At 42.6% G+C, this 55,674-nt stretch carries 64 protein-coding genes and 3 tRNA genes (1 of these 67 cut by a window edge); 42 read left to right on the top strand and 25 right to left on the bottom strand.

What is annotated here, in order from left to right:
* The 4 genes from A3774_RS06360 to A3774_RS06345 all read right to left on the bottom strand — a co-directional run.
* Window positions 1-299, bottom strand: partial view of a VIT and vWA domain-containing protein gene (locus A3774_RS06360; protein ID WP_067864905.1) — the 5' end (the start) only. Its footprint begins 1,903 nt before the window's first position; only the first 299 of its 2,202 coding nucleotides appear in the window; it begins with the start codon at window positions 297-299; its stop codon lies off the left edge, out of view.
* A 139-nt stretch (window positions 300-438) separates the two neighbouring features.
* Complete coding sequence (locus A3774_RS06355; RefSeq protein ID WP_231867956.1) at window positions 439-1,668, bottom strand: putative bifunctional diguanylate cyclase/phosphodiesterase; 1,230 nt, start codon at window positions 1,666-1,668, stop codon at window positions 439-441.
* The gene (locus A3774_RS06350; RefSeq protein ID WP_067864895.1) at window positions 1,652-2,392 is read right to left on the bottom strand and encodes a hypothetical protein; all 741 of its coding nucleotides are present in this window, start codon (window positions 2,390-2,392) and stop codon (window positions 1,652-1,654) included. The genes A3774_RS06355 and A3774_RS06350 overlap by 17 nt, the downstream gene beginning before the upstream one ends.
* A gap of 186 nt (window positions 2,393-2,578) precedes the next feature.
* On the bottom strand, window positions 2,579-3,310 hold the full coding sequence (locus A3774_RS06345; RefSeq protein WP_067864891.1) for a helix-turn-helix domain-containing protein: 732 nt from the start codon (window positions 3,308-3,310) through the stop codon (window positions 2,579-2,581).
* A 168-nt stretch (window positions 3,311-3,478) separates the two neighbouring features.
* Here A3774_RS06345 and A3774_RS06340 point away from each other — a divergent pair, with 168 nt between their 5' ends.
* Window positions 3,479-4,333 carry a PA4780 family RIO1-like protein kinase gene (locus A3774_RS06340; RefSeq protein WP_067864888.1) on the top strand — a complete coding sequence of 285 codons (855 nt, stop codon included), beginning with the start codon at window positions 3,479-3,481 and terminating at the stop codon, window positions 4,331-4,333.
* Window positions 4,334-4,343: 10 nt separating this feature from the next.
* On the opposite strand, the gene A3774_RS06335 is transcribed toward A3774_RS06340, so the two are convergent.
* Window positions 4,344-5,285 (bottom strand): LysR family transcriptional regulator, encoded by a 942-nt coding sequence (locus tag A3774_RS06335; protein WP_067864885.1) that lies wholly within the window; start codon window positions 5,283-5,285, stop codon window positions 4,344-4,346.
* Window positions 5,286-5,435: 150 nt separating this feature from the next.
* Here A3774_RS06335 and ydiJ point away from each other — a divergent pair, with 150 nt between their 5' ends.
* Window positions 5,436-8,507, top strand: a complete 3,072-nt coding sequence (ydiJ, locus tag A3774_RS06330) for a D-2-hydroxyglutarate dehydrogenase YdiJ (protein WP_067864881.1) — start codon at window positions 5,436-5,438, stop codon at window positions 8,505-8,507.
* Between the two features lie 70 nt (window positions 8,508-8,577).
* On the opposite strand, the gene A3774_RS06325 is transcribed toward ydiJ, so the two are convergent.
* A complete protein-coding gene (locus tag A3774_RS06325) occupies window positions 8,578-9,189 on the bottom strand; it encodes an SPOR domain-containing protein (protein ID WP_156473668.1) in 612 nt (203 codons plus the stop codon).
* Between the two features lie 132 nt (window positions 9,190-9,321).
* On the opposite strand from A3774_RS06325, the gene rraA reads away from it, so the two are divergent.
* Complete coding sequence (gene rraA / locus A3774_RS06320; protein WP_067864869.1) at window positions 9,322-9,813, top strand: ribonuclease E activity regulator RraA; 492 nt, start codon at window positions 9,322-9,324, stop codon at window positions 9,811-9,813.
* Window positions 9,814-9,936: 123 nt separating this feature from the next.
* Here the strand turns inward: rraA and A3774_RS06315 are convergent, their stop codons facing one another.
* Window positions 9,937-10,368 carry an RrF2 family transcriptional regulator gene (locus A3774_RS06315; protein ID WP_067864866.1) on the bottom strand — a complete coding sequence of 144 codons (432 nt, stop codon included), beginning with the start codon at window positions 10,366-10,368 and terminating at the stop codon, window positions 9,937-9,939.
* Between the two features lie 156 nt (window positions 10,369-10,524).
* On the opposite strand from A3774_RS06315, the gene A3774_RS06310 reads away from it, so the two are divergent.
* Window positions 10,525-11,184, top strand: coding sequence for an HAD-IA family hydrolase (locus A3774_RS06310; protein ID WP_075107918.1), 660 nt, complete (start codon window positions 10,525-10,527; stop codon window positions 11,182-11,184).
* A gap of 12 nt (window positions 11,185-11,196) precedes the next feature.
* Window positions 11,197-12,276, top strand: coding sequence for a signal peptide peptidase SppA (gene sppA / locus A3774_RS06305; RefSeq protein WP_407937491.1), 1,080 nt, complete (start codon window positions 11,197-11,199; stop codon window positions 12,274-12,276).
* An 80-nt stretch (window positions 12,277-12,356) separates the two neighbouring features.
* Here the strand turns inward: sppA and A3774_RS06300 are convergent, their stop codons facing one another.
* Window positions 12,357-12,935 (bottom strand): Maf family protein, encoded by a 579-nt coding sequence (locus A3774_RS06300; RefSeq protein ID WP_067864860.1) that lies wholly within the window; start codon window positions 12,933-12,935, stop codon window positions 12,357-12,359.
* Window positions 12,936-13,046: 111 nt separating this feature from the next.
* On the opposite strand from A3774_RS06300, the gene A3774_RS06295 reads away from it, so the two are divergent.
* The 16 genes from A3774_RS06295 (at window position 13,047) to A3774_RS06220 (ending at window position 25,762) form a co-directional block, all read left to right on the top strand.
* On the top strand, window positions 13,047-13,565 hold the full coding sequence (locus A3774_RS06295) for a YceD family protein (RefSeq protein ID WP_067864857.1): 519 nt from the start codon (window positions 13,047-13,049) through the stop codon (window positions 13,563-13,565).
* 23 nt (window positions 13,566-13,588) lie between these two features.
* Window positions 13,589-13,768, top strand: coding sequence for a 50S ribosomal protein L32 (rpmF, locus tag A3774_RS06290; RefSeq protein ID WP_067864854.1), 180 nt, complete (start codon window positions 13,589-13,591; stop codon window positions 13,766-13,768).
* A 2-nt stretch (window positions 13,769-13,770) separates the two neighbouring features.
* Window positions 13,771-14,787 (top strand): phosphate acyltransferase PlsX, encoded by a 1,017-nt coding sequence (gene plsX / locus A3774_RS06285; RefSeq protein WP_075107917.1) that lies wholly within the window; start codon window positions 13,771-13,773, stop codon window positions 14,785-14,787.
* Window positions 14,788-14,903: 116 nt separating this feature from the next.
* On the top strand, window positions 14,904-15,836 hold the full coding sequence (gene fabD, locus A3774_RS06280; RefSeq protein WP_067864853.1) for an ACP S-malonyltransferase: 933 nt from the start codon (window positions 14,904-14,906) through the stop codon (window positions 15,834-15,836).
* Window positions 15,837-15,860: 24 nt separating this feature from the next.
* On the top strand, window positions 15,861-16,604 hold the full coding sequence (gene fabG / locus A3774_RS06275; RefSeq protein ID WP_067864850.1) for a 3-oxoacyl-ACP reductase FabG: 744 nt from the start codon (window positions 15,861-15,863) through the stop codon (window positions 16,602-16,604).
* Window positions 16,605-16,784: 180 nt separating this feature from the next.
* The gene (acpP, locus tag A3774_RS06270) at window positions 16,785-17,018 is read left to right on the top strand and encodes an acyl carrier protein (RefSeq protein WP_067864849.1); all 234 of its coding nucleotides are present in this window, start codon (window positions 16,785-16,787) and stop codon (window positions 17,016-17,018) included.
* Window positions 17,019-17,127: 109 nt separating this feature from the next.
* Window positions 17,128-18,366 carry a beta-ketoacyl-ACP synthase II gene (fabF, locus tag A3774_RS06265; RefSeq protein WP_067864846.1) on the top strand — a complete coding sequence of 413 codons (1,239 nt, stop codon included), beginning with the start codon at window positions 17,128-17,130 and terminating at the stop codon, window positions 18,364-18,366.
* Window positions 18,367-18,383: 17 nt separating this feature from the next.
* On the top strand, window positions 18,384-19,202 hold the full coding sequence (pabC, locus tag A3774_RS06260) for an aminodeoxychorismate lyase (RefSeq protein ID WP_067864843.1): 819 nt from the start codon (window positions 18,384-18,386) through the stop codon (window positions 19,200-19,202).
* A gap of 42 nt (window positions 19,203-19,244) precedes the next feature.
* Window positions 19,245-20,273 carry an endolytic transglycosylase MltG gene (gene mltG / locus A3774_RS06255; RefSeq protein WP_067864840.1) on the top strand — a complete coding sequence of 343 codons (1,029 nt, stop codon included), beginning with the start codon at window positions 19,245-19,247 and terminating at the stop codon, window positions 20,271-20,273.
* Between the two features lie 17 nt (window positions 20,274-20,290).
* Window positions 20,291-20,926 carry a dTMP kinase gene (gene tmk / locus A3774_RS06250; RefSeq protein WP_067864837.1) on the top strand — a complete coding sequence of 212 codons (636 nt, stop codon included), beginning with the start codon at window positions 20,291-20,293 and terminating at the stop codon, window positions 20,924-20,926.
* Window positions 20,927-20,930: 4 nt separating this feature from the next.
* Window positions 20,931-21,926 (top strand): DNA polymerase III subunit delta', encoded by a 996-nt coding sequence (locus A3774_RS06245; RefSeq protein ID WP_067864834.1) that lies wholly within the window; start codon window positions 20,931-20,933, stop codon window positions 21,924-21,926.
* 14 nt (window positions 21,927-21,940) lie between these two features.
* The gene (locus A3774_RS06240) at window positions 21,941-22,291 is read left to right on the top strand and encodes a PilZ domain-containing protein (RefSeq protein WP_067864829.1); all 351 of its coding nucleotides are present in this window, start codon (window positions 21,941-21,943) and stop codon (window positions 22,289-22,291) included.
* Between the two features lie 12 nt (window positions 22,292-22,303).
* Window positions 22,304-23,083 carry a TatD family hydrolase gene (locus A3774_RS06235; RefSeq protein ID WP_067864826.1) on the top strand — a complete coding sequence of 260 codons (780 nt, stop codon included), beginning with the start codon at window positions 22,304-22,306 and terminating at the stop codon, window positions 23,081-23,083.
* 1 nt (window position 23,084) lies between these two features.
* Window positions 23,085-23,984 (top strand): radical SAM protein, encoded by a 900-nt coding sequence (locus A3774_RS06230; RefSeq protein WP_067864823.1) that lies wholly within the window; start codon window positions 23,085-23,087, stop codon window positions 23,982-23,984.
* Between the two features lie 199 nt (window positions 23,985-24,183).
* On the top strand, window positions 24,184-25,284 hold the full coding sequence (locus A3774_RS06225; protein ID WP_067864820.1) for a malate dehydrogenase: 1,101 nt from the start codon (window positions 24,184-24,186) through the stop codon (window positions 25,282-25,284).
* A 70-nt stretch (window positions 25,285-25,354) separates the two neighbouring features.
* Entirely contained in the window at window positions 25,355-25,762 is a 408-nt protein-coding gene (locus A3774_RS06220) for a secondary thiamine-phosphate synthase enzyme YjbQ (protein ID WP_067864817.1), read from the top strand.
* 43 nt (window positions 25,763-25,805) lie between these two features.
* Here A3774_RS06220 and A3774_RS06215 read toward each other — a convergent pair whose 3' ends face one another.
* From A3774_RS06215 to A3774_RS06190, 6 genes are all read right to left on the bottom strand, one after another.
* Window positions 25,806-26,369 carry a chemotaxis protein CheW gene (locus A3774_RS06215; RefSeq protein WP_082792370.1) on the bottom strand — a complete coding sequence of 188 codons (564 nt, stop codon included), beginning with the start codon at window positions 26,367-26,369 and terminating at the stop codon, window positions 25,806-25,808.
* Window positions 26,370-26,587: 218 nt separating this feature from the next.
* A complete protein-coding gene (locus A3774_RS06210; RefSeq protein ID WP_067864814.1) occupies window positions 26,588-26,899 on the bottom strand; it encodes a TusE/DsrC/DsvC family sulfur relay protein in 312 nt (103 codons plus the stop codon).
* Window positions 26,900-26,902: 3 nt separating this feature from the next.
* Entirely contained in the window at window positions 26,903-27,202 is a 300-nt protein-coding gene (tusB, locus tag A3774_RS06205; RefSeq protein ID WP_067864811.1) for a sulfurtransferase complex subunit TusB, read from the bottom strand.
* A gap of 2 nt (window positions 27,203-27,204) precedes the next feature.
* The gene (gene tusC / locus A3774_RS06200) at window positions 27,205-27,570 is read right to left on the bottom strand and encodes a sulfurtransferase complex subunit TusC (protein ID WP_067864808.1); all 366 of its coding nucleotides are present in this window, start codon (window positions 27,568-27,570) and stop codon (window positions 27,205-27,207) included.
* A gap of 3 nt (window positions 27,571-27,573) precedes the next feature.
* Window positions 27,574-27,966: a sulfurtransferase complex subunit TusD gene (tusD, locus tag A3774_RS06195; protein WP_067864805.1), complete on the bottom strand. Its 393-nt coding sequence runs from the start codon at window positions 27,964-27,966 to the stop codon at window positions 27,574-27,576.
* A 111-nt stretch (window positions 27,967-28,077) separates the two neighbouring features.
* A complete protein-coding gene (locus A3774_RS06190) occupies window positions 28,078-28,758 on the bottom strand; it encodes a Bax inhibitor-1/YccA family protein (RefSeq protein ID WP_067864803.1) in 681 nt (226 codons plus the stop codon).
* A 129-nt stretch (window positions 28,759-28,887) separates the two neighbouring features.
* Between A3774_RS06190 and A3774_RS06185 the strand changes: the two genes are divergently transcribed.
* The 4 genes from A3774_RS06185 (at window position 28,888) to A3774_RS06170 (ending at window position 32,790) form a co-directional block, all read left to right on the top strand.
* Window positions 28,888-29,628: a pseudouridine synthase gene (locus A3774_RS06185; protein WP_067864800.1), complete on the top strand. Its 741-nt coding sequence runs from the start codon at window positions 28,888-28,890 to the stop codon at window positions 29,626-29,628.
* 49 nt (window positions 29,629-29,677) lie between these two features.
* On the top strand, window positions 29,678-30,700 hold the full coding sequence (locus tag A3774_RS06180; protein WP_082792369.1) for a thioredoxin fold domain-containing protein: 1,023 nt from the start codon (window positions 29,678-29,680) through the stop codon (window positions 30,698-30,700).
* A gap of 98 nt (window positions 30,701-30,798) precedes the next feature.
* Window positions 30,799-31,551 (top strand): 5'-methylthioadenosine/S-adenosylhomocysteine nucleosidase, encoded by a 753-nt coding sequence (mtnN, locus tag A3774_RS06175; RefSeq protein ID WP_067864793.1) that lies wholly within the window; start codon window positions 30,799-30,801, stop codon window positions 31,549-31,551.
* Between the two features lie 57 nt (window positions 31,552-31,608).
* Entirely contained in the window at window positions 31,609-32,790 is a 1,182-nt protein-coding gene (locus A3774_RS06170; protein WP_067864790.1) for a pyridoxal-phosphate-dependent aminotransferase family protein, read from the top strand.
* Between the two features lie 72 nt (window positions 32,791-32,862).
* On the opposite strand, the gene A3774_RS06165 is transcribed toward A3774_RS06170, so the two are convergent.
* On the bottom strand, window positions 32,863-33,366 hold the full coding sequence (locus A3774_RS06165; protein WP_067864787.1) for a TlpA disulfide reductase family protein: 504 nt from the start codon (window positions 33,364-33,366) through the stop codon (window positions 32,863-32,865).
* Window positions 33,367-33,617: 251 nt separating this feature from the next.
* On the opposite strand from A3774_RS06165, the gene A3774_RS06160 reads away from it, so the two are divergent.
* Both A3774_RS06160 and A3774_RS17155 read left to right on the top strand, forming a co-directional pair.
* Window positions 33,618-34,487, top strand: a complete 870-nt coding sequence (locus tag A3774_RS06160) for an NAD(P)-dependent oxidoreductase (protein WP_067864784.1) — start codon at window positions 33,618-33,620, stop codon at window positions 34,485-34,487.
* Window positions 34,488-34,601: 114 nt separating this feature from the next.
* Window positions 34,602-34,733 carry a hypothetical protein gene (locus A3774_RS17155; protein WP_269454613.1) on the top strand — a complete coding sequence of 44 codons (132 nt, stop codon included), beginning with the start codon at window positions 34,602-34,604 and terminating at the stop codon, window positions 34,731-34,733.
* 70 nt (window positions 34,734-34,803) lie between these two features.
* On the opposite strand, the gene A3774_RS06155 is transcribed toward A3774_RS17155, so the two are convergent.
* The gene (locus A3774_RS06155; protein WP_067864779.1) at window positions 34,804-35,613 is read right to left on the bottom strand and encodes a DUF1853 family protein; all 810 of its coding nucleotides are present in this window, start codon (window positions 35,611-35,613) and stop codon (window positions 34,804-34,806) included.
* A gap of 78 nt (window positions 35,614-35,691) precedes the next feature.
* Here A3774_RS06155 and A3774_RS06150 point away from each other — a divergent pair, with 78 nt between their 5' ends.
* The 9 genes from A3774_RS06150 (at window position 35,692) to A3774_RS06110 (ending at window position 40,852) form a co-directional block, all read left to right on the top strand.
* Window positions 35,692-35,997 (top strand): excinuclease ABC subunit C, encoded by a 306-nt coding sequence (locus tag A3774_RS06150; protein WP_067864776.1) that lies wholly within the window; start codon window positions 35,692-35,694, stop codon window positions 35,995-35,997.
* Between the two features lie 2 nt (window positions 35,998-35,999).
* Complete coding sequence (uvrC, locus tag A3774_RS06145; protein WP_067864773.1) at window positions 36,000-37,841, top strand: excinuclease ABC subunit UvrC; 1,842 nt, start codon at window positions 36,000-36,002, stop codon at window positions 37,839-37,841.
* Between the two features lie 6 nt (window positions 37,842-37,847).
* On the top strand, window positions 37,848-38,396 hold the full coding sequence (gene pgsA, locus A3774_RS06140; protein ID WP_067864770.1) for a CDP-diacylglycerol--glycerol-3-phosphate 3-phosphatidyltransferase: 549 nt from the start codon (window positions 37,848-37,850) through the stop codon (window positions 38,394-38,396).
* Between the two features lie 90 nt (window positions 38,397-38,486).
* A tRNA-Gly gene (locus A3774_RS06135) sits at window positions 38,487-38,561 on the top strand.
* A gap of 21 nt (window positions 38,562-38,582) precedes the next feature.
* Window positions 38,583-38,656 (top strand) — tRNA-Cys (locus A3774_RS06130).
* A gap of 9 nt (window positions 38,657-38,665) precedes the next feature.
* Window positions 38,666-38,752: transfer RNA gene (locus tag A3774_RS06125), tRNA-Leu, on the top strand.
* A gap of 215 nt (window positions 38,753-38,967) precedes the next feature.
* Complete coding sequence (locus tag A3774_RS06120) at window positions 38,968-39,387, top strand: TA system antitoxin ParD family protein (protein ID WP_067864767.1); 420 nt, start codon at window positions 38,968-38,970, stop codon at window positions 39,385-39,387.
* Window positions 39,380-39,958, top strand: a complete 579-nt coding sequence (locus A3774_RS06115) for an AAA family ATPase (protein ID WP_231867954.1) — start codon at window positions 39,380-39,382, stop codon at window positions 39,956-39,958. Before A3774_RS06120 ends, A3774_RS06115 begins: the two co-directional genes overlap by 8 nt.
* 411 nt (window positions 39,959-40,369) lie before the next feature.
* Window positions 40,370-40,852 carry a hypothetical protein gene (locus A3774_RS06110; protein ID WP_067864760.1) on the top strand — a complete coding sequence of 161 codons (483 nt, stop codon included), beginning with the start codon at window positions 40,370-40,372 and terminating at the stop codon, window positions 40,850-40,852.
* A gap of 64 nt (window positions 40,853-40,916) precedes the next feature.
* On the opposite strand, the gene gap is transcribed toward A3774_RS06110, so the two are convergent.
* On the bottom strand, window positions 40,917-41,936 hold the full coding sequence (gene gap, locus A3774_RS06105; protein WP_067864757.1) for a type I glyceraldehyde-3-phosphate dehydrogenase: 1,020 nt from the start codon (window positions 41,934-41,936) through the stop codon (window positions 40,917-40,919).
* A gap of 137 nt (window positions 41,937-42,073) precedes the next feature.
* On the opposite strand from gap, the gene A3774_RS06100 reads away from it, so the two are divergent.
* The 4 genes from A3774_RS06100 (at window position 42,074) to A3774_RS06085 (ending at window position 44,407) form a co-directional block, all read left to right on the top strand.
* Window positions 42,074-42,775, top strand: a complete 702-nt coding sequence (locus A3774_RS06100) for a DNA-binding protein (protein ID WP_067864755.1) — start codon at window positions 42,074-42,076, stop codon at window positions 42,773-42,775.
* A 90-nt stretch (window positions 42,776-42,865) separates the two neighbouring features.
* Window positions 42,866-43,315: a response regulator gene (locus A3774_RS06095; protein WP_067864751.1), complete on the top strand. Its 450-nt coding sequence runs from the start codon at window positions 42,866-42,868 to the stop codon at window positions 43,313-43,315.
* Between the two features lie 105 nt (window positions 43,316-43,420).
* On the top strand, window positions 43,421-44,095 hold the full coding sequence (locus A3774_RS06090; protein ID WP_067864748.1) for a response regulator: 675 nt from the start codon (window positions 43,421-43,423) through the stop codon (window positions 44,093-44,095).
* Window positions 44,096-44,125: 30 nt separating this feature from the next.
* The gene (locus A3774_RS06085) at window positions 44,126-44,407 is read left to right on the top strand and encodes a hypothetical protein (RefSeq protein ID WP_067864745.1); all 282 of its coding nucleotides are present in this window, start codon (window positions 44,126-44,128) and stop codon (window positions 44,405-44,407) included.
* Window positions 44,408-44,937: 530 nt separating this feature from the next.
* On the opposite strand, the gene A3774_RS06080 is transcribed toward A3774_RS06085, so the two are convergent.
* The 6 genes from A3774_RS06080 to A3774_RS06055 form a co-directional block, all read right to left on the bottom strand.
* Entirely contained in the window at window positions 44,938-48,129 is a 3,192-nt protein-coding gene (locus tag A3774_RS06080; protein ID WP_067864740.1) for a type I restriction endonuclease subunit R, read from the bottom strand.
* 14 nt (window positions 48,130-48,143) lie between these two features.
* On the bottom strand, window positions 48,144-48,599 hold the full coding sequence (locus A3774_RS06075) for a HEPN domain-containing protein (protein ID WP_067864737.1): 456 nt from the start codon (window positions 48,597-48,599) through the stop codon (window positions 48,144-48,146).
* The gene (locus A3774_RS06070; RefSeq protein WP_067864734.1) at window positions 48,571-49,170 is read right to left on the bottom strand and encodes a nucleotidyltransferase domain-containing protein; all 600 of its coding nucleotides are present in this window, start codon (window positions 49,168-49,170) and stop codon (window positions 48,571-48,573) included. The genes A3774_RS06075 and A3774_RS06070 overlap by 29 nt, the downstream gene beginning before the upstream one ends.
* A gap of 101 nt (window positions 49,171-49,271) precedes the next feature.
* Entirely contained in the window at window positions 49,272-49,832 is a 561-nt protein-coding gene (locus A3774_RS06065) for a DUF6933 domain-containing protein (protein WP_067864730.1), read from the bottom strand.
* On the bottom strand, window positions 49,829-51,064 hold the full coding sequence (locus A3774_RS06060; RefSeq protein WP_067864727.1) for a restriction endonuclease subunit S: 1,236 nt from the start codon (window positions 51,062-51,064) through the stop codon (window positions 49,829-49,831). Before A3774_RS06060 ends, A3774_RS06065 begins: the two co-directional genes overlap by 4 nt.
* Entirely contained in the window at window positions 51,061-52,737 is a 1,677-nt protein-coding gene (locus A3774_RS06055) for a type I restriction-modification system subunit M (protein WP_067864724.1), read from the bottom strand. Before A3774_RS06055 ends, A3774_RS06060 begins: the two co-directional genes overlap by 4 nt.
* Window positions 52,738-52,994: 257 nt before the next feature.
* On the opposite strand from A3774_RS06055, the gene A3774_RS16755 reads away from it, so the two are divergent.
* Window positions 52,995-53,132, top strand: coding sequence for a hypothetical protein (locus A3774_RS16755; RefSeq protein ID WP_197468016.1), 138 nt, complete (start codon window positions 52,995-52,997; stop codon window positions 53,130-53,132).
* 2 nt (window positions 53,133-53,134) lie between these two features.
* Window positions 53,135-53,275 (top strand): hypothetical protein, encoded by a 141-nt coding sequence (locus tag A3774_RS16750; RefSeq protein ID WP_197468015.1) that lies wholly within the window; start codon window positions 53,135-53,137, stop codon window positions 53,273-53,275.
* Between the two features lie 22 nt (window positions 53,276-53,297).
* On the opposite strand, the gene A3774_RS06050 is transcribed toward A3774_RS16750, so the two are convergent.
* Both A3774_RS06050 and A3774_RS06045 read right to left on the bottom strand, forming a co-directional pair.
* Window positions 53,298-54,560: a hypothetical protein gene (locus A3774_RS06050; protein ID WP_067864721.1), complete on the bottom strand. Its 1,263-nt coding sequence runs from the start codon at window positions 54,558-54,560 to the stop codon at window positions 53,298-53,300.
* A gap of 3 nt (window positions 54,561-54,563) precedes the next feature.
* Window positions 54,564-55,358 (bottom strand): competence protein CoiA family protein, encoded by a 795-nt coding sequence (locus A3774_RS06045; protein WP_067864718.1) that lies wholly within the window; start codon window positions 55,356-55,358, stop codon window positions 54,564-54,566.
* Window positions 55,359-55,674: the final 316 nt, after the last annotated feature.

The following is a 55,674-nucleotide window of genomic DNA, read 5'->3' as shown; positions in this document are numbered from 1 at the left end:
ATCCAGTAGCTGAACTCGCCAACAGCCGCTTTTTCTGGCACAGGAAACGAATAGATTGCCTCTAAATCGTTTGCGTTGGGGTTATGAAAGGTTTGTTCAATAGTTGTCGTTGCATACATATCTTCGATAACAACATTAACGTGGTGTTCTTTGATCTGTAAGTCAGTGTAATTTGCATTGTTTGGTTTGAGTAAGCCCGCAGCTTCTATGGAAGGTGAATAGAATAGGGATGAGCTTAGAGCAAAGCTTAGACCTAACGCTGTTAAGAGTGCTGTTTTGTGTGTTGTTAAGTGAGTCATTATGTTTCCCTCGTGAATGAACGAGGGAAAGATTGATGGAATTTGTTTTTAGCTAATACCTTACTATGTAAAGTTACGAGATGTTGAACTTTAGGTATTATATTTCAATACCAGAACTTGTTTTTGGTTAGTAAGACGCTTATTGCATTGATGTGGTTTCAGCAATGGATTGAAAGGAGGCGCCAAATTGATTTGTGAGATCCATATAGTTTTGGGGTTTGCTAAATAAATAGCCTTGTAAATAGTGAACGCCAAGCGTTTTTAGTTTGTTTTTTTGCTCAACTGTTTCTACACCTTCAGCAACAACTTTATAGTTAAGTTCATTGGCCATTAGCATTACTGCTTTAATAATAGCCGCTCCATTTGAATCTAGTTTGTTGACGAAGGAGCGGTCAATCTTAACAATGTTTACCGCTAGATCTTGAATAACTGATAATGATGAATAGCCGGTTCCAAAGTCATCGACGGAGATAAAAAAACCTAAGGTTTGTAGCTGTTTTATAGCCTGTAAAAGCTTTGGCTTATCACTAGAGAACACTGATTCTGTAATCTCAATATGGAAGAGGTTAGTATCAACTTGGTACTTATCTATCATATTCCTAACGGTGTTTACAAACTCAGCATCTTCAAATTGAACGATAGAGACATTGATACAGATTTTTATATTTAAGCCATCTTGCATCATTAATTTTTGCTGTTGTATCGCTTTCTCAAGCACCCAATAGCCAATCTCTCGAATAGCGCCATGTTTTTCTGCTAAAGGGATAAACACATCAGGGGGAATCGCTTTTCCTTTATGTTCCCAGCGCAGCAAGGCCTCCACAGCGTGGCATTCACCATTTCTAGTATCAATGATAGGTTGATACACAAGGTTAAGTTGTTTTCTAGGCACTACTCTTCTGATAGCGGAAGAGAGTGCAAAGTCGCGTTGTACCTTCTCTGCTAGATCTTTGCTAAAAAGCACATAGTCCGTTTTTTGTGTATGTTTATTTTCATACATTGATACATCGGCGAAAGAGATCAATTCCTCGATAGATTGACTATGGTTGGGATAAATAGATACGCCAATAGATGCCTTTAAGTCAATTTTATACCCATCAAATATAAAGGTAGATTCAATCAGGGTATTGATTTTATTGGCAATAATCTCGACTTGTTTTTTGTTAGTTGTTTTAGAAAGGATGATAAATTCATCGCCACCCCAACGGCAGATTAAGGCATTAGTTCCAAAATTTTCTTTTAAACGTGAGGCCAATTGTTTAAGAAGAGTATCGCCTACATGATGTCCAAAATTATCATTCACTGGTTTAAAACTATCTAAATCAATAAAAAAAACAGATAGATGTTTGTTTTTAGCTGTGTGTTTTATTTGCTTGCTTACTTGCTGCTTCGATAAAGGCGGGTCGGTTTAAGAGTTTAGTGAGTGAGTCTAGCTGACTTAATTCAATTATTTTGTCCGTTCTTGATTCAACTTCACTTTGCATATTTTTTAGCAGTAGAGTGTGTTGGTACCTAAGCCTGATGGAGTCTAAAGTGAATCGAGCCGCTTTATGCGCAGTAAAGAATATAATGCCTGCGAAGATTAAGCCTAAAACTCCAAGTAGTTGGTGCTCAGATGTACCTGATAAAACTAATAGTAGTGAATAAGGGACGAGTAAAATTTGCGGGTAGAGGGTGGCAAGAAGAAGATCCCCGGACAAAACAGTGGATGCGCCTCCTGCTAGCGTTGCAACAATGACCATTGATATACAAAGTTGATAAAGGTCAGAATCAGAATAAAAATAAATACAATAAAAGGCCCAGAGTGAAGCGGTAAGTAATGCGCCTATGCGGAATCGTAAGAGATCGCTGGATGTCCCTAGTTCGCCTTGTTTTGACTTAACACACCACGTGTAACTGTAGAATAGTCGCCATAGCATCAATAACAATATAGCTACCCACCAGCCTAGTCTTACATATGCATGGCTTGTTGAATCAAACCAAAAAACTAAGCCTGAAGCAGCAGCTAGCATTATCAGAAAGCCTGCATAAGAACTCCGATAGAGAAGCTCTAATCGGTCATTGAGCTCAACTTTATGATTACAGGAACGCAATATCAAACTCCATTAACATAAAAAATACTTTCCATGTCGATATTAAAAACGGCCAGAGCCTACAATAAGTATAATTAACTTATACTTAACTGATTTTGTAAGTGTATTCCTAGATACACCTTTCTTCCAGTAGCGTTTTGTTGAACAAGGTTAGCGCTAACCGTTTTCTATTTTTATAAGGGATATTTACTTACTCATTTTCTTAAATAGAGAGTACTGCCACTGGCGAATGGCTAAAACCATAGTTGTGCCATTTTTTTGCTGGCTTGGTGCTGCATGATCCTCTTGCATCAGTTCATTAAACTCGGCGGCTAAGCGCTCCATTTTCTTTTGTAAGCGGGCATTAGAGCTATCGGTAAGGATCGCATTAGTGACGATCAATTTTTCGTTAGCTTTATCAAAACGAGAGCTGAAAAAGTCTTGTTCTACCTTCTCCTGAAAGAACTGCTGTATGGGTCCGTTTGGTAGCCAATGAAAATTAGGGGCGACTAGAAGTTTGACTCTATTGTTGGGTAGTAGATCTATAATTTTTAATCGATCAAGCTGTGCTAATTTCTGAATACATGTCGTTTCAGGGATATTATATGTATAGATAATATCGTCATAAGACATCCCGCTTATAACGCTTACCGTGATTAGCAGAAGGGTTAAATCGTTAGCGATCTCCTTTTCCTGGTCTCGGGTTAGTTGTATGAGTTGATGTTGCGCTTTACTCATTCTTTGTACTAATTCGGATAGCTCGATATTTAGCATATCGCAAATGTGTTCTAAGCGTTCTAAGGTAAAATTTTTGTCCGCAAAGAGCCGTTTTACTGATGCTTCACTCAGTTCTAGAACCTTAGCAACATCCGCATAGGTTTTTCCTTGAGCCTTTAGCTCGCGCTTTAGGGTGTCAATCAGTGGGCCTGCTTGTGCCATAAATAAGCCTTTAAATAGAAAGGAGATCAGGTTGTATCTTATCTGAAACAATAATTGCGCGTCAGTAGGCGTTTAACGAATACTCTAGTTAAAAAGATCAGCAGATAAAATTGCTTCTTTTTATTTCATATAGTTTCATATGTACTCTAATCCATGTATAAGGGCACCATGAAAATCCCTAAAAGAATACAACCACTTGTTGATGATGGTCTAGTCGATGACGTTCTTAGACAATTAATGAGTGGAAAAGAGGCGGTAGTGTACGTGGTACGTTGTGGATCAGAGATCCGCTGCGCGAAAGTGTATAAAGAAGCGGCGAAACGAAGCTTTAAGCAAGCCGTGCAGTACCAAGAAGGCCGAAAAGTACGGAATAGTCGCCGTGCGCGCGCCATGGAGAAAGGTTCTAAGTTTGGTCGAGATCAGCAGGAAGCCCTTTGGCACAATGCTGAAGTCGATGCATTGTACCGCCTAGCTGCTGCTGGGGTAAGAGTGCCTGAGCCTTATGGCTGTTTCGATGGTGTGCTGCTGATGGAATTAGTAACGGACGATAATGGTGAAGTTGCGCCGCGTCTTAATGATGTGGCAATGTCGGCTGAACAAGCTATAGCCGATCATGCGGTTGTCATTCGCGATATTGTTAGAATGCTCTGTGCCGGATTGGTTCATGGCGACCTATCTGAATTTAATGTGTTGGTGGATTCCTATGGTCCTGTCATTATCGATCTACCTCAGGCGGTAGACGCTGCCGCAAATAATCATGCTCAATGGATGCTCGAGCGCGATGTTAATAATATGCGTAGCTATTACGGACAGTTCGCGCCTGAACTCTTAAATACACAGTATGCGAAAGAGATCTGGGCACTCTATGAAGAGGGCGATTTAGCCCCCGATACTGAGCTTACAGGGCTATTTGAAGAGAGTGGAGAAGCCGCTGATGTTGATTCGGTTCTGCTTGAGATCAAAGAGGCCTTTGCTGAAGAGCAAGAGCGCCTAGCGCGTATAAGAGACTCTGAAGAACCTTAATTGACTTAGGTTAAGAAAAAGCTTTAGTTACATGATGGGGGAGCTGAGTCGTTTTAAAATAATCCTGCAGCATAATCATCATTGTTTCTGCGGCTGGGCTTAGCGCGCGACCTTTACGGGTAATAATGTAAATTTTTCGTTCTAGTTCCGGTGATTGCAAAGGCACAAATATTAGCGTTGAAAAGGCGCTAGTGCTGGCCGCAAGTGCCGGAAGTATAGAAACACCTAGCCCCGTTTTTACCATATCTGCTAGTCCAGCCGGGGTTGAGACTTCAATTAATGGGCTTTGGGTATTTAATCCCAGATTGTTTTCCCTTTCTAATTTATATAACTGTGAACGGGTGCCGGTATCCGTGGTTAAATGGATTATTGGTAGTGAGCTCACTTGTGCCCAATTCAATTGTGCCGTTTGGCTTAAAGGGTGGTCTGAAGGGAGGACAATCCCGTACTGATCCATTAAAACCGGTTGATAATTTAATTCCGGTTGATTCGAATGATTACCTCCTAAGCCAAAATCCACATCATTTTCTAATACCCGCTGCTCGATGCCACTCGCATTATCATCGCGCAGGTAAATCCCTATATTGGCATAGGTTTGATGGTAGGATTTGATAATCTCAGGCAGCATTCGGCCAATCATTGAGGGCGAGGCTGCAATACCGATCTTACCTTTTTGTTGTGATGTGGTTGCTTTTAGGTCATTAAAAGCGGTATCAAAATCGGAGATTAGTTTTTCTGCTACTGGGAAAAAGTTTCCCCCTTCGCCGGTTAAGATAACGCGGCGGGTTGTGCGGTCAAACAGCTTCAACTCGACCTGCTCTTCAAGCTGCTTTATTGTGGCGGTGAGTGTTGATTGAGTCAGATGTAGGTTTTCGGCCGCCCGCGTAAAACTGCCACTTTTAGCAATTTCAGTGAAAGCACGTAGATGGCGTATAGATATATTATTCGACATAATCAATTAATTAATAGAATTTTATCGTTTGATTGATAAATAACAATTCTGCATCATAGCAGCCAATATCACAAATTTGAGCAATAACCGCGATATAAGCCTGATTTTTGAGCCGATCAGTGCTGCGGTTGCCTATAGAGGTCCTAAAAGATGATTCCTCGTCTTTCGCAAGTCGAAACCACTAACGCCCTGTATCTTGATTATATTGATGCACTTAAACAAAACGGTTTTTCCGGTGATCTAAACCCTGATTACGCGAACCGCATTGTGCTATCTACGGATAACAGTATCTACCAGATGTTACCGCAAGGGGTACTTTACCCTCGATCAGAGCAGGATTTGGTACTTATTGCTAAGTTGGCGGATGAAACGCGGTTTGCCGAGGTGAAATTAAGTGCCCGTGGCGGTGGTACAGGGACTAATGGTCAATCCTTAACAGACGGTTTGATCGTTGATGTTTCCAAGCATATGAATCAGGTATTAGAGATCAATGCAGAGGAACACTGGGTACGCGTTCAAGGCGGTGTAGTAAAGGATCAGCTGAACCGCGCGTTAAAACCTTATGGTTTGTTTTTTGCACCCGAGCTATCCACCAGTAACCGTGCAACCATTGGTGGCATGATCAATACCGATGCCAGTGGTCAAGGCTCTGTTATGTACGGGAAAACCCGTGACCATGTGCTTGAGCTTAACTCAGTGTTTCTCGGCGGAGAGGTTTGGTCATCTAAGCCTATTCCGGATGACGAACTGGCTGAGATCAAAAAGCGTGACGACAAAGTAGGCGAGGTGCATCGCCAAATTGATGCGATTTTCACTGAAAAGAAAGAGCTTATTGATGCGAAATTCCCTAAGCTTAACCGCTGCCTTACCGGTTATGATCTTGCACATATTCGCGATGAAAACGGTCTTTTTAATCTAAATTCGGTGTTGTGTGGTGGTGAAGGCTCTCTCGCTTTTATTACGGAAGCGAAGCTTAATGTGCTACCTATCCCTAAATATGCAGCGCTGGTTAATATCAAATACGATAGTTTTGAAGCCTCATTGCGTGATGCGACAGACTTAATGAAGTTTGGCCCAACATCTATAGAAACCATTGATTCTAAAGTACTTAACTTGGCAATGGGCGATATTATTTGGGATACGGTCAGTGCTTATTTTCCAAGCGAAGCGGGCGAGTCTGATATAAAAGGGATCAACTTAGTTGAATACACCTCTGATGATGAGGCCGCATTAAAAGCCGATGTTGAAAAGTTAGAAGCCCATTTAAAGACCGTTGAAGGTAAAACGGGTAAGAGCTTTGGTTTCTCGGTTGTGTATGGTGCGGTAGAAATTAACAAAGTCTGGGCCATGCGTAAAAAATCGGTTGGCTTATTAGGCAACGCCAAAGGCCAAGAGCGCCCGATCCCTTTTGTTGAAGATACAGCGGTTCCACCAGAAAACCTTGCTGACTTTATTATGGAGTTCCGCAAGGTGCTAGATGATAGGGAGTTGGCATACGGCATGTTTGGCCATGTTGATGCTGGCGTGCTTCATGTGCGCCCCGCAATCGACATGAAAGATGAGCGGCAAGAATCGCTGATTCGTGAAGTTACCGATCAAGTGGTTGCGCTTACGGTTAAATATAAAGGGCTGCTTTGGGGCGAGCATGGTAAAGGGGTTCGTTCTGAATACTCGCCTGAATTTTTTGATGAACTATACCCAGAGCTTCAAAAGATTAAAGCTACGTTTGACCCTCGAAATCAGATGAACCCTGGGAAAATTGCTACCCCTGCAATTGAGGGCGCTGAACTGCTTAAAATTGATCAAGTACCAACCCGTGGTCAGTTTGATCGTCAGATCAGCGCTGCTGTACGGGAAGAGTATGACTCAGCGATGTTTTGTAACGGCAATGGAGCTTGTTTTAACTACGATCCGAATGACGCGATGTGCCCTTCATGGAAAGGCACTCGGCAGCGTATTAATTCGCCTAAAGGCCGTTCGTCATTAATTAGAGAGTGGCTTCGTTTAGTGGAAAAAACAGGTACTGACTTACAAGCTGAATCAGCTAAAGTGAAAACACGTTCGTTTATCGCTTCACTGCCGAGTCGTATTAAAAATACATTGTCAAAAACAAAAGATAATGAATATGACTTCTCTCACGAAGTGCATGAATCCATGATGGCTTGCTTAGCCTGTAAATCTTGTGTTGGTCAGTGCCCCATTAAGGTTAATGTTCCCGATTTTAGAGCGCGCTTTTTAGAGGTGTACTACGGGCGTTACTTACGTCCAGCTAAAGACTATATGGTGGGCAGTTTAGAGTACATGATTCCATGGCTTGCGAAGTTTCCGGCACCTTACAACTGGGCTATGAAGAATAGGGCGCTTAAAGCTATTTTCCGTAAACATGTAGGTATGGTTGATAGCCCAGCTATCTGTACCAACAGCTTAATCTCTGGCATGAAAGCCCGTGGAGTTCAGTTTGCAACACCAGAACTGATAAAAGGCTTAAGTATTGAGGAGCGTGATAATGCGGTTATTATCGTACAGGATGCGTTCACCAGTTATTTTGAATCTCAACTTGTCTTGGATCTAGTTGATCTCTTAACGGGCCTAGGTTTTTATGTGTTGATGGCACCTTTTAAACCCAACGGTAAGCCACTGCATGTACATGGTTTTATGAAGGCATTTGAGAAGGCCGCTGAATCTAACGGTGCTATGCTTAAAGCCTTAGACGAAACAGGCGTACCGCTTATCGGCGTTGACCCTTCCATGACCTTAACTTACCGCCAAGAGTACGGTTATGTCATACCTGAAAAAGAGCTACCTAACGTTCAGCTAATTCAGGAGTGGTTAGTCACACATACTGATCGTCTTAAAACGTACAACTCGCCGCATCTGCCTAGTGCCGAGTTTAAATTGCTCGCGCATTGTACCGAAAAAACCTCGGTGGCTCCCTCAATTCGCCTGTGGCAGGAGATTTATGAAGCTATGGGGCAAAAACTGAGTATTCAAACGGTCGGCTGTTGCGGTATGTCGGGGACTTATGGGCATGAAACTCAAAATGCAGAAACCTCTAGGGCTATCTACCAATTGAGTTGGTCTGATGTGGTCAATGCGCCTGAGAATAAGAATAAGCTAGTTGCAACAGGATATTCTTGTCGTAGCCAAGTTAAGCGTATAGATGAGCAAGTTATTCCTCATCCTATTCAAATGCTGCTAGCGCAACTACATACTCACCATTAATAAACTGTATCACTCTATCTAAAACACAGCCACTTGGCTGTGTTTTAAGTTCTCGGATAGCTATTAATATTTAGTCAGCCCATAACGCTTTTGCATTTGCAGGAAGCTTGCGTATAAAAAAGTCATCAATCCCATGCTGGGTTAGCCATGTATCCTGCGCTTTAGCCTCATCTATTGTCTTAAATTGACCATAAGCGATCCCACGAAGGTTAGTTTTTATCGAATAAGTAAATAGATCGCTTTTATCTTCAATGGTATTGATTAGCCGTTGCAGGTTACTGCTTTTTTGATAGGCGCCAAGCTGTAAAGTGTAAAAGGGCAAAGGGGGGACTGAACCTTTTTCGTGCTCAAATGAGCTTGGCGGTCGTGTTTGCTGGTATGGTTTTCTGAGTGTTTCTATAATCACGACCTTAGATGGTTTGCTCGCAGGTATTGAAGTTGAGCGGTTTGCTGTGTTGTGATGTATGCGCGCTGTCGCTCTTCTGCTTTGGGCGGTGATGGAATGTTCAGGCGGATGAGCCCCTTGGTTGGGCTTTGCGGATGTTCGAGGGGGTGCTGGGGTGCATTGGTCGTAAGGATAAGTGCATGCAGGCGGTGCTTTCTGCGCACAGCCCGTTATGATAATACTGCTAGCCATTGTCAGGGTGATAACGGGGAATAAGGGTGTTCTTTTAATGCACATGTGGATTAATGTTTCCTAAATTCCTGCCTAAGTTGTAGTGCAATTGCACAATGAATCGGCGAATATACATGTTTTATTTTACGGTATATAGCACCAAGCTGTATGCCATAAATCCCAATTAAGGAGCTAACTGTGGAAGATCTTTTACCAGAACTATGTGATCAATTTCCAGACCTGGTACAGGTCGTAGAACCAATGTTTGGTAATTTTGGTGGTAAAGAGCGTTTTGGGGGTGAAATTGTCACGCTGAAAGCATTTGAAGATAACTCTTTAGTTCGTGAACAGGTTGCACTTCCAGGTAAAGGTAAAGTGCTCGTTGTTGACGGTGGTGGCTCGATGCGTAAAGCCATGCTGGGTGATATGCTAGCTGAAAAAGCAACGGTTAATGGCTGGGAAGGGATTATTATCTACGGTTGTATCCGTGATGTTAACGCGATTGCTGATCTTAATATTGGTGTTCAAGCACTAGGCGCACATCCAATGAAAACAGATAAAAAAGGGTTAGGTGAGCTTAATGTTCACTTGACGTTTGGTGGTGTGACTTTCCACCCAGGAGAATATGTCTATGCCGATAATAATGGTGTATTGATCTCACCTGAAAAGCTTGAAGTATCGGAAGATTAAGTTGTCAGCTATGTTTAAAAGCCCGTGTTTGAGATGTTTTCATTTCAAGTCTGGGCTTTTTTAGATGTATTTATATGACCTTAGCATTTTGTACGACTAATGTTTAACACGTTGATAGATTTGTTAACCAGTACTGCGAGCAATGAGAAGTGTGCGCATTTTAGGATTGGTTAACAGATCTTCGAGGGTATATTTTTCTAATACCTTTATAAATGCTTGCTGGGCCTCAACTAAGACCTCTTGTAGTGAGCATTGATTGCTCAGACAGCAGGCTTGTTCTGCACAGTTAATTAGCGGCTGTGAGCCTTCTGATTGATTGACAATGTCAGCAAGATTTATTTTTGCTGATGCTTGCGCTAATTTTATGCCACCTTTTTTTCCGCGAAATGTGGCTAAATGGCCCGACTTCGCTAAAGCGTGTACAACCTTTCTAAGATGCTCAATAGATATACCATAGTAATTAGCTATCTCTGAAAGTGTGACGAGACGGTCTTTATGAATGGCGGCATAGAAAAGCACGCGAAGCGTATAATCGGTAAATCGACTTAATTGCATTTTTAACTTTTTTTAAGGATAAGTTCCTGAAATATACGTTACGTCACTTAAGTAAAGCAAGATATAGGTCAATAATTAATAAGTTTGCTTGAAGTTTGCGCTCAGTCCTATATATAGATGTATTCTCATTAATTTAAGATGGCTCAAGGGAGTTTTGTGTATAAGTTATTGATTTTTGATTGGGATGGTACGGTTATTGATTCAACTGCACGTATCATTTCTAGCATGCAAGCGGCAGCGCTTGATTGTGAGTTTCCTGTGCCATCCAGTGCTTCTGTGATGAATATTATCGGCTTGGGCTTGCCTGAGGCGATCAGAATACTGATTCCAGATATAGATGATTCTGGTATTGAGCAGATGCGTGTTCAGTATGGGCATCATTTCTTAGGTGTTAATGAAACCCCAACCCCTTTGTTTCCGGGGGTGCAAAATACTTTAGAAAGTATGCATGCCAAGGGGATGCGTATGGCGGTTGCAACGGGCAAAAGTCGTCGTGGTTTAGATAGGGCTTTTGCTCAAACGGGTTTGGCTTACCTTTTTGAAATTTCGCGTTGTGCGGATGAAACTATATCTAAACCTAACCCGCTTATGTTGGAAGAAATATTAGCTGAAACAGGGGTTCTTGCCTCTGAAGCAATAATGATCGGCGATACGGAATATGATCTCGAAATGGGTAAGCGAGCAGGTATGGATGTGATTGCGGTAAGTTATGGTGCGCATCATATTGATCGTTTAAAAGGTTTTGATCCGGTTTTGGAGGTGGATAATTTTCCAGAACTGGAACATTGGTTAGATAGTAAAGGCGCTTTTGCCTAACAGGAGTGATTTGTGTCTGATAATCCATGGAATGAAAAAAAAGGCCAAGCGTCAGAAGACGAAGCTATTAATGATTCAGTAAGTGATACTCAATCTGATATAGATGCGAATAGTAAATTAGGTAAAGCGGTAGAGAATGCTAAACAAGACTCCTCAAGTAAAAAAGAGTGGAAGCTTATAGAGAAACTCTTAAATGGGATGTTTGTCGAACAGCGTAGAGCACGTCGCTGGGGGATCTTCTTTAAATTTCTGACTTTTGGGTACCTGTTTGCGTTGATGGGTCTTCTACTTTTTAATAATGATCTAGAAAAAAGCTCCTCACTTGAAGCACATACTGCAGTTATAGAAGTGAAAGGACCCATTAGTGCTGATGATGAGGCGAGTGCCGACGCGATTATCTGGTCACTCCGTGAAGCTTTTGAAGAAGACAATGCAAAAGCGGTTGTTTTGCGTATAAATAGTCCTGGCGGTAGTCCTGTTCAAGCGGGCTATATCTATGATGAGATTAAGCGCCTTCGCACGATGCACCCGGAGAAGCCTCTCTATTCTGTTATCGCGGATATTGGTGCGTCAGGAGCTTATTATATAGCGGCTGCATCGGATGCTATCTATGCAGATAAAGCAAGCTTAGTAGGCTCTATTGGTGTTGTGGCAGGCGGGTTTGGCTTTGTTGACCTAATGGATAAAGTCGGGGTCGAACGCCGCCTTTATACTGCAGGTGAGCATAAGGCTTTTCTTGACCCTTACTCACCAAGTAATGAAGCCGAAAAAGAGTTTTGGCAAAGTGTACTTAACACCACGCACAAGCAGTTTATTGATCAAGTTAAGCAGGGGCGTGGTGATCGCTTAAAAGACGATCCTCGATTGTTTAGTGGCCTTGTATGGACGGGAGAGCAGGCCGTTGATTTAGGTCTTATTGATGGCTTGGGCAGCACGAGTTCAGTGGCGCGAGAAGTCGTTAAAGTCGAGAAGCTTGTTGACTACACACCAAAGCGCCAACCATGGAAGCAGATTGTGGATGAGCTTGGTGTTAGTTTTACCAAAGCGATAAGTGCACAGCTGGGCTTAAGTCAGGGTGCACAACTGCGCTAATTAGCGTGCTTATGAGAAAAATGGAGGGCTAAGCCCTCCATTTTTTTATCTAACACACCGTTAGCGGTAAACTCTAGCGGCTACAGGACATTGAGCCCCTCTTTTTCCAGCATACGCACCAAACGAATTAAAGGGAGGCCGATAAGGGTGTTTGGGTCTTCACCTTCTAAACGTTCAAACAATACGATGCCGAGTGCTTCTGATTTAAAACTGCCTGCGCAATTATAAGGCTGCTCTGCATGCAGGTAATGTTCAATCATCTCATCTGTTAATGTTCTAAAAACAACGTTAAATGGCACCGTTTCGCTTTGAACCTCACCACTTTTTGAATTAATCAGGGCTAGGCCTGTTAAAAAAGTAACGGTGTGTCCTGATAGTTTTTGTAGCTGTTTGACTGCATTTTCATGAGTATGGGGCTTACCTAAAATTTCATTGCCTAAAACAGCGACTTGGTCTGAGCCTATGATTAAGCTATCAGGCTCAGTGCCAGCTACTTTTTGTGCCTTTTCTATGGCTAATCGTGCAACGAGATCCTCGGGTGTTTCATTAGCTAGAGGTGATTCATCTATATCTGGAGAAATGCAGGCGTATTTAAGCTGTAGTTTGTCTAAAATTTGACGACGAAACGGTGAACTAGATGCTAAAATCAGGTTTCTCATGTCTTTTTTTAACCGTTAATGTATGAAGGCTCGAATATTAGCGGTTTTATTACATAATTAAACCCCAAAGTCTTTGACAGATGGGTTTTCGAGCCCTAGAATTGCGCGCTTATGTCAAACGGTCCATTACCTAACAAAGTAGACCCGCGAAAACTTGCTGAGCGGGAAGTGCGGATAACAGGTGCAGTCGCCTTAGATAAGATGCCTATACTTTGCCAATCATTGATTGGTACAGAAGGCTCTATTGATGTCGATCTCCAGTTTGCTGTTGATGAACAGCGTATTCGTACCATTACTGGCAGCGCTGAAGGTCATGTTTTCATGACGTGTCAACGTTGTTTAGATCCAGTAGAGGTTGCCGTAGAGGTAGATTTTAATCTTGGCCTTGCTGCCAGTGAAGATGCTGCAAAACAGCTTCCTCGCATTTATGATCCTCTGATAGTAGGGGATGAAGAGATTGAGTTGCTTTCTGTGGTTGAAGAAGAGTTGATTTTGAGTCTTCCCCATGATGCTTATCATGATGATTGCTCGATCAAAACTTCATACGGCGATGCCGGGGCAGTGGCAGAAAACAACGATAAACCGAATCCATTTAGTGTGTTGGCGCAATTAAAAGCCAATAACAAATAGAAAGAACCAGGAGCTATTTAGTCATGGCAGTTCAGAAAAGTAAGAAGTCACGTTCCCGTCGCGATATGCGTCGTTCACACGATGCGCTAGGAAACCCGACTCTATCTGTAGAAACTACTACAGGTGAAACGCATCTTCGTCACCATGTATCTGCTGACGGTTTCTACCGTGGTAAGCAAGTAATTAAGCAGGACGACGAGTAATATTGTCAGCCTACTACACCATTGCAGTTGATGTGATGGGCGGGGACTTCGGTCCCCGCATTACGATCCCCGCTACAATCGACGCATTAAAACGTTACCCGCATCTTTCGGTCAAACTTGTTGGCCATCAAGAAGCTATTACCCCTCTTTTGACTCAGCTAAACTCTGAAATTGCCTGTCGTCTTGATGTTGTTCATGCGGCTGAGACTATCTCAATGTGCGCAAAACCTTCGCTAACGCTTCGTAACGGTCAAGAGTCCTCAATGTTTAAAGCGCTTCAGTTGGTTGGTGATAAGCAGGCGCAGGCCTGTGTCAGTGCTGGAAATACTGGAGCGTTGATGGTTTTGGGGCGTTATATATTACGCACATTGCCTAATGTGGATCGGCCCGCTATTACTTCAACTGTTCCGACTGCTGATGGGCATTGCCACATACTTGACCTTGGCGCTAATGTTGATTGCAGTGCTGAGCACCTTCTTCAGTTTGCTATAATGGGGTCTGTAATGGTGCAAGCGGTGGATGGTATAGCTGAGCCTAGAATCGGCTTGCTCAATATAGGCGCCGAGGAAGTTAAAGGTAATGAGCAGGTTAAGCTTGCTTCTCGCTTAATTGAAGAGAAGGGTGGCCTTAATTATATCGGCTACATTGAAGGGGATGATATATACAAAGGCAAGGCCGATGTTGTTGTTTGTGATGGCTTTGTCGGTAATATAGCGCTTAAAAGCAGTGAAGGCTTGGCGCGGTTGATGAGCCATAAATTCCAATCGAGTTTTAAAAAAGGCTTGTATCGTAAAGTATTAGCCTTTCTTGCTAGTCCGATTTTGAGTGAAATAAAACAGCAGTTGGACCCATCTCGACGCAATGGTGCAAGCTTGTTAGGTTTGCAAGGAATTGTGATCAAGAGTCATGGGGCAGCTAATAAAACCTGTTTTGGTTATGCGCTAGATCAAGCTGTAGCCGAAGTAGAGCAAAACCTCCCAAGTAAGATATGCAATGAAATTGAGCATAAGCTTGCTTGATTCGCTTTATAGCGGTTTTAATTACCTCGTAATGTTGTAAACTACGCCCCTTTGGTCTGTATTCTTTTATTAATCCGCAGGCTTGCTATTAATTTTATTGTCGATTTGAGGAAATCATGTCGCAAAAACTCGCTTTTGTTTTTCCGGGACAAGGCTCCCAACAACAGGGAATGCTTGCTGAATTAGCAGAATCTCATCCTGTGATCACCGATACCTTTGCAGAAGCATCGGAGGTTCTAGGTTATGACCTATGGGAGCTTGTTCAGAACGGTCCTTCAGAAGATCTTGATCAGACAGATAAAACTCAGCCTGCGCTGTTAACGGCTGGTGTGGCTTTGTGGCGACTTTGGCAGGAGATGGGGGGTGAAATGCCTACTGTTCTTGCCGGTCATAGTTTAGGAGAGTACACCGCGCTGGTTTGTGCTGGTGCTATTAGTTTTGCAGATGGCGTGAAGCTTGTGAAACTGCGCGGTGAATTCATGCAAACGGCTGTTCCTGCGGGTGCAGGTGCTATGGCTGCCATTCTTGGTCTTGAAGATGCTGCTATTGTACGTGCTTGTATAGATGCAGAGCAGGGCGAAGTGGTTTCACCTGTAAATTACAACTGTCCAGGTCAGGTTGTTATTGCCGGCCACAAAGAGGCCGTTGCTCGTGCTATTGTGAATTGTAAAGAAGCGGGCGCAAAAAGAGCAATTCCTTTACCTGTGAGTGTTCCCTCTCATTGTGATTTAATGAGACCTGCCGCTGAGCAGATGGCAATTGAGCTATCAAATATTGAAGTTCGTATGCCGAAAATTCAGGTTTTACAAAACACGACGGCGAAAGTACCCTCATCAGTTGATGAGTTAAAAGAAAATCTGTTAAGTCAGCTGTATAGCCCTGTACTTTGGACCAAAAGCGTTCAAAATATGGTCGCGCAAGGTATTGAAAACGCACTAGAATGTGGGCCAGGCAAAGTATTATCCGGCCTGAATAAAAAAATTCATAGACCTCTGATCGTAGCTGCGATTAATGATGCGGCGGGCCTTGAAAAAGCGCTTAATGCATAATCGTACGAGCAAGGAATAATAAGAATGAGTATTGAAGGTAAGGTAGCGCTTGTAAGCGGCGCAACACGCGGTATAGGTAAAGCAATTGCGCTTGAGCTTGGTAAGCAGGGAGCGATTGTTATTGGCACTGCAACAAGTGAAAATGGCGCTACTTCCATTAGCGATTATCTATCCGAATCTGGTATTAAAGGTACAGGCTTAGTTTTGGATGTTGCAAGTAGTGACTCCGTTGCCGGTGTTCTTAAAACAGTACAAACAGATTTCGGTACAATCGAGATACTTGTTAATAATGCAGGTATTACTCGTGATAATATCTTGATGCGTATGAAAGATGATGAATGGGATTCAGTTTTAAATACTAATCTCAATTCCGTTTTTCGCTTGGTTAAAGGCTGCCTAAGAGGCATGACCAAAGCTCGCTGGGGACGTATTATAAGCGTCAGCTCAGTAGTTGCATCTATGGGTAATGCTGGACAAGCTAATTATGCGGCCGCTAAATCAGGCATGGAAGGCTTTACACGTGCATTAGCGCGTGAGGTGGGTTCCCGTAATATTACGGTAAACTGTGTTGCGCCTGGGTTTATCGATACCGATATGACCAGTGGGCTTGCTGATGAGCATAAAGAAGCGTTGAAATCACAAATTCCTCTGAATCGCCTTGGGCGACCCGAAGAAATTGCATCAGTTGTTGGTTTTTTAGCCAGCGAAAGTGGCGGATATGTGACTGGAGAGTCGATTCAGGTCAATGGTGGCATGTATATGGGCTAAAAGCGGCCTCAGGGAATTGTTTTTTTCCTCGAAATGTTGATAATGTGCCGTCAGGTAGAGAATGTTTTCATTTTAGCTGAATTAGGTTTAAGTTAACTTGGTTGGCTGAAGTGCTTTTAATAAAATTTCTTTCCGTATGCTAAATCGGTATATGGTGTTAATAAGAAGATAGGAAGAGATATGAGCAGCATTGAAGAGCGCGTAAAAAAGATCATCGCAGAGCAGTTGGGTGTTAAAGAAGAAGAAGTTACTCAAGAAGCTTCTTTCGTTGAAGATCTGGGCGCTGACTCCCTAGACACTGTTGAGCTAGTGATGGCTCTAGAAGAAGAATTCGAAACAGAGATCCCAGACGAAGAAGCTGAGAAAATCACTACAGTTCAGCTAGCAATCGATTACATCAACGCACACCAGTAATCGCTAATAGCACGAATCTCTGACAAGCCGCCTATCCTAGATAGCGCGGCTTTTCTTTTGTCTGTCAGTCTTATTTTATACATCTGTATTCCGTATATGGAGATATTCAATGGCACATAGGCGTGTAGTTGTCACTGGAATTGGCATGTTAACGCCAATAGGTAATACCGTTGCTGAAACTTGGTCCCAGTTATTATTGGGTAAAAGTGGTGCGGCACCTATTACTCACTTCGATGCATCCTCCTATGGGACGCGTTTTGCTTCCTCAGTTAAAAACTTCGATGTAACTCAATATGTGAGCCAAAAAGAAGCGCGTAAAATGGATCTTTTTATCCAGTACGGGTTGGCTGCAGGGATACAGGCAATTGAAGATGCTGGTTTCGAAGTTACGGAGAAAAATGCTGGACGCATAGGATGCGCAATAGGTTCAGGCATTGGTGGCTTACCAATGATTGAGAAGAATATCGATATACTTAGTCAGTCGGGTCCTCGTCGAGTTTCTCCTTTTTTTGTTCCCGGTAGTATTATTAATATGATTTCCGGTAACTTAGCGATTAAGTATGGTTTTAAAGGGCCTAATATTGCTATTACAACAGCCTGTACAACAGGAACGCACAATATTGGTCAGGCAATGCGTATGATTCAATATGGCGATGCTGATGTTATGTTGGCCGGCGGTGCTGAGATGGCAACAACGCCTTTAGGCATTGCTGGTTTTTCAGCGGCTAGAGCTTTATCGACCCGTAATGAAGACCCAGAAGCGGCTAGTCGTCCTTGGGATAAAGATCGTGATGGTTTTGTTCTTGGGGATGGAGCAGGCATACTTGTTCTTGAAGAGTATGAACATGCTAAAGCGAGAGGCGCAGATATCTATTGCGAGTTAGCTGGCTTTGGTATGAGTGATGATGCTTATCATATGACCGCGCCGCCTGAATCGGGAGAAGGGGCTGCATTAGCGATGAGTAACTCAATTGCGGACGCTAAAATCACATTAGATAAAATTAATTATATTAATGCGCATGGCACTTCGACTCCCGCAGGGGATGTAGCTGAATCTAATGCAGCTAAACAGGTTTTAGGGAGTGCGGCTGATAATGTTCGGATGAGTTCAACAAAATCAATGATAGGGCATCTACTCGGAGCTGCGGGCGCTGTTGAAGCTATATTCTGTGTAAAAGCCTTGAAGCATCAAATCGCACCCGCAACTATTAATTTAGATCAACCATCTGAAGGCTGTGATCTGAATTATGTGCCTCATACGCCGCAAGCGTGTGTTATAGAGGCCGCTTTATCCAATTCCTTTGGCTTTGGTGGGACTAACGCATCACTACTCTTTAAGAAAATATAATTATTATTAGGTAAGTTATGCAAGCTGTTTGGGTAAATGGGATTCCTACTGATCAGATAAAGGTTACTGATCGGGGATTTTGTTACGGCGATGGGGTATTTGAAACGATTGCTGTTGTAGATGGGCGCCCACAGCTTTTATCTCAGCATTTAAATCGTATGCGTTCTAGCTTAGAAAGGCTAGGTTTTCCCGAAGCAATAGAGTCTGTAATTGAATCAGATCTTGCTCTATTGTCGTTTCAGGGGGATCAAACACTTAAGCTGATCGTGACAAGAGGGAATGGCTTTCGCGGTTATATGCCGCCTCAAGAGGTTTCAGCGACCCGCGTGATGACGCTAACTGATCGCGTGATAAATTATGATAGGGCTGATCAGGGTGTTGTTACCCGATTATGTGACTATCGTTTGCCTCTTAATCCTGTGTTGGCGCAATTAAAGCATCTGAATCGTTTAGACCAGATAATGGCTCGTAATGAGTGGCATGATCCTAATATTGCAGAAGGGATTATGCTAGATGCTGAAGGTTTTCTGATTGAAGGTACAATGAGTAACCTGTTTTGGTTTAATTCCGTAGCAGGAGAGCTTCAGACGCCGCTTATTGACCGTTGTGGGGTTAAAGGTGTGATGCGGGATCATATTATCTCTCTATCACACAGAGAGGGTGTAAGGGTTGTGGAAGGGCGCTTTGCCCCATCCGTCTTGAGTGAAGCGAGTGAAGCATTTATTTGTAATAGTCTAATTGGTATCTGGCCAATCGTTGCTTTAGATCATAATCATTATAAGATCGGTTCCATAACTCGAAAACTGCAATCAATTCTTGCTCGAGAATTAGATTGAATTTGAGAGATTGTTTGTCTTTTATTAGTTCAGGAAGTTAAGTTGTTGAGAAAAATATTATCTATTATTGCTTGCCTACTATTGATTGCCGTTGCAGCTGCATATTGGCTGTATAGTGATTTTAAGCTTTATATCGCTACGCCTTTAAATTTTTCTGATAATGAGGTTATTGTTATAGATAAAGGCTTACCCTTCAATGGTTTGGTTAATAAACTTAAAGCCAAAAATGATGATATAAATATCTATTATCTTAAGTTTTATGCTCGTCAAACGGGACTTGGTAGAAAAATTAAAGCGGGTGAATATCACTTAACGTCTGATATGACGCCTGTCATGTTATTGAAGAAATTAACCTCAGGGCGCTCGATAAATTACAATTTCACAATTATAGAAGGTAGTAATTATAAGCAGCTATTGGCTGCGCTACAGTCAAATCAATATTTAAAGAACGATATTGAAGGGCTTTCACCAGAACAGCTACTCGAACAGTTAGATACCGAATATAAACATCTTGAAGGCCTCTTTCTCGCTGAAACTTATAGCTTTGAAAAAAACAGTTCAGCTTTTGCCTTGCTTAAACGGTCGCATAAGATGCTTGTTGACCAGTTAGAGCAACAATGGGCATCTCGATATGAAAAATTGCCTTATAAGTCTGCATATGAAGCCTTGATCATGGCGTCAATTGTTGAAAAAGAAACCGCACGCGCCGATGAAAGACCCATTATTGCCGGAGTGTTTGTACGCCGTTTAAATATAGGTATGCGTTTACAGACTGACCCTACGGTTATCTACGGTATGGGAGATAATTACAAAGGTAATATACGTCGTTCAGATCTACGCAAGCCGACACCTTATAATACCTACACAATTTCAGGGCTGCCGCCAACGCCTATCGCTATGGTTGGGCCTGATGCCATTACTGCGGCACTTCACCCTAAAGAGGGTAAGGCACTCTATTTTGTTGCAAAAGGTGATGGAAGCCATTACTTTTCTTCAACGCTTAGAGAACATAATAATGCGGTGAAAAAGTATCAGTTGTCGCGTCGTAAAGATTATCGTTCATCACCGTAAATAATAAACAGGAATATATGACTAGAGTTCAGCAAGGCCGCTTTATCACTGTTGAAGGTACGGAAGGGGTTGGTAAATCGACCAATATTGATTTCCTATGTAACCTTCTGAAAGCGCGTGGGATCGAGATTGTATTGACTCGAGAGCCAGGTGGAACACCACTCGCTGAGGAGTTGCGCGCACTTCTACTGAGTCCACGTGATGAGCGTGTAAGCGAAGATACTGAGCTTTTACTGATGTTTGCCGCTAGGGCTCAGCATATAGAAAACGTGATCCGCCCCGCATTAGATCGAGGTGCTTGGGTGATAAGCGATCGTTTTACTGATGCGACCTTTGCTTATCAAGGTGGTGGACGAGGTATTGATTACGAGCATATAAGCCTATTAGAAAAGCTGGTTCAGCATGGTCTTCATCCGGATTTAACCTTGTTATTGGATCTGGATGTTGAGGTCGGTTTGAAACGCGCTTCTGCGCGTAGTGAACCCGACCGATTTGAACAGGAAAAAATCGACTTTTTTAGCAAGGTTCGAGACGCTTACCTTCAGCGAGCTAAAAATGAGCCTCAGCGTTTCGCCATTATTGATGCCTCAGTTCCATTGTCTGAAGTTCAGCAGCAGATAGCATCAGCAGTCAGTTTGTATTTGGGTAATTAGATTTATGTCTGAGCTTGTATCAATTCATCCTTGGTTTAATGACCGCTTTCGACATCTTGCTCAGTTACATCAAGATAAACGCCTTCCCCATGCGCTTTTGCTGCATGGTATGTCGGGTATAGGTAAAGTCGATTTTGCTAAAGCCTTTGCTCACTATCTACTTTGTCAAAATCCAGAAAATGGTAAAGCTTGCGGACATTGCAAGCCTTGTGAGCTAAATATAGCAGGCAGTCACCCAGATCTGTATTTGTTAGAACCTGAAGAGCAAGGTAAACAACTAAAAGTTGATCAAGTTCGCACATTAAACGAATTTATTTACAGTACGGCACAGCAAGGCGGGTATAGAGTTGTTGTGCTTAACCCTGCGGATTCAATGAATATCGCATCTGCAAATGCTCTATTGAAAATGCTCGAAGAGCCAGGCAGAGATACGCTGATTTTGCTGATCACCTCAAAAATGGGGCAGTTATTACCAACCATTAAAAGCCGTTGCCAGCATGTGGAGTGTTATCCGCCCGCAGAGCCAGAAGCTATACGCTGGTTAATGAATGCTGCCGAGCTGGATGAAGAACGCGCTAAAAATATACTTCATATCAACTTGGGAGCGCCCATGGAGGCGTTAGCTTATATTGATAATGGTTTAAATGAGCAGAGGGCGCATCTTGTTAGAGGCTTAGCCGATATACTTAAACAGCGTCGTACCGCCCTTGAAGTCGCACAAAGCTGGAATAAATTAAACATTGAACTTATTTTAGGCTGGTTCTATAGCTTGCTGATTGACGCCGCGAGAGGGGCTGTATGTGAATCAAGTGAGTTTATTCGTCAAGATGATGCTCGTAATATGATCAATGCAGTTGCTAAAAAAACTAACCCCGTTAAAATCTTCAAGTTAGCAGATAAAGTTCATGAAGAGCGCAAAGCTATATTGTTAAGGCAAAATCCGAATAAACAATTATTGCTCGAATGCATCCTACTGGAGTGGGCTGCACTGCTTAATTAAGGAGAATAGATTTTATGGTCGCTGTACCACGTTTAAGCCATGGTATTTTATCGTTAACGATAAAAACCAAAGAAGAGCTGTATGAGGCTTATCTACCGTACATCCTTAACGGCGGTCTATTTATACCTACGTTACGTTCTTACCATCTTGGCGAAGAAGTTTTTATGCTGCTTGAGCTAATGGAAGAGGGCGATAAGATACCGGTAACGGGTAAAGTTATTTGGGTTACCCCTAAAGGCGCCCAAGGCGGCCGTACACCCGGTATAGGCATTCAACTATCAACGGATGACTCCACTTTAATTAACAAGATTGAAAACTACTTAGCCGGCTCTTTAAGTTCTGAGCGTAAGACTAACGCACTTTAAGTTACCCCTCCTATGTTTATTGATTCGCACTGCCATTTGGACAGGCTAGACCTGTCCCCATATAACAATGATTTTTCTCAAATGCTTCAGGCTGCACATGACCGTAAAGTAGAAAAGATGCTTTGCGTTTCCATCGATCTTGCCAATTTTGATGCTATGTATACCCTTATCGAAAAATATGAGCAGGTATATGCTTCGGTTGGTGTCCATCCGCTTAGTGCATCTGAAGAGGCGGTGGATATTCGTGATCTTATCGAGCGCGCAGAGCGTGAAAAAATCATAGCTATTGGCGAAACGGGTTTAGATTATTTCTATCAGAAAGACACTCAAGAACCGCAACAAGAGAGCTTCAAGAATCATCTGCTTGCGGCAGGACAATTGAGGCTTCCCACTATCATCCATACTCGCGAAGCTCAACAAGACACAATCTCTTTGATTAAGGCTCATGGCAATTTAGATTCTGCTGGGGTGATGCATTGCTTTACCGAAAGCTTGGAGATGGCGAAAGCCTCGCTAGACTTAAATTATATGATCTCTTTTTCTGGCATTATCACGTTTAAAAATGCGGCAGATCTACGTGAAGTCGTTAAAGCGGTGCCTCTGGATCGCATCCTGATTGAAACAGACTCGCCTTATTTAGCACCAGTTCCTCACCGTGGTAAGAAAAATGAGCCCAAGTATGTTGTTGAGGTTGCTCAATGCGTAGCCGATTTGAAAGGCATTAGCGTAGAAGCGGTAGCCGAAGCCAGCAGCGAAAACTTTTATACCTTGTTTAACAAAGCCGCGCAGTAATATGCATATCTACCCACCCATTAACTATATTGAGCCTGTCTTTCGCCCTCCCAGTGAGGCCAATTCACTCATATTGCAGGTAACAAATGGGTGTAGTTGGAATAACTGTACTTTTTGTGAAATGTATACCCAACCGCAAAAGAAGTTTAAACCTAAATCACAACATGACATCGTCGAAGATCTGAAACGTTGTGCGCAACCTCTCGCCGCTGTAAGGCGTGTATTTTTAGCTGATGGCGATGCGATGGCGCTCTCTTTCGAACGCCTTAAAGGGATTCTGCTGGCGATAAAAGAGCATTTGCCGACTGTTAGCCGTGTCTCCTCTTATTGCCTGCCGCGCAATCTTAAAAAGAAAAGTGTTGAAGAGCTCGCTGAACTCAAAGCTTTAGGGTTAGAGCTTTTATATGTCGGGGCAGAGAGTGGCAATGACCTGATTCTTTCTAAAATCGATAAAGGTGAGACATTTCAATCGACAGTTGATGCTCTGCATAAAATTAAAGGGGCGGGCATCAAATCATCGGTAATGATCATCAATGGTATGGGGGGCGTTAATTACTCTGAGCAACATGCACTTGATGCCGCAAAACTGGTCAATGAAACACAGCCTGAGTACTTAGCAACATTAGTCCTGTTTTTTCGTCAAGGCGAAGCGAACTTTATCTCTGCATTTGGAGATGATTTTATAATGGCTTCTCAACGGCAGCTTATACAAGAGATGGAGTTATTTATATCCCATCTTGAGTTAGAGAAAACCATATTCCGCAGTGATCATGCCTCTAACTATTTAGTCCTTAAAGGCATTTTAAATAGAGATAAAGAGAAGCTTTTAGGGATGATAAAAATGGCTTTAGCTCAAGATGAGCGTACTTTTCTTCGCGCTGAAACCTCAAGAGGTTTATAGAAAGCTTGCCTAAAGCACGAACGCTGAATATTAGCACTGCCTGAATCTTATTAAATAAGTCTGAATAAATCATATATTCGCGATAGTATCTAAAAAGGTATCCCCAACTAGAGGTGGATTAATTACTTTTCGCTCTCAAGTTGTTATACTTTGGTATAATTTCTCTATAAATATAAGTATATTCTAAGAGGTTATAGGTATGAGACGTCCCGTTCGTATAGCGGTTACCGGTGCAGCTGGTGCAATCAGTTATAGCTTACTATTCAAAATAGCCGCTGGAGAGATGATGGGAAAAGATCAGCCCGTTATTCTTCAATTAGTTGAACTTCCCCATGCAATGGACTCGTTGCGTGGCGTTGCGATGGAGTTGATGGATTGCGCATACCCATTGCTGCACACCATTACACTGCATGATAGCGTTGAAGCCGGTTTTAGAGGTGCCCATTACGCTCTATTAGTTGGCGCAAAACCACGTGGTCCAGGCATGGAGCGACGTGACCTATTAGAAGAAAATGCGGCAATTTTTGCCCGTCAAGGTAAAGCATTAAACGATTTTGCTAACCGTGATGTAAAAGTATTAGTTACCGGTAACCCTGCAAATACTAATGCATTAATTGCTAGCCGTAATGCGCCAGACCTGAGCCCGTCTCAGTTTACTTGCCTTACTCGTTTAGACCACAACCGTGCAAAAGGTATTCTCGCTAATCACTGTGGGGCAACAACGCGTGATATTGGCGGCATTATGATCTGGGGTAACCATTCGCCAACCCAGTACCCTGATTTACATCAAGCAACGATCCTAGGCAAACCGGCAATGTCTCAGGTTGACACTGCATGGTATCGAGATGAATTTATTCCTAAAGTTCAACAGCGGGGCGGGGAAATCATTGAAGCGCGAGGCCTTTCAAGTGCCGCGTCTGCCGCACAAGCTATTGTCGATCAGATGCGCGACTGGGTTTTAGGAACTGATCCTGGTGAAATCATCAGTATGGGTATATTGAGTGATGGTAGTTATGGGATCGCTAAAGGTATTTTCTATTCATTCCCTGTGCGTTGTAACTACGGACGCTACCAGATTGTGCATGATATTGAAGTAGGGGACTTTAGTCGCCAACGTCTAACAGCGACTGAGCAAGAGCTGCTTGATGAGAAAGAGATCGTTGAGCATCTTCTACCTAAAGAAACAGAAGAATCACATCAGAATTTATCGATCTGTTTACGTTCAGGGGTTACCTTGTATGCGGATAATGCAGGCCCTGATGTAGAAAGTAAGTTTATGACAACCAATCGGGTTATGTGATTGTAGATTCCTCACAGCCATAGACTCAATATTCTTGCTAAAATGCCCCTTTTAAAAAGGGGCATTTTTTATGGTCGACATACTTAGGGTTATTACGCGCCGCCAAGGTTTATATGAATTTACATCGGATTTAGAGCTATTAGTGGAGCGCTCAAAAGTAACTGATGGTATCTGTAATCTTTTAATTCAGCATACAAGTGCGAGTTTGGTTATTCAGGAAAATGCAGATCCTAGCGCTCAAGCGGATCTTGAAAAATGGCTTAATCGCTTAGTACCTGAAGGTGATAGTTTATATACTCATGTCTTTGAAGGCGCTGATGACATGCCCGCGCATATAAAGGCAGCTTTAACGGCAAGTTCTCTTTCTATACCGATTAAAAATGGGCGCTTGTGTTTGGGCGTGTGGCAAGGTGTGTTTTGTTGGGAGCACCGCCATGCGGGTAGTAGGAGGGAAATAGCTGTTCATATAGGTGAGTAATTAAAGGCTACCTTTGGCAGCCTTTAATATATTAAAAAGGCGTTTAGAAGGCCTCTTCATTTTCATCTAAAGGGGTAATGCTTTGTAGCATTTTGAATATATCTAACAAAATAATCAAAATATTATTGTAATAGCACACACCCATTACAAAGCGTTTTGTGGTTTCTTCGCCGGTTGCATTAGGGGCTCGATCAATATCATTTTGCGGCAGATTAATAACCTCATCGGCACTGTCGACCACTAAACCGACAACTTCCTGTTCGTTATATTCAACCACGATAATACGCGTATCATCACTTGGTTTGTGGGCGGCTATCCCAAATAGAAGTCGTGTATCAATAACCGTGACTACGTTACCGCGTAGATTGATAATACCTAGGACATAATCATCAGAGCCGGGAACGGGTGTTATTTCGCTGTAACGCAAAACTTCCTTTACTTGGACTACATCTATGCCATAAAGCTCATTATCAACCTTGAATGTTGCTAGTTGATGGTAGACCACTTCCTCTTGATTGCTTCGTCTGCTTTCAGTTGATTCTTTTTGCTGAAAAGCTTGATCTGCTTGTAAGCTCCGAAGGTGTTCAGCTGCTGATTCTAAACCCATGGTGTTCTACCCATCCAAATTCACTATACAAAAGGTCTCTTTAAAAAATGACTTCTTAAAAAGGCCCTATACTTTTATCCGAGTATCCCATAGCTTGGATACTATTGAAAAGCTTAGAAATATACTTTGTTAAAACATAGACTAATCAATTTAGACTGAAAACCTCAGATATGGAAAAAACCGCGTAGATTTGAGCTTATCAATAATTCGTAGGTTAATTAAATACAGTTATCAGGCTTAGGTAGGCCCGCAATCTTGGCAACGATTTTAGCTGGGCTTCCTGGGAATAGCTTCATCAAGTAGATACTCTTGCCTTTATCTTTTCCAAGTTTCAAGGAAACGGCTTTTACTAGCGGACGCATAGCGGGTGAAAGCTCATAAGTTTGATAAAACTCTCTTACAACAGTGATAATTTCTAAATGTGCGTCGGTTAAGCTAATGCCTTCTGCCGTGGCAATGTCTATTGCCATTTCAGGAGACCAGTCGCTTAAATCACGCAAATAACCTTCATCATCAAATTCTATCGGCATATTTTAGTACCAGCTGACAATTTTGTCGTGTTCACAGCTTAGTTTAACAAAGCCTTGGTCATTAACGCTGCTAAATCTAGGTGAGAGCTTATCTTCTAGACCGCGTGCTTGGATATCAGCTTCTAGTGCGCTTAGTTGAATATCATCAGGCGATAAAGCTTTAAAAAGGCTTTGATGAGCTTCTAAGGCGCTATAAACCGCATCCTCAATAAGTAGTATGGCATCGCCAGAGGATAGGCCATTCAACATATTGAGATATAGAGACTTATTCTGGGGCGTTTTGTTAATTACATGTAAAGTCATAATCAAAAAGTCAGTACAGAATCATTTTGTTGGATAAGTGATGCAATAGCATCTCTTTGGATAAGTGTTACCGGCATAGCTAAATCGTTTTCAGTTAAGCCTATGCTTTCTAAGTCTTCTTCGGTTATGTAGATCTTTTCAATATCATACATAGGTAGAGCACTGAGCATTGCTTCATGTTTTTTCATGTTCAAGGCGTCAGGGGATTGGTTGTTGATGAGTTGGTACAAGCCATCACCGATAAAAAGAAGGGATACCGGCATTTCAAAAATGGAGCAAGTTAGCGCAACATCAAGAGACTCTCTTGCCTTACTTGATCCATAAGGCGCCGATTGGTTGATAATTAATATGCTTTTTTTATCAATCATCTCTTAATTCCCAAAAGTGATAACACGGTCTGAAGCCGCAATGGCTTCAGCAAGCTGGCCTAGTCCAGATAGTTCAAACCCTAAAGCGAGATTAGCATTTTTCTTATCGTATCGTTGCGCTTCATTGTCGTCTAAAACACCGCGTTTAACTGCAGCGGCAATACAAACCACAAGATCTAAATTATGCGTTTTAGCAAGCAACTGCCATGAGGTTAAAAGGTTAGTTTCATCTTGAGGAGGCGCAATCTGTTGATTAGCCACGAGCACGCCATCACCATAATAAAAAATACGAAAAATTTGATGCCCTTCCTCTAACAAGCACTTCGCATAACGGTAAGCGGTTGAGGAGGTTTGCGCACTAAAGGGTGAGGCATGGACGATTAAAGAAAATTTCATAGTATCTGCTGGTTGGAAGTCTACGTTAGGCGCTATTTTTCATCAGCTACAAAATAAAAAGCCCCGCTATCTTATCAAAGAAAGCGGGGCTTTTTCATACTATTACTTTAATTAGTCATCGCTAAGCACGCCAACAAGGCTAAGCAGATGAATGAATAGGTTGTAGATGTTTAGGTACAAACTAACAGTCGCCATAATGTAGTTTGTGTAAGTACCGTTTACGATATTGCTTGTGTCATAAAGGATAAAACCACACATCAGCAATACGACAAGAGCAGAAAATGCTAAATGTAGGGCACCTAGCTGTACACCGAAAAGTGGCAATACAAATAAGGCAACCATGGCAATAATCGCAACCATCATACCTGCTGCTAAAAAGCCTCCCATAAAGCTGAAGTCTTTTTTGCTTGTCAGTACATAAGCGGATAAACCAAAAAAGGTTAAGCCTGTCATGCCAAGCGCTGTCATTACAATCTGCCCACCATTTGCCATGGCAAGGTAGTTATTAATGACAGGGCCTAGTCCAAAGCCCATCATGCCGGTAAAAAGGAAGACAAGCGGAAGAGCAGCAGCACTGTTCTGCTTCTTATTCAAAATGAATAACATAACAAAACTAAGTATAAAGCTGCCTAAGTACACGATCATAGGCATTTGTAGCAGCATTGAAATGCCTGCTGTAATTGCACTAACAACCATCGTCATAGCAAGTAGCATGTAGGTATTTCGAATTACTTTGTTCGTTTGTAAAACTGATTGTTCAGACTGAACATCATAAGTGTTTACGTTACGCATGTTACCCTCGAAGAAAATCCTTGTTTAATATACCTCTATATATAAGCATTTTACTGGGTTTTTCAAGGTCTCTTTACATAGTTTTACGCTCACGTAGAATCAGCCGTCCTCCAAACAGATGAAATCAGCATGAATAATTTAAATATACTCTTTGAAGATGATGACATTATTGCCCTAAATAAACCTTCAGGTTTATTAGTTCATCCTAGTTGGATAGCGCCGCGGGGCACGCCAAATCTAGCCTCTATGCTTAAAGAGTATTTTAATGGCGGGAGCCCTTATACAATTCACCGATTGGACCGGCCAACATCGGGGGTGATTTTGTTTGGTAAAAATAAAGAGATTGCTCAAAAAATGAATTTACTCTTTGCAGAGAGAAAAGTTGAAAAAACTTATCTCTGTATGGTGAGAGGCTATACTCCCGAAGCAGATCTTATCGATTACGCGCTGAAAGAGGAGCTGGATAAGATCGCGGATAAACACGCAAAGAAAGATAAAGAGGCGCAAGAGGCTGTTTCAGAATACCGACGTTTAGCAACAGTAGAGTTAGATATTCCAGTTGGTCGATATGAAAAATCACGCTATTCGCTGGTTGAGGTAAAGCCTAAAACCGGTAGAAAACATCAGATTCGCCGTCATATGAAACATATTTTCCATCCCATTATTGGTGATACAAATCATGGGGATAATAAACATAACAAATCGTTTCGTGAGAACTTCGATTTACAGCGTTTAATGTTAATGGCATCTAATATTAAGTTTGAACATCCTGTCACCCAGCAGATGATGGATATTGGTGCACCGGTTGATCAATATACAGATCAATTATTTAAAAAGTTTGCTTGGGATGGATTGTACCTCTCGGACTAAACACTCATTTAAAGACAATTATCCAGATTGGATAAGCGCAGGTGGTTAAATGCATAGATGGTTAATGTTTTTAGTTGTAATAAGCTTAGGTGTAACCAATGCTTATGCAGATGAGCCTGAGGTGGGCACTCAGATCATTAACTATTCAGGTACTGTAATTGAGGAGCCTTATTGGTTCAAAAACAGCTTTTTAGACCTTGCCGATGATATTCAAGAAGCGGACGAGGAGGGGAAAAATCTATTACTTTATTTTCATCAGGCAGGTTGTCCTTATTGCTATAACTTAGTGCAGCAAACCTTTTTAGATCCTCAGTTAAGCGTCTTTATTCAGGAGCATTTTGATGTGATTGCCCTTAATTTATGGGGGGATCGAGAGATAACATTACCTAGCGGTGAAATATTTACAGAGAAAGAGCTTGCGGTTAAATGGAAAGTACAATTTACGCCAACGCTTATCTTTTTTACAGGGGACCTAGAACCTAGTCTACGAATTGATGGTTATCGTAGTAAAGCCATGCTCGCTAAAATTATGGACTATGTGATTAGCGGCTCACAAGAACCATTTTTAGCCCAACAGATTATCAGTAAAACTACAGGCGTTGAGCTTTATCCTACCTCGGTTTTTAATGAGCTAAAAAAATCATCTCAATTAAATGCAGATCAGCCTGTTGCCGTACTTTTTGAATACCCAGGTTGTGCGGATTGTGAACAGCTTCATAAAACAGTGTTATCACGTAAAGATACCCATCAACTGCTATTGCCATATAAAGCGTTAAGAGTTGATCTGTCTGATGAAAACACGCTACTTACGCTACCTGATCAAGCGCCTAAAACTGCAAAACAGTGGGCGGATGATCTAGGCTTAACCTACTTCCCTAGTCTCGTGTTATTTGATGAAAATAATCAAGAGCGTTTTAGAATTGATAGTTATGTAAGGTCATTTCATTTCCAAGCAGCTTTGGAATACGTCAGTCAAAAAATATATGAAAGAGAACCCGAATTTCAGCGCTATATCAATGAACGTGCAGATAATTTACGAGAGATGAAGAAAAAGGTCGTAATCGTCGAATAAGCAAGGCCTCAATGCTATTTTTTTGTTGACAGCTGTGATCTAATCCGCCACGGATTATCAACATACTTTATATAATAAAACGACGGTAACAGTCTCTAATGAGCACAGATCAAAATATGGCTGATCTGCTTAAGCAGAAAAGCGGTAATGTACGCATCGGAATCATCGGTGCAATGGACGAAGAAGTAAAACTGCTTAAGGCTTCTCTTGAATATAGAGAAGATCATACCGTTGCCGGTTATCATATATATACAGGTAAACTGCACGGCAAAGATATTGTGCTATTACAGTCAGGCATTGGTAAAGTGAATGCTGCGATTGGTACAACCATCTTGTTGCAAATGTTTAAGCCTGATTGCATCATAAATACAGGTTCCGCTGGTGGTTTTGATCCAGAGCTGAATGTAGGGGATGTCGTTATCTCCTCTGAAGTCCGTCACCATGATGTTGACTTAACAGTGTTTGGTTATGTTTATGGCCAAGTACCTCAGCAGCCCGCTTCATTCTTACCTGATGAAACCTTAGCGGCTGTCGCTGAACGTTGTATATCTCGCATGGATGGAGTCAAAACCGTACGAGGTTTGATCGCTACGGGTGATCAATTTATGAATGATTCAGCACGCGTTGAACGCAAACGCGCTCTTTTTCCGACCATGAAAGCGGTTGAGATGGAAGCAGCAGCTATAGCGCAAGCCTGCCATCAATTTTCTACTCCCTTTATTGTTATTCGTGCACTTTCTGATATTGCAGGTAAAGAGTCAGGGGTATCCTTCGATCAGTTTTTAACAACAGCGGCTAAACATTCTGCAGAAATGATCATCGCAATGATTGATGAGTTAGCCGTCAACTGATACAAATAGAGCCTTAAAAATTTACTAGCTTTAGCAAGCGTTAAATAAGGCTCTAAAATGACAACTTCTTTTCACCCTCCAGTACGCACATTAATGGGCCCTGGTCCCTCTGATGTAAGTCCCCGTGTGCTTGCCGCTATGGCGCGACCAACGATTGGGCATCTTGATCCTGAATTTATCCGTATGATGGATGAAGTAAAAGCGATGCTCAAAACCTGTTTTAAAACTAACAATGAGTTAACTATGCCTATTTCGGCCCCAGGCTCCGCTGGAATGGAAGCCTGCTTTGTTAACCTTATTGAGCCTGGTGACAAAGTTATTGTTTGCCAAAACGGTGTATTCGGCGGACGTATGAAGGAAAATGTCCTTCGTTTCGGTGGTGAGTGTATTCTTATCGAAGATGAGTGGGGAACTCCGGTTAGCGTAGAGAAAGTAAAAGCCGCGTTTGCGGAGCACACAAATATTAAAGCCTTGGCTTTTGTTCATGCAGAAACGTCCACGGGTGTTCGCTCGGATGCTAAGGCCCTTTGCGCCATCGCCCATGCTAATAATGCATTATCCATTGTCGATGCAGTTACCTCACTAGGGGGTATTGAGCTTGACGTCGATGGTTGGGGGATTGATGCAATCTATTCCGGTACACAGAAGTGTTTGTCATGTCCTCCGGGTATCTCGCCGGTTAGCTTTAGTGATAAAGCAGTTGATGTGGTTAAAAACCGTAAAACACCCGTTCCAAGCTGGTTTTTAGATACAAATCTAGTAATGGGTTACTGGGGAGGTGGCGGTAAGCGCGCTTATCACCATACCGCACCGGTAAACTCTTTGTATGCGCTTCACGAATCGTTAGTTATGCTTGAGGAGGAGGGTTTAGAAAACGCTTGGGCTCGGCATGAAAAGCATCATCAAGCGCTGCGCGCGGGTTTGGAGGCTATGGGAATTGGCTTTTTAGTTGAGGAAGATAGTCGTTTACCGCAACTGAATTCAGTTTATATACCTGAAGATGTTGATGATGCAGCTGTACGTACCGCATTACTGCAAAACTATAATCTTGAGATCGGAGCCGGTCTCGGCGCCTTAGCTGGTAAAGTTTGGCGCATAGGTTTGATGGGCTCAGCGGCAACGCAACGTAATGTTATGCTTTGCTTAGATGCATTGGAAAACACTTTAGTTGATATGAAAGCACCTATTGATATAGGTGTTGCAGCGCAAGCGGCTGCGGCCGTATTTGCGGCTGAATAACGTGAGTTATCTAAAGATAAACCGGCTTTTGTAAGCCGGTTTTTTATTAGGCGTTAATGATCTATTTATCTTTTAATGGAGAGCGTTGTTTATTAATTGGATGGAGTCATCACTATCCCAATCTCTACCGCCCAAGGTTCGTAAAATTAACTCGCCTTCTTTATCCAGAAGAAGAGTCATTGGCAAACCTCGAATACCAAATCGTTGATAAGATTCTCCCTCTTCATCAAGTAAGATAGGGAAGGTCAGTTCTGTCTCAAGCTCAAGTAAGAAGCTAGACACCGCTGTTGAGCTTTCACCAATATTGATCGCTATTATTTCAAAAGGTTGCTCAGAGAAATGCACTTTTAACCGCTGCATGGATGGCATCTCTTTTACGCAAGGCGGACACCATGTAGCCCAGAAATTAAGGAGTATGATTTTTCCTTTATAATCTGCAAGGTTCACCGTTTCATTATCTGCATCTTTTAAGCTGAGTTTAAAAAGTTCAGAGCCTGTTTCCCCATGTGCGCTAAGAGTCATGCTGAAGGTAATAAATAGCATCAGCAAAAGGCCAATAATTTTACGGAATTTCATTTGATTACCTACTAATGATTTTCAATCATTCTAACAAATTAGTGGGGGTTGTTTTACCTTATGCCGCTTATTGTTCCCTTGATATTATAGAGCTATTTTTAGCTAATGCTTGGCAGCCCAATGTTTACTTAAACTTTATAAACAAGTAGAAAAAAAGAGATGCTTTTGCTTAACTGTTGATTCTTTTAAGTCGTCATGTGGCTTTTCTTAGTACCAATTCGTTAGTTTAACCAGCAATTTATAGGATGATTATGAACGTAGCATTCATTGGCTTAGGCGTTATGGGATACCCAATGGCAGGGCATTTATCTAAAGCGGGTCATCAGGTTAAAGTCTATAACCGAACAACAAGTAAAGCTGAAAGCTGGGTGAAGGAACACAAAGGTAGCTACGGCATTACGCCAGCAGAGGCCGCAACGGACGCAGAGATCATATTTGTTTGTGTAGGTAACGACAATGATTTACGTGATGTAATTTGTGGTAAAGACGGCGTTCTCAAAGGTATTTCAGGGGGCGCGATACTCGTTGATCATACAACCGCTTCAGCAGAAGTGGCTAGAGAGATCTATGCAATCGCTCAAGGACAAAATGTTGGCTTTCTTGATGCGCCCGTTTCAGGTGGTCAGGCAGGTGCAGAAAATGGTGTATTAAGTGTCATGGTTGGTGGCGATGATGCGTCGTTCGCAAAAGCCTCGCCCGTTATTGAGGCTTACGCAAAATCTATACGTTTACTGGGAGAGGTAGGCTCAGGACAGCTAGCCAAAATGGTTAATCAGATCTGTATAGGTGGATTGGTGCAGGCCCTTTCTGAGGCGGTTCATTTTGCCAAATGTTCAGGCCTAGATGCTGAACAAGTATTCGATGTAATTCAGCATGGTGCTGCGGGCTCTTGGCAGATGGCTAATCGCCATCAAACGATGATTAATAATAAGTTTGAATTTGGTTTTGCTGTCGATTGGATGCGGAAAGATTTTGATATAGTACTTTCTGAAGCTCGTAAAAATGGCGCTCGTTTACCTGTTACCGCATTAGTGGATCAGTTTTATGCGGACGTGCAAGCGATGGGAGGTGGGCGTTTAGATACCTCAAGCTTGCTGAAGCGATTAGAAATAGACGAATAAAACCCTTTTATTAGTATGGTTTTTGTGGCCTAGATGCGGATAGACATCATCATTTGAAACTATATAATAAAGTCGATCTCAAAATTATTATTAAAGAATACCAAGGACCGTTCTATGGATAAGTATAGTTTGATCTCTGTTGCACCAAGCTTAGTTATTGTTGCCGCAATGATTATTGGCACAGTGGTTGGCATCGCAACCCTTAAAAAAGTTATAGCTAAAGACGCTGCTTCTGCAGAAAAATAAGTTGTAATTTTGTCAGGCAGGCTAACAATGGTTAGTCTGCCTGAATTACTGTAGGGCAGTATACTTCCTCTTATTCGCACCATTGATTAGGTACGATAAACCCCCGATCGACTTCTCCTCCTGTTGTTTTATCAAACCTAACAACCAACAACGGTTTATCCGAGCCGTCTATAACTAGTTTAAATTGGTTTAGTGTTTTTAGACTGTTTACCTTAGGTGATAGCCAATAAGGTTTTTCGAGAATAGCATAATTAAATTGCTCGCTGAGCAGATGTTGTTCCTGTTGCTTTATCCACCAGCCTTTTTTGTGATCAGGGTTGATTTCAGGATGTAAGGTGCTTAAGTTGCACGGTTGTGACAAGTGGTAAAATAGATAGCCTTGTAACAACATAAGTTTTTTGGAAGGGTGTATATTTAACACCTCGCACTGAGCGCGACCCGCAGGGCTATCAGATAGGCGAAGTTGGTGGTTCAATAATCGTTGGTGTTTTCGATCTAATCGGTCCCGTTTATTAGGCCCGATGAAGTGAGAAAGTTGGCTGCCGTCACCGACACAAAGATAGAATTTAACTGCACATTCTAGATGAAAATCGTACTGCTCTGTTCGGCCTAGGAAGTCATATTCTCCGAGAGTTTTCTTTTGCTCTATGACTTGTATATTTCTTTTTAATTCAATTGGTTGTATCTGTTTATTGATAATCTGATTAACAAGCTGCTCATAGTAGTAACCTATACGATTATGGGTTGAAGCGACCTCTAGCGCCTCAAAAGCTAAAGGGGTTTCAACTTCATTAATCCAGTCGACGGCTGATGTGATCTCATCATTGGTCAGCTTTATTAAAGAGGGGCATTTTAATATCCAAAAAAGGTCGTCTATCATATGAACTATCTAGTTACACATAGGGCTTTAATCGCTTAAAGTATGCCTTAACCCGAATTTGGATTACAGAGAGAAATAATGAGCAGTACAAATAGCAATAAAAAGCCGTTAAATGAGCAAAACCGTGAAGTAATGCTCTCTGATTCTGATATTAACAGTATCATAGTTAATGGGGCTCAAATTTCACTTATGAAGTTACGTAGAGCACGCAGTACTGATGCACGGCTTTGCTATTACGCAGAAATTGGCGTTTATCTTGAAGTTTCTTTATCTAGAGGCGCAGGTATTACTGATGAAACCCTTGAAACCCTTGAAGAGATTCATCGTATTGCCACCCATGAATATATGGATACTCGGAAACTTGAGGCGATGGCAGATAATTAAGCGTGAAACCGGATAATACGACAGAGGGCTTTGATGCCAAAGGCTTCCTTAAACAGCTCACAACGCGCCCTGGCGTTTATCAGATGTATGATCAGGCTGATAAGTTGCTGTATATTGGTAAAGCTAAAAACTTAAAGAATCGCGTTAGTAGCTATTTTAGATCGACGGGACTGAGTATAAAAACAGCCGCATTGGTCGCTAAAATAGCCGATGTGCATGTAACGGTCACTAATAGCGAAACCGAAGCGCTGCTGCTAGAACAGAACCTAATAAAGCAATATAGACCGCCCTACAATATCCTTCTTAGGGATGATAAGTCCTACCCCTATATTTTCATTTCCGATAAGCACACCTATCCGGCTGTCCAGTTTAGTCGTGGAGCTAAACGGAAAAGCGGGCGTTATTTCGGTCCATTTCCTAGCGGTGGGGCTGTTCGAGATAGTTTGAACTTACTGCAAAAAATCTTTCAAATACGTCAATGTGAAGAGAGCTTCTTCAAAAACCGTTCTAGGCCTTGTCTTCAGCATCAAATTAAACGTTGTACAGCCCCTTGTGTTGAAGCTATCTCAGAAGAGGCTTATCAAGAAGATATACGTCATGCGGCTATGTTTCTAGAAGGAAAAAACAGTGCGGTCATGGATGAGGTGGCGAGCCGAATGGAATCAGCCTCGAATGACTTGGATTTTGAGCAGGCAGCAACCTACCGTGATCAATTGATTAGCTTGCAGAAAGTACAGGAGCAGCAATATGTATCAGGTAAGCAGGGTGATGCAGATGTAATTGCCTGTGCGATAAAGCCCGGCGGCGTTTGTATCCATATGCTTTTTGTTCGCGGTGGTCGTATTATTGGTAGTAAATCATATCACCCAAAAGTGGCTATAGAAGAGAGTGAATCAGATATACTCTCATCGTTTATTGCGCAGTGGTATCTTAGCGGCGTTCGAGATATTCCAGCTTATGTTATTGCTTCTCATGAGGTTACTGATAAGTCTTGTATAGAAGACGCGCTGGCAAAAGCAAAAAATAAAAAGGTCACCTTAGCCCATCAGGTCAGAGGCGAAAGAGCAGGGTGGCAAAAATTGGCATATACAAATGCCGAGCAACAGCTGAATAGCTTTCTAGCCAATAAAAAGAATATTTATAATCGTTATTTGGAACTTCAAGAGCTTCTTGGACTTGAAGAAGTGCCGCAGCGTTTAGAATGTTTTGATATTAGCCACAGTTCAGGTGAGGCAACGGTTGCCTCTTGTGTAGTGTTTGATCGTAACGGCCCGCTTAAAAGTGATTATCGGCATTTTAATATTGAAGGCATTACCGGCGGTGATGATTACGCCGCTATGCACCAAGCTTTACATCGGCGTTATACCCGTCTTAAAAAAGGTGAAGGGAAGTTACCTGATGTTTTGATTATTGATGGCGGTAAAGGTCAAGTCACGCAGGCAATGGAAGTTTTAGATGACCTGTCGATCAGTGATGTGCTTGTGATTGGCATCGCAAAAGGCCCAACGCGCAAAGCGGGCTTTGAAGTGTTAATATCAGGTGATACTGGCGAAGAGACGATACTTGAAAGCGATTCAGCGGCCTTGCACTTAATGCAGCATATTAGAGACGAGGCCCACCGTTTTGCTATTACTGGACATAGAGCGAGACGAGGGAAGGCGCGCAAAAAATCAGTTTTAGAAGATATTCCAGGCGTTGGCCCGAAAAGACGGCGCGAATTACTGCGTCATTTCGGTGGAATACAAGAAGTTGAGCGTGCGAGTATTGAAGAAATTGCAAAAGTCTCTACCATAAGCCAGACCATAGCCGAAGAGATCTACTCGGCACTTCATCCTGATGTATAAGAATTGATGAAAATACCAAATATACTGACAAGCTTACGCATTCTACTAATACCTGTATTCGTACTCGTTTATTATTTACCTTATGAGTGGGCACCTATAGCGACAGGTTGCGTGTTTGCTATCGCCGGCTTTACGGACTGGCTTGATGGCTATTTAGCTCGCAAATTGGATCAAGCGTCGCCTTTTGGGGCTTTCTTAGATCCTGTGGCTGACAAATTACTGGTAGCTATATCCCTTGCATTGCTAGTAGAAGGCTATGCAAATTGGTGGATCACAATTCCCGCCGTGGTTATTATCGGTAGAGAGATTGTTATCTCAGCCCTACGTGAATGGATGGCAGAGGTAGGAAAACGCTCAAATGTTGCGGTTTCTCACATTGGTAAGGTAAAAACAGCCTTGCAGATGCTAGCAATTATGCTGATGATTGTTACTGAGCCTTATACGACTATTTCTTGGGCTGGGATTACCGCTTTGTATATAGCGGCAATTCTAACTTTATGGTCTATGTATCAGTATCTTAGAGCTGCTTGGCCCGCTTTATCTGAAGAGATGTAAGTGGTTAATAATTAAGCATAATTTTTTTATCGTAACAGTGTTGACTTATAATAGGGGAACTCTATAATACGCACCACTTGTTACAGCAGAGCGGGAATAGCTCAGCGGTAGAGCACAACCTTGCCAAGGTTGGGGTCGCGAGTTCGAACCTCGTTTCCCGCTCCATATGCTAGATCAAGTTATAGAGGCGCGGTGGCAGAGTGGTCATGCAGCGGACTGCAACTCCGTGTACGCCGGTTCGATTCCGACCCGCGCCTCCATTAAAATTCGCCCGGGTGGTGAAATTGGTAGACACAGGAGACTTAAAATCTCCCGATCGTAAGATTGTACCGGTTCGAGTCCGGTCCCGGGCACCACTTTTCGTGGTGAACTTTAAACCCCGCAAGTTAACGCTTTCGGGGTTTTTTGTTGTCTTTTTTATGTACGCTCCTGTAATTTATAGCCCACTCGAGTGCAGAATGAGTGCTGCCTTCATAGGCCAGTCAAGTCTCGATTAGCTAAAGTTATAGCTCTTTTTTGTAGCGATCTGCTACAATCAGTAAAGAGTTAATAAAATGATAGAGCGTACGATATGGCAAAAGCACATTCCCCGTTGCGTTTAGATGCAAACCTAGTAGAGCAAGCCAAACTATCAGGAAAGCATCTTCACCGTTCGACAGCAGAGCAGATCGAGTATTGGGCGGACATTGGGCGTAGTGTATCTAAAGTAATTACGCCAGAGACTTTGCTGCAGCTCTATGCAGGATTGGTAAAAGTTAAAGTAGAGCCAGTAGATGGTCCAACTGTAGATCCTGATAGACTCTTTGATATATTGGAAGATGATCGGGTAGCGGGTTGTCTCCAAGATAATATTACTTCTAGTTCATTAAAGTATCAGGCTTCAGCTCAATATCCTGGAATGCTAGAGCAGATTGCTTTAGATGGCACTGTTATTGTAGGTCAGTTCGAAAATGGTAAATTTACCCCATCCGCTGGCGTGATTTGTGAGTAATTCCAAGCAGTTATGGATGCTTGTTGGTGGAAATGGTGCAGGCAAAAGCACCTTCTACCGTAAATACCTTGAACCAAAGGGTGTGCCATTTATTAATGCCGATGTGCTCGCAAAGCAAGTCTTTCCTGATGATCCAGAAGGCAATAGTTACGAGGCTGCTCAGTTAGCTACGCAAATGCGTGAGCAGTTACTGATCGATGGTGCTAATTTTTGCTTTGAAACCGTTTTTTCTCATCCCTCCAAAATCGACTTTGTCGCTAAGGCTAAAGCGTTGGGTTATCAGGTTGTTTTAGTGTTTATTCATGTTGATAGCCTTTCATTGAATAAAGCTCGAATATCTCAACGAGTAGAGGAAGGTGGGCACTTTGTGCCGGATGATAAGGTAGAGACCCGTATCTCGAGAACGCTAGCAAATGTACGAAGCGTACTTCCTCTATGTGATCATGTAAGAATTTTAGATAATTCCAGTTGCGGCAGTCCGTATGAGCAAGTAGCTACTATTCGGAATCAAGCAATCACTGAGCATAAGAAACCATTGCCTGCCTGGGCGTCAGATTTGTTATACGAATAACAGGCGGCGTCATAAGTGCAATTATCCATATTATTTCGTATTCCGATTCAGACTTGGGCTCGAGTCCCGCTTTTTTAGGTTTTTAAGCCCCGCAAGTGAGCGCTGCCTGTTTTATTTTGTTGTCTATTTTTACAGCTTAGTTGGTGTGGGATTTAGCGGCCTTTCACTTTTCTGTCTCTGTGCATCTTGGGGTGGTGTGTCGTTATTGGGATTATAGCTTAATGTATCTATGCACTTGTACCTCAGTACAATAATTCCATTAAAGTTGCCAAATTATAATCCTATCAATTAGATATAAGTTTGGTTTGATAATTAATTAGGGCTCAGCAGTAGCTGGCTGAGCCGTTATGTGCTGCTATAATGGAATGAGTGGTTATCGCCTAGCGTGTTAAAGACCTAAAGGAGAAAGGTATGGGTGGTCTATCTAAAGGGGTATTAATTTTATTGGCCGTAGGTGTTGTCGGTGGCCAAATTTTTAGTGCGCTTGATACTCGACCATCAGCTAAGATTACGTCTAATAAATCAGCATCAAGTGAAGCTACCTTTCTAGAGTCTATGGATAATGGCATGGATCCGACCGATATTCTTGAGCCTACTGCGGCAGGAAAAACGCTAAACTCAGCATGTGAAACTGGTTATATTGTGGGTGACTTAAATGATAATCGCTTCTCAGAAATCAGCTACGCATCTATTGATAGCGAAGGTATCACCTATATACAGGTTTCAAGATACAGTCCATCCTATTTAATTCAAGAGCAAGACCAGATTGTTACAGCTACTGAAGTCGATGAGATTCCCGATAGTATAAGACAGCAGTTGCAACGAGACATTATCGAGCCGGATAGATGTAACAATTTGGACCTCTACCTTTCTAAAATAAAAACTGCAGAATAGTTGCGCAGGCCGTAGGAGCATTGCTTTTCGTCAACGACCTGTGAATTTAGTTCTACCTGTTTGTCTAGTCATAAAAACCTCCAATTTTGGCTATCTCTTTTGCTGTATCCAGCATGCGATTTGAAAACCCCCATTCGTTATCGTACCAAGCGAAGACTTTAGCTTGCTCCTGGGTACAGATGGTTTGGGTGGAGTCAAAGATGCAAGAAGCTTGCTGGTGATTAAAATCAACAGATACTAATGGCTTGTCGCTGTAGGTGATCACGCTATTATTTGAGCCTTTTGAGGCCTCTCTCATAATGTTATTGATAGCCTCGGCGGTTGTTGGTGTGTTGGGTGTAAAGGTTAAATCAACAAGTGATACATTGGCTGTTGGAACACGTACGGCCATGCCAGCAAGCTTTCCCGCAAGCTCGGGGAGAACAATTCCTACAGCATCTGCTGCGCCTGTTTTTGTTGGGATCATCGATGTTGCCGCGGCACGCGCTCTATATAAGTCACCACTAAATGCGTCTGTTAGGTGCTGATCGTTAGTGTAAGCATGAATGGTTGTCATGAGGCCTGAGCTGATACCTATAGCGTTATTGAGTGCTTGAGCCATAGGTGCCAAGCAGTTAGTGGTACATGAGGCGTTAGAGATAACTAAATGGTTTTTAGTTAGGATGTTGTGATTTACGCCATATACTATTGTGGCATCAGCATTTTTGGCAGGGGCGGATACTAGTACGCGTTTAGCACCACTCTTTATGTGCTCCATTGCTGCGTCCTTGTTTGCAAAAAGCCCTGTGCACTCAAATACTATGTCTATCTCTAGGCGCTCCCAGGGAAGGGCGCTTATGGACTTTTCTTTAAGGATTTCTATCCGATCCCCGTTTATTTCTAAACAATGATCTTTGGTTGCGACCTTGTACATAAAACGTCCGTGAACGCTATCGTATTCAGTTAGGTGGGCATTTACTTTTGGATCGCATAAATCGTTGATCGCGATAATTTGTATGTGTTCTTGTTGGTTCGATTCGTAAATTGCACGAAGGATGTTTCTTCCAATACGGCCATAGCCATTGATCGCTATACGCATGCTCATATGAAAACTCCTTTATCGTCTTATTTTTCAGCCTAGTACAGAACAGCGAGTGGCGCTAAAAGATATTTATTAAAGCTGCTGAGGGCGGTGAAGTTAGCTATAATATGTATCAAATAGTACATATTGGATATTGCAAGATGGCAAAAAAGAGCGATACACAGGAGTTTGCTAAAAAGACCGCAGACATTCTTCTACAGGAAGGTATTCGCCCGACGCAGCAAAATGTGAGAGAGCGAATGGGTTGCGGCTCTATTACAACCATCAATAAAGCGTTAAATGCTTGGTGGCAGGAGCTAGGTGAGCGACTAAAGGTAAATACGAGCCATCCTATGCTGCCAGACCCTGTGGCGGAAAGTGCGAGTAAGCTATGGCTTCAGGCGCTTGCTTATGCAGAAAAGGAGTTGGAGGTGCGCCGCGATAATCTTGAGCGCGAATATAGAGAAAAAATCAATCAAGCCGCAAATTCATCGAAAGCAGATAATAGCGAATTAAAAGAACTACGCTCTCAGTGCCTTAGATTGCTTCAGGAAAATGAAAAATGTTCTGATCAAAAACTCGCCCTTCAGGGTAAGCTGTTTGAGCAAGAGAATACACTTATCGCGCTTCAGGCAAAAAGCGAAGCTTTAGAGCGAGAGTTAAAGCAGAAGCAGATTATGAGCAAAGGCACGCAAGATATTGATGAATATATTGAAATTCAGGTTAATAACCGAACTCTCAAAGAAGAAAATAAGCGCCTAAACAAACAGATTGAGTTGCTGATTAGTGATAAATCATCTCTTCAAATGGAAAATATACAGTTAAATGCAGAGGTTAGCGCGTTGAAGCAGGGGATAAGCTAGTGCAAAACCCAGAGGAATGTTAATCTATATGCTTGTATTTGATCTATGTAACTTAACCTCCATTCTGGCTTTCTTAGGTATCTAATTAATATGGATATAGTTTTAAATCTTGAAGCTGAAGATGTAGTGATATTGGATGCGCTGCATGAATGCGGTTCTGAGGATGCTGTCTGTTGTCAGGATACAGGGACATTTGAGCGTTCAAAGAAGCTCTTAATCAAAGAGAAACTCAAGAATGTTACCGTTCAGCTTCTGGATGAGGGCGGTTACGCTATAAGACAGGTAACCAGTAAGCCTAAGAATAAAGCACTGAGCTCCGGCTTGCTTAATAGTCGGCAGATTACCGTTATCAAGGCCTTAGAAAAGGTTTTGAAACATTGTAAAAACGAAGGCATACAGCTTATCGGGTATAGTGATGAACTGGTTGCTTTGCCTGCAAGTGTTTCAGACGAAGAGATCTCAAGTGCAGGCGCGTTAGATATCAATTGCCATGATGTCTATAAAGGGGCAGATGCAATTCTACCCGACGAGGATGTATAGCCTTGCAAGAACAAGCTTAATATTTATCATCTAACTTGTTGTTTCTAAATAAACAATCTCAAAAAACAACAAGAGCATATAATAAAGCAAATTACAGGAAAATAGATGACTGATCCAATTAAGATTCTCCTTGTTGATGACCATCCTTTGGTAAGGGCGGGATTTCAACGTTTGCTAATATCTGATGATAGCATTGAGATAGTGGGCGAAGCGGATAACGGCCAGTCTGCATGTGATATGTATGCTACTCACGCGCCTGATGTTGTTGTTATGGACTTAAATATGCCTAACGACTCGTCTGCTAGCGATGAGGCTTGTCATAATCTAAATGGCGGATTGGAAGCAATCCGAAGAATAATCTCCCATGATACTAAAGCTAAAGTACTTGTGTTAACTGCAATGGAGATTGATCCGTTTCCTGCTCATGTAGTTAATGCGGGCGCTAAAGGGTTTCTTACTAAGCGCTGCGCACCTGATGAACTATTAGCCGCTGTTAAAGCAATACATAATGGTGAAGAGTATATCACTGAGGAGATGCGCACCCGAATTAATGGTGATGGTTCTACTGAGGCCGCGTCTATTAGTAGTTTGACTAAACGTGAGCTTCAAGTCTTTGCTTTGCTTGCAGAGGGCAGGACTGTTTCGCAGGTTGCTGAAGAGATATTCCTAAGTCCTAAAACTGTACACGCACACCGCACTAATATTTTTAGAAAACTGACTATCAGTAATAATTCAGAGCTAGTCCACCTCGCAATTCGTCACGGTATCGTCCAAGCTTAAAAATATAACAACTCATAAGGTGGATACACCATGAGCGATTTAGATTTTACTGAGCTGCATATGGAAACCGAGTTTCTTTGGAATGAGATCTCCATTGGGGATAGCGTTATGTTAGATGCCGATCTATATGAATCCAATACATTTAAATTACACAAATACCAAGCTTATGAGGTTGTCGCCAAGCTTCGTGCAGTAGCAGCAGAACCCTCGATGCTTGTTGTTGAATCGGATATAACTGGCGAATTTATAAACCTCCATCCAGCGTTACTGTGCAGCTATCAAGCACCAGATACGCCAGTGTCTCACGCCTAAAGCGAGCTTAAATTACCACGCATAGCCGCGAAATTGAGCGAGTTAATAGCTCAATAATCAGCGCTAAAAAACAAATTAATCCAAATAATAGTAAGCATTAGCTAATCTGTAGTCCCCTATATAGCCATAATGATATATTCGCATAATATATATTATGTTAAATAGGATAATTATTTGGCTATAGACTGGTTTGCCCTTTTGTTGTTTTCAGATTCAAATGACTCTTTGTCCAGTTTAGTGAATCTGTGATGTGTATTTAGGCATTAACAATGAAGCCTGTGCTATCCAATCCACATCCAAACTAAGTTTGGAAAAGTTTGTACTTGTGAAAATGCCCACAAGCCCCGCCAGTTGCGTATTTGATTGCAGTACTAAAGCGTGAGTATAAAAACCACCGTCCAATCTTTTCCGCATTTAGGCTTATTCAGGGTTAAATTAGATCGTGCGGAGAGCTTCGAAGAATTCTATTTCGCGGGTAAAGTGTCGTAAAGAGCAACCTAGCGCACGCTGCTCTTTCGACTTATTGGATATTAATGTACGTAAACGCTCTGACCCTGACCAGGGTATTTCTCATAAACGTGCATAAAGACTTCTGAGCATGCCTTTGGCCATAGGTCATCATCGTAAGCTTCTGGAAGCTCATCTAAGACCTCTTCGATCAGGTTTTTGATCTTGGCTTTGGTTCGCTGTTTTTTACGCCAATCGATAACGAGAGCGTCCTGCATATTACTGATAAGCATCTTTGCGATGGCTTTTACTTTAGTTCGTTCTTTATCAGATAGCGTTACGTCTTCTAATAGCAGATCAAAGATCGCAAGTTCTTCCTCTGTAAGGCCTTCCTTAACAGTTCGTTTATCTTCTACATTCAGCTCACGGATAAACTCTTCAAGCCGTCTGAACAGTTCCTCAGCGTTATAGGCACCGAGATTGTATTCCTCGACCATATCCATAAACTTCTGCTGCAAATCCTGACGTGTGCGGTTACGCATAATCATTGGCTGAAGCTTTCGTTCAATGATGTTTTTCAGGCGTTCTGCATCAGACTGTTTCGGGGTGGTTATCCGCGAAACCATCTCTGCCAGTGCATCAAAGTCGATACCCGCGATATTAATAGGTTCAGGTAAGTTGCTGTTTATATTGATTGTTTCAATAGATTCATCCAGCAGTTCATTAACCTGATTACGAACTACATCTAATACATCTTCGTCATCAATACTGAGACCTGATTTCTCACGCATCTGCTTATAGATAACGTTAATGGCAATACGGTGTGGCGTGTATTCGGTTGCACTATCATCAGGCAATATGGCTTTAAAGATGCGGTTTATTTGCCTCAGGAATGCAACAAATTCCTCTTTATACTCAGGATTTAGGAGTATTTCACTGGCTTCATCGAGCAACGTTAGCTTGGTGAAATCTGTTGCAGGCGCATCGAGAATCGCCTGAAGATCGATATCACATTTCTTCAGATAAATGACCAGATCAGTGATCGCTGTCTTAAGCGCAGAAAGCAGCTCTGATTTATCCCTAGCAGGGGTATCAACGGTATAAGTCCCCTGCTCTTCAGTAACGCCACCCCCGTAGAGGCCCAACGCATGCTGTAGGGCTCCGAAGATATTGATGTAATCAACGATCTGGCCTGCAGGTTTGCCAGGGTAAACTCGGTTGGCTCTGGCAATGGTTTGCATCAGCGTGTGGCTTTTTAAAGGCTTGTCGATATACAGGGTCGAAACCGAAGGTGCGTCAAAACCTGTTAGCCACATAGCACAAACAAACACAATTCTTAGATCGTCATCGGGGTCTTTAAACTTCTCATCCAGCTTCTCTTTAACAAAACGCTCCCGATGGATTTTGTAATCCAAGCCACGTTTAGCCAGCTTTTCATCATCGTTCTGGCCGCCTGACACAACCACCGCCATATCAGCAGACTGCATATGCTCAATCTGGTATTCAATTCTGACAAGTCGAGAGCCTGACAGGTGTTTTGCCTGTAGCTGTAGACTGGATAGCTTCTTCTTCCATGCCTTCTGAACCTGATCATACATACGAATAGCCGTGGCTTTATCAATGGACACCACCATTGCCTTGCCTAATCGGCCATCTTTAAAGGGCTCGCGGTTGATATAGTGGTTTACCAAGTCTTCAGCGATCTCTTCAAGGCGGTCTTCGCGTGTAATGATGTGATACTGCTTTGCGAATTCTGTTTCTAACTTCGATTCCTGATCTTCGCTCAGGTCTGCATCATCCAGAATTTCAGCGATCTGTTCACCAATGTTATCTGCCAGCAAAGTGACTTCGGGCACGCGGTTTTCGTAATAGAGAGGCAGAGTCGCACCATCATCTACTGCATCTGAGAAGTTATAGGTTGATACATAATCACCAAACACTTCACGGGTTTTCTCTTCGCCAGAGAGTAATGGTGTCCCCGTAAAAGCCATAAACGAAGCATTAGGCATCGCTTTACGCATATTCATTGCCAGCGAATCATACTGGCTACGATGGGCCTCATCGGTAATCACAATAATGTCATCCCGCTCAGACAACACGGGGTAATCGCCCTTCTCATCCCCTTTAAACTTCTGGATCAGAGTAAAGACGAAACGGTGGTCTTCAGCGAGCAATTGCTTAAGTTCAGCACCAGAATCGGCCTGACAAGCCTCAGTGATCATGCCTGCAGCATTGAACGTCTTGTAGATCTGATCATCCAGATCAGTACGGTCAGTTACCAGCACAAAGGTCCAGTTCCCAGTGAAGCATCGGAAGGCCTTACGGGTAAAAAACACCATTGAGAAGCTTTTACCACTCCCCTGGGTATGCCAAAAAACACCCAGCTGCCCTTTTGTTAGTTTTCCGCCTGCTTTCTGCTCGACTGAATCTAATCCAAGCAGCGCCTGATTTACACCTAAGTACTGGTGGTACTTGGCTACAATCTTGATGGTCTCTTTAGCACGGACATAGAGTACATAGTTCTCAACAATATCCAGCAGTCTGTGCTGCTCACACACGCCGCGAATAGCCACCTCTAAACTGACTTTCCGAGGCTCTGATTCGGACTCAACCTTCTTCCACTCGGCAAAGTGTTCCCACTGGCTGGATATAGTACCTACGCGAGACTGAATGCCGTTTGATATAATGATTATCTGATTAAATACAAAGAGTTGCGGGATAGTGTTGCGGTAATCTTTAAGATTATCTTTATAGCCATTTATCAGCTCTTTATGGCTGGCTTTAAGCTCGATAAACAGCAAAGGTAAGCCATTAACAAAGCCTAAAAGATCAGGGCGGCGGTTCTCTATTTCACCGCTGATAGTCATCTGACTACAAAGCAGGAAGTCATTGCTTTGAGGCTGCTGCCAGTCGATAAAGCGAACCGTACAGTCCTCTTCATCTTCAGCATGGCTAATGTAGTCATAACCATCTTTTAGCAGTCCATAGACCTCTTCGTTCGCTGCAATTGGGCTCATCGCACTACGGTCACGTGCTATCTCATCGATGGCTTCTTGTAGAATACGTTCTGGAATATCGGGGTTAATATGGGTTAAAGCACTACGCAGGCGACTATAGAGAATAACATCCGAACGGGTTTCCCTGCCTATTGGCTGGCCTTCAGCCTGACCTTCCTCGGCAAAGGTTTCTTCCCAGCAGGTCACTGTTTGCCAATCCAACTGGCCGAACAGGTTTATAGCAGGTTGTTCAATAAGTCCGTCTTCTGTGTAAGTCATATTAATCCAACAACTTAATATTCCGTTTTTTCATTCAATAACTGCGGCTTGTTGTTCAATAGCCATTGTTCGACGAGGGTATACAGCTCTTGGGCTAACATTATGCAGCTATCACATTCTTTATCGGTCACTAACGCGCCAGAATAATCAGCAAGGTTTCGTTGTTTACGCAAAGTATCGAGCTCAATCATACGCTCGCGAGGTAAACCAATGGTTTTTGGTAAAGACTGAATCATTGTTTGATGATGGCCTGGCACACTGGTGAGTGTTCGAAAGCCATTTGCTTGTAATGCGGCATTAGCTAGCTGCATGATCGCTTTATAAGCCACATCAAAGCGCGTTTCATTACTTAACGCTTCAATCGATGCGTCCTTAAGGCTGGAAGCCGCCGCTTGAAGCAGCTTTTGAATCATCCCCGGATCAGCACTGATTGTTTCCAGCCTAATCCCTAACAGATTCTCTAAGGTCATCCCTGTCTCCTATGATATTGATAACATCCTTGTGCAGCAGCTCCTCCATAAATACTGATGGGTCAGTACACTGCAACTGCCACTCTTCCACTGAGAAGCATTTCGGGTTGATCTCTCGCCCCAATATATCCTGTGTATCATACAAGCAATTGACCACGGCAGAAAACGAAACATCACCAATGATGCACAGGTCAACATCACTTTGCGCACTCGCTTTACCGCTGGCAACAGAGCCAAACACAAACGCGGCTTTAATCTGATCCTGAATCGGCAGCAGCGCGTCGGCCAGCACATCCGCAAGGCCAGACGTTTTTCGTAAAATAGCAGCCAGCTCATTAAAAATTGGGCAGTCTCGATTTGCCGAATACAGCAGATGATTCCCCCGCCGGGACTGGTTCAGAATGCCTGCCTCTTGTAATTTTTTTAGCTCACGTCCAGTTGTACCCGCAATCGTACCGGTCAATCGTGCGACCTCACGTACATGAAACTGCTCATCTGGATGTAGCAGTAGCAGATTAAGCGCGCGGCGGCGGTAATCTTTAAACAGAATGGACGATAGCGTAGCTGACATTCATAGACTCGTATGTAGAGAAACCAAAGTGTTGCAAAATTAGGTACAAATGTAGCTTTTATTTAAACATTTGGCAATTTTCACATCTATTCAGATGTGTTTTAAGTTGGCGCAACTTCTCTCAATAGTGCTTCCATCTCCGTTATCGGCCAGAAACACTCGCTTTCTTTCATGCCCTTGATTCGACAAGGGCGCTTACTTAATCTCACACAGGTGCTGTAAATCGGTAGATCCATTACTGAGATACCATCATACTGAACAGTCCATTCCAGCTCCTGAATCAACTGATTCAGTGTGCCCTGTACTGAGCGGTTGCAAGCTGTATCAAATTGCAGTGCAGGTAGTTGCTGACAGGTCGATTTGATCAGGACGGGATCAACACCCGCTTTCAGCAAGGTGTTCACTAACAGATCGCTAAACCAGTAATCGATTGCTTTCAGCTCTTTTGCTGTAGCGCCGATCAACACCAGCGCAAAACGGGTCTGGTCATGGCAGAACACCACGCACTGACGACGCTGAATTGTAGTGATATTAGCGTGCCATGAACCAATGGAACTCTCTGTGCTGTCTGAACACTGAGCAGAAACCAGTGGTGTTGTACTTACCGCATGGCCAGCACTCTTTAACTTGGCAGATAGCTTCTGAGTGCAGTGAATAATCATGCTAAAGCTTGCTCTGCCTGGCTCAGATCGATCTGGCCGCTGATTAGCTTGGGGAGCAGAAGGTCGCGTTGTTTTCTTAAATTTTCGTTTTTGCGCTTAAGATTTTCACTTAAGATCAATGTTTCTTTAACCGCATTATCAAACTGGGCAAGAATGCCATCACTTGGCAACAGAATATCAGCGTTATTAAAATCTGATGTGTTTACTGCTGGGTATGCAGCCCCAGAAGCATGATTTACTAGATATGACGTAAAACTATCAGTCGTAGTGAAGAAATAAAGATAGCTTGCAGGAATGTTCTTTGCTCTAAGAACTGCAAATCCTGTTGAGGCTATCGTATTTTCAATAGGCTTGCAGATATATGAAAACTGCCTACGGTTCGGTCTTACTGTAGCCCAAATAACATCCTGATCCCTAACTATTCTTCTTGCTCTGCTTGGCGCTTCAGAGAAGCTTAGGGTGCGTACTTCGTCTATTTTTCCAGTGGATACGCTTTTAATATCAATATAATGAATTTGCTCAGGTGCTGATTTAGGCTTAATGGATTCAGGGTTAACATCTGCAACGTCTTCGAGCTTTCGTATCTCCCATTCCTCAGGAATCATCCCAAGTGGTGAATCAACCATCTGGCACTGGTCATGCCCTGGGAAACGAAATTTAACAAACCACTCACGGTAGAGGGATTGAGCCATCTCTTCCAGAATAGCGATACGACGGTTGTTATTTTCGATTAGGTTGTCGTAACTAAGTAAAACCTCAGTGATTTTGTCAACACTTTGCTTACAAGGGACTTTAAGCTTGAAAGTTCTTAGTTTTTCTAAACTCAAGTTGTCTTGAGTGGTTCCTTGAGAAATACTCTGCATTTCACGCTTAATGTGATCGATGTAGTATTTGATAAAAAAAGAGTTAACTTTATCTTCATTTGGCTCAAAGCCAACGACGCTATCAGGGAAGCATGAATCCTGTCCTAATACTGCTGTTTCTGCGATATTGGCTGCAATCGTAATAACAAGAGTGCCTTTTTTCCAAAGCTTGCTCTGAGCTAAACCAAAATCATTATATGTTCCCGAGTAGTTCTTCAAGTAAAGGTTTGCTGCCTTTACATCACCAGTTTGTACAAATGGGTACCCCCCCCCATACAGTTGGGGGTCATTACGGGGTCTATGTTTGGATTTTCCTCGACCTAAATAGCCAAGTTCATCCAATGTAAAAACCTCACCTTCTAGGCTCACGACATAGTTCCTAATGCTTTCACCACATTGTTAGCTATGGCTTGCTCCAGCTCATGAGCCTCTGAATTCAATACCAAAAGCTCCTCCTGAAGCGTCTCCAACTTAACCACAAAATCTTCATCATTCTCTTCTTCACCGGCAGCTACACCCACATAGCGCCCAGGGTTCAGCGACCAGCCTTGTTCTTTGATCTCTTCAATCGTTGCGACCTTACATAGCCCAGCAATATCTTGATACTGACCCTCGGTGAAGTGCTTATCGACAGCCCAATCGCCCTTATTGGCTTCGGTCGCTCCCGACGTCCTGTCTCCCGCGACATTAGTACTTCCCTGTACGTCATCTGGATGCTGTTCAAGGTAGGTATTATCGACTGCTTCCCCACGATAAAGGCGCACGATATTAGCAATAAAGTTCAGCTGCTCGCTGGTGTAATCGCGTACCGCACGGGTGACCTGACGGAAGATATGGCGAGCATCGATAAACAGGACTTTATCTTCCCGATCCGTGCCTTTCTTAGATTTATCAAAGAACCAGAGTGAGCATGGCAGGGTTACGGTATAGAAAAAGTTGCTGGATACCGCGATCATCACATCCACAGCTTTGGCTTCGATCAGTTGCTGACGGATATCCTGCTCAGACGCACGGGCATCACTGGCAGAATTCGCCATAACAAAACCTGCACGGCCCTTTTCGTTCAGTGCCGCATAGAACATCTGAATCCATAGATAGTTACCGTTATCGGTACGTGGCATACCAAATGGGAAGCGTGCTTTGTCATCAACTAAACGATCTTTCTGGATCTCGTTAACATTAAATGGCGGGTTCGCCATTACAAAGTCGAAATTACCCGCGCAGTTATGAATATCTTCGTAATAGGAGTTACCTTCACGAATATCGCCCTGCAGACCATGGACTGCCAGGTTCATCTTACTCAGGCGAACCGTATCCCCAGTTTTCTCCTGACCGAAGATAGAAAGGTGATCTGAAGCGTCTCTCTGTTCCTGAGATGACTGCCCTTGAGATAAAGAGTGCTCTTCAACAAAGTTCGCGCAGCTCACAAACATACCACCCGAACCGCAAGCAGGGTCGAACACTTTGCCGTGGTAAGGCTCGATAATCTCTGTGATCAAACGTACCAGTGTAGACGGCGTGAAGAACTCACCACCGCCCTGACCTTCAGTTTTGGCAAACTCATTCAGGAAGTACTCATAGATACGCCCGAATACATCTGACCCCATGCCAAAATCGATGGCGGCAAAATTCTTCAGAAGGTCTTTCAGAATGGTGTTATCAAAGCGGGTATAGGATTTAGGCAGCGCATCTTTAATAGCTTCATTATCCGCTTCCAGAGCCTTCATTGCCTCATTGATATTCAGGCCGATATTGGTGCTTTCCGGCAGTTTCAAAAGATTGGAGTACAGCGCCTCCTCTGGCACATACATCGCCCCTTCTGCCTGAATACGGCTCTTGATATCACCGCCACGGCGGCGGCTGGATTGACCTTCCAGCTTTGCTTTAGCATTTTCGAAACGAAACTCTGCATAACGCAGGAAAATCAGCCCCAGAATCGGGCGGGAATACTCTTGTGCGGTAAGCCCTGTGTTCGCTCGTAAACTATCTGCCGCAGACCACAGGCGCTTTTCTAACTGTTCAATCTTTTTGAAATCAGACACTGCTGTTCCTTACTTACTTTCCTAAATACAAAGGTACATATACAGCGGTGATGAGATGAAGCATCCGCTGCCTCTTTTTTATTGGAAATCAGTGTACTACAAGCCCATAGGACAAATACATAACTCGCTGATATGAGAAATTTAGTTTTATATCAAAAATAAAATACTTTCCCCCCCACCTTTTTCAATTTCAAAAGAACGATCATCTCTTGCGCTGGCTGATGACCAGCTAATTAAACCATTTTAGGAGATTGATTATGACGACAACAAAGATGACCCCAAAAGCTGTAAAACGTATCCATAGCGCGGAAGCAAAAAAGTCTGGCGGCCAAGTGAGTTCAGATAGCTTTACTGCTCGCGCTACCCGAACTATCGCCAAGAAAGGAGGTAAATGAGAATGGCTCAACATGATGATGACAACCGTTCATGCCAGTTAGACCCTGAACATGATGCTTATTGGCAAAGCCGTGGTGAAGATGAGCGCCCAGAGGACTGGTACGAAAGAACCCATGACTCTGATGATGAAGAAGATAACTAATCTTCACTGACTAATAAGGCCGCTATGCGGCCTTATCATCTTCAAGAATTTCTGCATGGTTCTCTTTCATCTGAGCCAGATGTGCATCGTAGTGATTTAGAACTGATTGGATTAATTCATGCCTCACATCAGCAGCTATACCATTCGATTCCAACCACTCGTCCCATTTTCTAATCCAGGAATCAATAGCGAGAGCTATCGTAAAGCGCTCCATTATGAGCTGATGCTCAAGGGTTTTACTCTCACAAAAAGACGTAATGAATTGAGAAAGAAGCTTCCTTGAAGGTAGATCTCTTCCTGATCGCCAGCGCCTAAGGGTCTTGTATTGTTTATCGGCAAATGAAGTCGAATCGTAATTATTCTGCTTTTCTTCAGTTTGACCGTTGATCGGAATCATTCTGGAGAATTCACGCCAACTGAGCTCCTCACCTTTGCTATGAAGTTTTTTAGTCAGTTCTAGCAAATTGTTAAATGCTGAATTTCTCTTTGTATCTTCATTAAAAAGGTCGGGCATGGATTTTTGGATACTTGTATCAGCATCCCACTCTACAACCAACCCCAAGCGTTGCATGTAGTTTCGTGTGCCAATTTCGTATGAAGCTATGGCTGAGAGGTAGAAGTCTGACCAGGTGAAAAGTAGAAACTTTATCACTGCCAGCTGATCGAATTCGAGGCCTGAGTCATTTCTTACTACTTGATCGCAGTAGTCATTCAAAACCTCTTTGGGGACCAAAGAGTGATCAGACAGAAAGCCTGAAATGAATAGTGCTTGTTCGTGGCCAGTTAAGTCTTGTTTCCTAACACGGTTGGCCTGCTTACACAGACCAAGCTCTGCATGCGATCTCTCCTCTATAAACTGAACAAGCAAATCAAGCTGATCGGATGATCTTGAACGATTAAACCCCGTTAGCATTGATAGCCAAGCTCCCGCATTGGCACCAAGTTTGTTGGATTCGTATAGTTTCTTGAATAAGCCAATACTGAATTTGAAATTGAGGGTGAGTTCAGGTGCAACACGATTGAGGTATGACAGTAGTTTGTTTTTAATTTTTTGACTGATGCCATCTTTAACAATGTTGTATAGCTGATTTCGACCTACAGGCAGCTTCTCCTCTGTTTCTGCTTCTATTTCAGATAGCAGATGAAATGGTGAGACTTTGAGATTCAAAAGCTCGAAAAAGTCTTCTGCAGGAGGAAGATATCCGAAATTGTTTTTTGGGAATTTGATCTTAAATTTCGAAGGTTCTTCTCGTTTATTTTTTTCTACTTGAGGTATGTTCGGCATGAGTTATTTACCTCGGTTTAGGTGGAAGCCTGCCAGTGCTCTATCTATGAAGTCCATCTCTTTAGCAGGGTCCAGACGGGAGCTCTTATCTATAGATGACTCTTTTTCTAAATGCTGTGCCGCTTTTTCGATAACCGAACTTTCTCTTGGATGATAGAGCCACTTGATATGCTCTATTTCATCAAACAAATAGGCTGACAAGGCCTCTTTGAACGACGTGATGGAAGCACCTTTCTGATTATGAAAGATGGATACACTATCAGTAAGGTCGATACCAATAATTCCCGCTCTTTCGCCATCCAGCAATTCTATATCGATTTCGAAGCGTTTCTCGGGATGGGTGAAAATGATGATAAATGGGAAACCCCGTACTTTGCCAAGAACATCAGCTGCGTGTCTTGAAAGCTTTGTCTCTATTCCCTGAATATTAAGGCTTATGCTTGAGGCCTCGGTAATCAGGACTTCTCTAGTAGAGGTATAAAACGAGTTTGAAGTACTGCTTTGAACTCTGTAGTTGTATGCAGGGAGCGACAGCGACAAACTTCCCCTGTCCATAAACAACTGTTTCGCCATTTGAGTTACTGAAACGTAAAAAGAGTATTCGCAATTCGTAACTGTTTTGTCAGATGTGCTTCGGGTCGCATGAGCAAAATGCCATGCATTCTCATCACCTTGCTTGGCTGAGAGAGGTGTTTTGCATGATGGGCAGATACAGTTACATTTGAGGCCACGTTTTACGTCGTGAACGTCAACATACTTTTGAGTATCTAATTCCAGTGCGAATGGTACTTTGCTCAAAACAATTCCTTGTTCGTTTAAGTTACCGAGGATTTATCCTTTATTTATCAATTTACTAACCGAACTTCTAGCTATTGATATTAATGTCTATCCTAGCAGAGAGCTAGATGAATATGAGGCCGATTCATGTTCAGGTAGGTGACTACTATTTGTTTAAAGTGATCCCAAGCCTTTTGAATGCTTCTTGATTGGTAAGGATTCCGTTTACTGCCAGAGATACAACATCAAGCTGTTCATCTGAAAGGTTGAGATCAGACAATTTCAGATTCCCCTTCAGGATGCTCATGACAGTATTGTGTGGCAAGTTAGAATTAAT

The organism is Neptuniibacter marinus (genome assembly GCF_001597725.1).
Taxonomy (GTDB): Bacteria; Pseudomonadota; Gammaproteobacteria; order Pseudomonadales; family Balneatricaceae; genus Neptuniibacter; species Neptuniibacter marinus.
The sequence above is the reverse complement of the archived record's forward strand: the minus strand, read 5'-3'. Positions and strand labels throughout refer to the sequence as shown.

What these genes read in the sequence shown, in the direction of transcription:
- mtnN (WP_067864793.1), top strand. Translation starts at nt 30,799, where the DNA reads ATGAGCACAGATCAAAATATGGCTGATCTGCTTAAGCAGAAAAGCGGT.
- A3774_RS06155 (WP_067864779.1), bottom strand. Translation starts at nt 35,613, where the DNA reads ATGATAGACGACCTTTTTTGGATATTAAAATGCCCCTCTTTAATAAAG.
- A3774_RS06075 (WP_067864737.1), bottom strand. Translation starts at nt 48,599, where the DNA reads ATGACCTTAGAGAATCTGTTAGGGATTAGGCTGGAAACAATCAGTGCT.
- A3774_RS16750 (WP_197468015.1), top strand. Translation starts at nt 53,135, where the DNA reads ATGGCTCAACATGATGATGACAACCGTTCATGCCAGTTAGACCCTGAA.
- A3774_RS06340 (WP_067864888.1), top strand. Translation starts at nt 3,479, where the DNA reads ATGAAAATCCCTAAAAGAATACAACCACTTGTTGATGATGGTCTAGTC.
- A3774_RS06300 (WP_067864860.1), bottom strand. Translation starts at nt 12,935, where the DNA reads ATGAGAAACCTGATTTTAGCATCTAGTTCACCGTTTCGTCGTCAAATT.
- A3774_RS06315 (WP_067864866.1), bottom strand. Translation starts at nt 10,368, where the DNA reads ATGCAATTAAGTCGATTTACCGATTATACGCTTCGCGTGCTTTTCTAT.
- acpP (WP_067864849.1), top strand. Translation starts at nt 16,785, where the DNA reads ATGAGCAGCATTGAAGAGCGCGTAAAAAAGATCATCGCAGAGCAGTTG.
- A3774_RS06180 (WP_082792369.1), top strand. Translation starts at nt 29,678, where the DNA reads ATGCATAGATGGTTAATGTTTTTAGTTGTAATAAGCTTAGGTGTAACC.
- A3774_RS06165 (WP_067864787.1), bottom strand. Translation starts at nt 33,366, where the DNA reads ATGAAATTCCGTAAAATTATTGGCCTTTTGCTGATGCTATTTATTACC.
- A3774_RS06050 (WP_067864721.1), bottom strand. Translation starts at nt 54,560, where the DNA reads ATGCCGAACATACCTCAAGTAGAAAAAAATAAACGAGAAGAACCTTCG.
- A3774_RS16755 (WP_197468016.1), top strand. Translation starts at nt 52,995, where the DNA reads ATGACGACAACAAAGATGACCCCAAAAGCTGTAAAACGTATCCATAGC.
- A3774_RS06080 (WP_067864740.1), bottom strand. Translation starts at nt 48,129, where the DNA reads ATGACTTACACAGAAGACGGACTTATTGAACAACCTGCTATAAACCTG.
- A3774_RS06065 (WP_067864730.1), bottom strand. Translation starts at nt 49,832, where the DNA reads ATGATTATTCACTGCACTCAGAAGCTATCTGCCAAGTTAAAGAGTGCT.
- A3774_RS06345 (WP_067864891.1), bottom strand. Translation starts at nt 3,310, where the DNA reads ATGGCACAAGCAGGCCCACTGATTGACACCCTAAAGCGCGAGCTAAAG.
- ydiJ (WP_067864881.1), top strand. Translation starts at nt 5,436, where the DNA reads ATGATTCCTCGTCTTTCGCAAGTCGAAACCACTAACGCCCTGTATCTT.
- fabG (WP_067864850.1), top strand. Translation starts at nt 15,861, where the DNA reads ATGAGTATTGAAGGTAAGGTAGCGCTTGTAAGCGGCGCAACACGCGGT.
- A3774_RS06210 (WP_067864814.1), bottom strand. Translation starts at nt 26,899, where the DNA reads ATGCCGATAGAATTTGATGATGAAGGTTATTTGCGTGATTTAAGCGAC.
- tusB (WP_067864811.1), bottom strand. Translation starts at nt 27,202, where the DNA reads ATGACTTTACATGTAATTAACAAAACGCCCCAGAATAAGTCTCTATAT.
- A3774_RS06120 (WP_067864767.1), top strand. Translation starts at nt 38,968, where the DNA reads ATGGCAAAAGCACATTCCCCGTTGCGTTTAGATGCAAACCTAGTAGAG.
- A3774_RS06100 (WP_067864755.1), top strand. Translation starts at nt 42,074, where the DNA reads ATGGCAAAAAAGAGCGATACACAGGAGTTTGCTAAAAAGACCGCAGAC.
- A3774_RS06185 (WP_067864800.1), top strand. Translation starts at nt 28,888, where the DNA reads ATGAATAATTTAAATATACTCTTTGAAGATGATGACATTATTGCCCTA.
- gap (WP_067864757.1), bottom strand. Translation starts at nt 41,936, where the DNA reads ATGAGCATGCGTATAGCGATCAATGGCTATGGCCGTATTGGAAGAAAC.
- A3774_RS06090 (WP_067864748.1), top strand. Translation starts at nt 43,421, where the DNA reads ATGACTGATCCAATTAAGATTCTCCTTGTTGATGACCATCCTTTGGTA.
- rpmF (WP_067864854.1), top strand. Translation starts at nt 13,589, where the DNA reads ATGGCAGTTCAGAAAAGTAAGAAGTCACGTTCCCGTCGCGATATGCGT.
- A3774_RS06150 (WP_067864776.1), top strand. Translation starts at nt 35,692, where the DNA reads ATGAGCAGTACAAATAGCAATAAAAAGCCGTTAAATGAGCAAAACCGT.
- A3774_RS06295 (WP_067864857.1), top strand. Translation starts at nt 13,047, where the DNA reads ATGTCAAACGGTCCATTACCTAACAAAGTAGACCCGCGAAAACTTGCT.
- A3774_RS06240 (WP_067864829.1), top strand. Translation starts at nt 21,941, where the DNA reads ATGGTCGCTGTACCACGTTTAAGCCATGGTATTTTATCGTTAACGATA.
- A3774_RS06170 (WP_067864790.1), top strand. Translation starts at nt 31,609, where the DNA reads ATGACAACTTCTTTTCACCCTCCAGTACGCACATTAATGGGCCCTGGT.
- pabC (WP_067864843.1), top strand. Translation starts at nt 18,384, where the DNA reads ATGCAAGCTGTTTGGGTAAATGGGATTCCTACTGATCAGATAAAGGTT.
- A3774_RS06190 (WP_067864803.1), bottom strand. Translation starts at nt 28,758, where the DNA reads ATGCGTAACGTAAACACTTATGATGTTCAGTCTGAACAATCAGTTTTA.
- pgsA (WP_067864770.1), top strand. Translation starts at nt 37,848, where the DNA reads ATGAAAATACCAAATATACTGACAAGCTTACGCATTCTACTAATACCT.
- A3774_RS06095 (WP_067864751.1), top strand. Translation starts at nt 42,866, where the DNA reads ATGGATATAGTTTTAAATCTTGAAGCTGAAGATGTAGTGATATTGGAT.
- A3774_RS06245 (WP_067864834.1), top strand. Translation starts at nt 20,931, where the DNA reads ATGTCTGAGCTTGTATCAATTCATCCTTGGTTTAATGACCGCTTTCGA.
- A3774_RS06215 (WP_082792370.1), bottom strand. Translation starts at nt 26,369, where the DNA reads ATGGGTTTAGAATCAGCAGCTGAACACCTTCGGAGCTTACAAGCAGAT.
- A3774_RS06220 (WP_067864817.1), top strand. Translation starts at nt 25,355, where the DNA reads ATGGTCGACATACTTAGGGTTATTACGCGCCGCCAAGGTTTATATGAA.
- A3774_RS06235 (WP_067864826.1), top strand. Translation starts at nt 22,304, where the DNA reads ATGTTTATTGATTCGCACTGCCATTTGGACAGGCTAGACCTGTCCCCA.
- A3774_RS06225 (WP_067864820.1), top strand. Translation starts at nt 24,184, where the DNA reads ATGAGACGTCCCGTTCGTATAGCGGTTACCGGTGCAGCTGGTGCAATC.
- A3774_RS06325 (WP_156473668.1), bottom strand. Translation starts at nt 9,189, where the DNA reads ATGTGCATTAAAAGAACACCCTTATTCCCCGTTATCACCCTGACAATG.
- fabF (WP_067864846.1), top strand. Translation starts at nt 17,128, where the DNA reads ATGGCACATAGGCGTGTAGTTGTCACTGGAATTGGCATGTTAACGCCA.
- A3774_RS06070 (WP_067864734.1), bottom strand. Translation starts at nt 49,170, where the DNA reads ATGTCAGCTACGCTATCGTCCATTCTGTTTAAAGATTACCGCCGCCGC.
- tusC (WP_067864808.1), bottom strand. Translation starts at nt 27,570, where the DNA reads ATGATTGATAAAAAAAGCATATTAATTATCAACCAATCGGCGCCTTAT.
- tmk (WP_067864837.1), top strand. Translation starts at nt 20,291, where the DNA reads ATGACTAGAGTTCAGCAAGGCCGCTTTATCACTGTTGAAGGTACGGAA.
- A3774_RS06110 (WP_067864760.1), top strand. Translation starts at nt 40,370, where the DNA reads ATGGGTGGTCTATCTAAAGGGGTATTAATTTTATTGGCCGTAGGTGTT.
- fabD (WP_067864853.1), top strand. Translation starts at nt 14,904, where the DNA reads ATGTCGCAAAAACTCGCTTTTGTTTTTCCGGGACAAGGCTCCCAACAA.
- A3774_RS06335 (WP_067864885.1), bottom strand. Translation starts at nt 5,285, where the DNA reads ATGTCGAATAATATATCTATACGCCATCTACGTGCTTTCACTGAAATT.
- A3774_RS17155 (WP_269454613.1), top strand. Translation starts at nt 34,602, where the DNA reads ATGGATAAGTATAGTTTGATCTCTGTTGCACCAAGCTTAGTTATTGTT.
- A3774_RS06160 (WP_067864784.1), top strand. Translation starts at nt 33,618, where the DNA reads ATGAACGTAGCATTCATTGGCTTAGGCGTTATGGGATACCCAATGGCA.
- A3774_RS06085 (WP_067864745.1), top strand. Translation starts at nt 44,126, where the DNA reads ATGAGCGATTTAGATTTTACTGAGCTGCATATGGAAACCGAGTTTCTT.
- A3774_RS06230 (WP_067864823.1), top strand. Translation starts at nt 23,085, where the DNA reads ATGCATATCTACCCACCCATTAACTATATTGAGCCTGTCTTTCGCCCT.
- tusD (WP_067864805.1), bottom strand. Translation starts at nt 27,966, where the DNA reads ATGAAATTTTCTTTAATCGTCCATGCCTCACCCTTTAGTGCGCAAACC.